Source organism: Leptospira ainlahdjerensis (genome assembly GCF_016919175.1).
GTDB lineage: Bacteria > Spirochaetota > Leptospiria > Leptospirales > Leptospiraceae > Leptospira > Leptospira ainlahdjerensis.
The window spans coordinates 1-57,671 of record NZ_JAFFPU010000004.1 but is presented as its reverse complement, the minus strand read 5'-3'; the positions used below and the strand labels follow the sequence as shown (position 1 = coordinate 57,671).

Here is a 57,671-nt window from a genome sequence, read left to right as displayed (position 1 = left end):
GGACTTTTTACTTGTAAAATTAGAGTTTTATGATATATTAAAGCCCGTCGGAGTTTTTCCGCGACCATTCCTTCCAACCGAAATTTGCATACCCTTTCCCGCAAGTTAAGAGTAGATAGAACGAGAATCGTTTCGAGACAAGATATTTTGTAGGAGTTCCTACATGAGAATTTTTTCTTGCGTAAAGTTTGATTTTATGATAGAGGAAAGTCTCCGGAATTTTTCCGCCACCCACCCCTCCACCCGAAATTTGGGTGGGGCCCGCGACTTTTACGGTGGAGCGTCGGAGTTCCGACATATTTTTTTGAAGATCCGGATAACTTATGATGTAAGAAAGATTCAGCTCCGACGAGAGTTGTTCCCCTAAAAAGTTTTCAATCGGACTTTAAGTTCGTAGAAGAGAAAGGGAATGAAAAAAACTTTCCTGTTCGCAAAGATCGAAATCAAAATGAGATCTGAAAACCTGCCGCGAAACAACAACCGAAAAAAGGAATTCTTCAGTTCCTTCCCGCGTAACCGATCACGTCCATAAAGGCCGAAACCGAAAACACAGCCTTTCCCGGACCTGGTTCTCCATAACCCGGAGGAACCGGTAAATTATACTTTTCGAAAGTAGCTTTCCAGACAGTTAAGAGTTCGCAGAAATATTCTAGAGGAGGACCGGCCTGGGTTCCTAAGGTTGTATAAGGTTCGGGACACCACGCTGTAAAACGAGGCATGATTCCCTTGGACATAAAGAAGTCGAGACCTTCTCCTGTGGAAGCGATCGCTTCCGCCACGGTATCAAACCCGTAAGGTTTAGAAAGTTCCACGCCGCCCACAAAGTTCGGGATCACATAGGAAGGACCGAATACTTCCGCAGAATCCACAACTCTTCGGATCCAATTGTCTCTTCCGATATAGGCTTCCTTTCCGGGACAGATTTTTTGAAAAAGATTTTTATCCCAGACTTCGTAGTTGGGATGATAGACTTGGATGCCGGCTTCCTTAAATTTTTTACAGTCCTCGATTTCCCAAGCCTGAGAAACGATCTTTCCCATCCATCTTCCCGGAAATCGAGATTCGATCGCTTGCGCGTAGTCCAAGTAAAAATCGATTTCATTCTTTTTCTTTAAAGAAGTGATCACACTTCCGCCGGTGATCGTATAAACTTTTGCGGTTTTATCTTCCGCGTCGATCCAGGATAAAACTTCTAAGATGTCTTCGATGTCCTTTACACCGGTGTAAGGTCTTCCTGCATTCTTCTGTTGACGATAGTTATGATTGATATCGCAATAAGCGCATTCTTCTTCCTTACCGAAATACTGACAGTTTCTAAAAACAGTAAGATAGATGAGATATCCCCATTCGATCACGGGCGCGATTTCACCGGGAAGTTTTCCGTTCTGAGTTTTGTGACGATACCAAGCGGGAAGAGGAGGAAATTCCACGTTTCCTAAAAACGTTTCTCCGAGATAAAGGGCGGGCTTTCCATCCTGCGATTTTTTAACTTTGTATGGAGAATTCGGATTGTTTCTTGTGGAGATGATCGTCGGAAGGAGATTGAAATGACCACCGGAAATTTTGATTTCCTCGGGAGCCTTTACGTCCGCCCCTTCGCTCAATTCAGAAAGTGGAATATGATCAAAGGAGAATATAAAGTAGTCCTTCGTCTTGTATTCGCCCGTAACTTCGAAGGCTTCCTTGAGAAAGTGAATTCCTTGTCTCAGAATGTCTTGTTTTACGATGGCTTCCATCGGAATCGATTTGTATTTCCTCTCCATTTCTTCGAGGAGGGGAATGGTAGAACTTTGGCGGATTGAATCTGTAACTTCCATCTCTAATTAGACAATCTTCCCGATGGAACCGAAATTACACGCAGTTTTTTGCGAGAGAAAAGCCGCTTTTCCTTCGAATTGAGAAATTCCTTTTTTGGAAAAACGACGATCCACGCCAAAGACTTTCTTTCGATTTGCGAAATCCTGTTGACCGATCGGATAGAAAGAGTAGGAAAGAGGTATGTTTTTTCAGAATTTCGGAATCAAAGTTTTATCCTTCGCCATTCTATCCTTAGTCGCACTTTCCGGTGTTTCCCTCTTTTCAAAAACCAAAACCGCTCCTTCTAAAAATATTTCCAAACAATCCAAACTTCCTTCCGTGCCCTGGTATTCTCCCGTCGCAGGTGGATTTCAAGAGCCGACCGACATTCAATTTTTTCCGGGTGATTCAAACCGTATGATCGTTTTAGAAAAACGCGGAAAGGTGGTAGAATTTGACGTAGCGAAAAAACAAAGAATGATCCGGGCGGATTTCACCGGGCAGATCGAAACTCTTTCGGAAGAAGGACTGCTCGGACTTGCGTTTTCGCCGGACTTTGCAAACGATTCTAAATTTTTTGTTCACGTTGTTGTAAAAGAAAACGGTAAGGATTATTCTAAGATCTTAGAATTTGAATGGATGCAGGATTCCATTCTAAGAATCGAAAATGCAAAGAGGACCATTCTGAAAGTGGAACAACCGTATTCCAATCACAACGGAGGCCAGATCGCTTTCGGTCCGGATCAAAAACTCTATATCGGCTTTGGAGACGGAGGTGGAGCGAATGATCCTTACAAGAACGGACAAAACTCGGGGACATTTCTTGGAAAACTTCTTCGAATCACACCGAATGTAAAAACTTCGGGAGCTCCTTACAAGGTTCCGGAGGACAATCCTTTCGTAAACAAACCCGGATTCTTACCGGAAATTTGGGCTTATGGTCTGAGAAATCCTTGGAGATTCTCTTTTGATTCCGCGACGGGAGAACTCTATCTGGCCGACGTTGGACAAAATTCCTTTGAAGAAATCGATCTGATTCGAAAAGGAGGAAACTTTGGATGGAATCTCAAAGAGGGTTTTCACTGTTTTCAATTCAATCCGAATTGCTCGTTACCCGGAATTGCAGACCCGATTCACGAATATCCCCGACCCGACGGGCATTCTATTACCGGAGGATACGTTTACAGAGGAAAGGAACTGCCTCAATTAGTGGGTTCTTATGTTTACGGGGACTTTGTCACGGGAAGAATCTGGGTTTTGCGGCAAAAAGACGGAAAAAAAATCTCGAATGCGCTTTTATTTCGAACCTCTGTCCAAATTAGCACTTTTGGACAGGATCCAAACGGGGAAGTCTATTTTGCTGATTTTAGCTCAGGAAATATCTTGCGTTTCATAAAAAAAAATTGAAAGATATGGAAAAATAGATTCTATTGACTGTTGTGTAACATAGATAGAGGCTGCCACCACCGCAGTCCTGTTATCAATCCAATCTTAAGGAAAATGGGTATGAAGAAGCTATTAATCGTTTCCTCCATCGCTTTAACCGCCGGAATTCTGGTGTTCAGCGCATGTAAGAAACCTACCGAAAATTCCCAGGCAGCCACTACTGGTAAAGAAAACAGTCCCTCGGCTGTAGTTGTTTTCAGCGTTGGAGAAGCTAAAATTCTTCACACTGACTTAACGGAAGAAAAAGCGACTCTTGGCGCGAGTTTAAAAACCGGCGACAAGGTAACTACAAAAGAAAAATCTAAAGTTGATATTCAGTTTGCAGACGGATCCGCGATTCGGATTTCTGAAAATTCCGTGATCGACTTCGATGCTCTTTCCATAAACTCCAAAGGAAACTCTGATACAAGACTGGCTCTTGTTTCCGGAAAAGTTTTCGCGAAAGTGAACAAAGCTTCCAAAGAAGATCAGTTTTCCGTGGTTACTCCAACCGCGATCGCTGGTGTGCGCGGAACTTCCTTCATCGTAGAGAGATCTAAATCTGACAAAGCCACTGTAAAAGTATTGGACGGATCGGTTGCAGTAGCTCCTCGCGTTGCAGCTCTGGAAGGAATGAGCGACGAAGAGATTTCTAAAAACGAAGATCTGAAAAAGATTCAGCAGTCTCTTGCTTCTTCTGAAATCGTTCTCGAGAAAAATCAAGCTTCCGTAATGAAAGCGGATGATAAATCTCTGGATATCAAGGATACTTCCAAAATCGGATCCAACGTTGAGAAAAACATCTCTGGCGTTGTGAAGAAAATGGATAATTCCGGAATCTCCAAAAAAGACGAAGAAGAATTGAGAACCATCGTAACCGTGGACAAAGAAACTTCTGAGAAAATGGTTCGCATCAATGAGGAATCTTCCGGAAAAGTGGACGAACAAAAAGCGGCCGCTCTCGAGTCTGAAAGAAAGAAGCTTGAAAGTGAAGTTGCGGCTCGTCAAGAAGATGAAGCTAAGAAATTCAAACAAGTGCTGATCTCAACCCCAAAAGAACTGAAATCCAGCAAAGACATCGTAAACTATTACGAAAGAATCGAAAAGATCATCATGACTGACGGATCTTCTTTGATCGGTGCGATCGTTGATCAACAAGGATCCACTATGATCGTTCATACCGAACAAGGTATTAAGAAGATCAATCAAGCGGATGTTCAAGAAGTGATTTACGACTTCCAAACGAAAGCTAAATTCTGATAACAGAGACTGAACCTGAAATCAGGTGGAAAAAACCCGGGTGTCAAAACTCGGGTTTTTCTTTGTACGAACCATTGTTTACCAAAAATAAAGAGAACCATTCATTCGGATTTTAAGAGAAAGAAACCTTCCTCGATCCATCCGTCAGCCATTCGAAAAACTTAGACGCAGATCCGCGAGGATCGTTATACAAGGGTAGGGTGGGACTAAAAAAAAATCTTGTAGTTCCAACAGATTTTTCGAGAGATCCAAAAAAATTGTGGGACAGAATCTGGATTGTAGGTATTGAGAACAGGTTGAACGGAACTGAAATAAAATTGGAATTCTTAGAAATCTATTTACCGATTATAGGCCTCTTGTTGTTTTCCTGTACCTTCTTCTTGGCTCTGAAGTTAAAAAAGCTTTCCGCTTGGAGCACTGGAATTGCTTCTCAATACCGCTTGCATCATTGGTTTGGAATTTTTACGACGTTTTTCATTTTTGCCCACATCCTTTTTGAAACCGTTTCCTTTCCGGAAATTCTTACGATGCTGGACGAGCCTGCGGTCTTAACCGGTTGGATCGCTTTTCTGATCTATTCTCTCAGTATTCTTTTTGCCTTTTGGAAATTACAAAGATATCGTTCCTGGTTTGTGATTCACTTGTTTTTGATTCCCTCCTATTTCCTCGCGATCATCCACGGTTATCTTTTCCTCTCCGAAGAATGGTGGCACCGGATCCCGTTTGTGTTTAGTGTGACTCTGGGAGCGGGCAGTATTCTTGCGATCCTTCTTCGGACATGGAGCGGAACTCTTTGGAAGATTCAAAAGATCGATAGAATTTCCGATTCTTCCGTTGAATTGGATTTGATACCGGACTCCGATAAAGACGTGATTCGTGAAGAATACAAAGCGGGTGCGATTCTCTATCTCCGTTTTTTGGGAAAAGAATACTCTCACGACTGGCATCCTTTTTCGATCGGTTCCTGTTCCGAAAGCGATTTGCTTCGTCTAAGAATCAAAAATTTGGGAAAGGATACAAAACGTTTAATCAATGCGCTTCCGGGCGATCGAATTGAAGTACTGGGCCCGTTTCAAGAACTCAATGTCGATTGGCAGAAGGATCAGATTTGGATCGCGGGCGGAATCGGGATCGCTCCCTTTTTAGGAAGAGCAAGGTGTTTGCAATTCCGCGCTTCCGGGAAGATTCGGCTGACTTATTTTTTTTCCGATCCAAAGGATTTGTCGGTTCAATCCGAGTTAGACGAAATTTCCAAAAAATTCAGTCAGTTTCAGTGGCGGTTTGTGGAAGTTCCACAAAAACAACATCCGGATCTTTCGATATTGAATTCGGATCTTTATCAAAATGAAGATGCAGAATATCTTATATGCGGACCGCCTCAGTTTATGAAGAACGTTCGAAGATACTTGCATTCCCAGGCCGTTCCCAATAAAAGGATTCATTCAGAGGAATTTTCCCCATGGTAAAATATTTGGTTCTTATAATCGGAGTTTGTTTTTTGCAGGCGGTCGGAGCAAAAGAGAAAATGATTTCAAGCGAAGAATTGAAACTTCACGGGACGAGCGCAAGTTGTTGGATTTTGATTGAGAAGACCGTATACGACGTCACCGAATATATTGGCGTTCACGATTCCCTTCGTTATGATATTCGAAAATGGTGTGGAACCGATTCGACGATGGCTTATTCAAAAAAGGATCAATCCGGAAAAGCTCATTCCAAAAAAGCGGATTTACTTTTGAAAAAATTCAAAATTGGACTGTATCAGCCCGATTGATGTTTAAAACTTCGATTCTTTAAACGACATAGGCTTCGTTTTTATTCCGGAAATTAAGAGTTTATCCCAAAATCGAAGGAAAATTTGTAAGAGTTCCTACAGGGTCAACCATTTCGCATCTTTGACCTTTTCAGAAATTTTCCTTATCGAAAACGAGGAGTTCCCACATTTTTCAGAAGGACAAATGAAAAACCAAGGAAACGTATTCAGATCAGTCAAACTTTTGATTCCAGAGGGAAAGAATCGAGTCGATCACCTCTTCCATTTCCAAAAGCATCACTTGTTCCTTCCAGCGCAGGAGCATCTTATTCTTTCCAAAACGGTTGATTTCTGCCCAATGAGCTTCCACGTTTGGAATCAGATTCATCGTTTTTTCCAAAAGGTCTTTGATTTCGGACTTGCTGACGGACCCGTCTTTTCCCGAAAGAAACTGAATGATCGAATGATATAAGATTTTCTTAATTTCCTCGGACGGGGGTTGAGGTGTGGAACCTTCTAAGGAATCCATGAGACTTGCTCGTCGGCGTGATAAGAACTTCTTACCAGAGGACCGGAAAAAACTCCCTTGAATCCGATCGATTTTCCGTAGATTCTTAGTTCTTTAAAAACCTCTGGGGAGACGTATTCTTTTACGGGAAGGTGAGTCGGAGTCGGTTGTAAGTATTGTCCCAATGTAAGAAGGGAAACTCCCACTGCGACGAGATCGCGCATACATTCCTTTACTTCTTCCAGCGTTTCTCCCATTCCCAAGATCAAACCGCTTTTTGTTAAGAAACCGCGTTCAGATGCAATCCTCAAAACTTCCAAGGAGCGATCGTATTTTTTTTGAGGAGCCACTTCGGGAAAAAGTCTTTGGACGGTTTCCACGTTGTGGTTAAAGACGTCCGGTTTGGATTGAAAGATGATTTCTAAAGATTCTAACTTTGCTTTGAGATCGGGAACTAAAAATTCGATCTTACAATCGGGAAGACCTTCTCGGATTCTTTCCAAGGTTTCGGCGAAATGGGTAGCGCCCCCGTCTTCCAGATCGTCTCGATTTACGGCCGTAAGAACAACATGTTTGAGTTCGAGTGCGATCGCGGATTCGGCGACTCTTCGCGGTTCCTCTTGATCGAGCGGTTTTGGTTTCCCCGAGGCTACGTCACAATAAGAGCAACGTCTTGTGCAGATATCTCCTCCGAGCATATAAGTCGCCGTCTTTCGAGACCAACAGTGATTGAGATTGGGACAAGAAGCGCTTTCGCAGACCGTATTGAGGTTTTTTTCTTCCAGAGAATCTCTCACGATCGCGACCGTGTTGTTCTTCGGGTCCGGAAAGGTAAGTTTTACCTTGAGCCATTCTGGCTTTTCAGGAGCTTCTTGGAGAGAATGCGTGCGGGGCTTTTTTTTGAGGGGATTCATCGTAACTGGGACCGGACAAATATCCGATCTTTCGCTTCAATCCTGGATCGGTCCAAAGCGCGGTCAACGAAGTTTTGGGTAGAAGATTTTGGGAATCTTTCTTAAATGGATGAATCGATGAAGTCTCAGGATGATTTACCCCCGAAAGACGGAATCCGGCTCAATCGGTATCTGGCGGATTGTGGCCTCGGCTCCAGACGAAAAGCGGAAGAATGGATCCTTAAGGGATTGATTGAGATCAATGGGAAACAAGTCACGGATCTCGCGGTTCGTGTTTTACCCGAAACCGACGTAGTATCTTTTCGAGGAAAGGTGGTTCGGCCGGATCGGGAACCGAGGCAACTTTTGCTCCTGAATAAACCCGCTGGGTATCTTTGTTCTCATCAGGACCGGTTTCACGAAAAGACCGTTTTTTCCCTCCTTCCGGAAAAGTTTAAAAACTACAAAATTGCCGGAAGATTGGATTTGAATTCCCGCGGACTTCTCCTTTTGACAAATGACGGCGACCTGGCCCAAAAAATCTCGCATCCTTCCTACGGATCCGAGAAAGAATATCTGGTTCAATTGAAGTTCGATCCTGGGGAAAAGGAGATTCAGACCGCGTTTCAAAAAGGGATTTTGGATGCAGGGGAAATTCTGCGTGCGAAGATGGTTAAACTCGTTCCCGGGAAAGACTGCGTCTATCGAGTGATTCTCGGAGAAGGAAAAAAAAGACAGATCAGAAGAATGTTTCACTCTTTGGGTACACACGTGTTGGATCTTCAGAGGATTCGGGTCGGATCGATTCAATTAGAAAAACTAAATCTTCCGGAAGGTAAATATCTTCTGAAAGACGCAGTTGGGGTTTGGGAATGAATTTTTTAAGCATAGAATTTCTTTTATTTTTTTTAGTCTTCTACTTGGTCTATTGGAATGTCCCGGAGAAGAGTAGAAAGTATCTTCTCATCGTCGGTTCCGCCTTTTTTTATTCCGTCTTTAGTTTTAATTTTTTAATTCATCTTATCTTGGTAGTTTTTGCGAACTGGCTTCTTTTTTATTTTTTGAAAGAAAAATCCTGGTATGTAAAAGCCGCTGTCGGCCTCAATTTACTCAATCTAGGTCTATTCAAATATTTTTATTTACTCATGGAGTTCGTCGGATTTGTCTTTTCGATTCCGATGCTTCAAGAAAAGACGATGTTGGATGCGAAGTTATCTTCCGCCTTCGGACTTACGGGTTTTGAAGTCGTTCTGCCTGCGACGATCAGTTATTACACGTTTCAATTGATCTCTTTGGCGGTAGATTCCAAAAGGGAAGGTTTTAACAAAGAGATTTCTCTTTCCGGAATTTTTTCCTACGTTTTCTTTTTTCCGGTGATGATCGCCGGACCGATTCTCAGATACGATCAGGTCTGTGATCAGTTTTCGGCGCCTTCTATTACCCCTTCCAAACTGACCGAAGGACTTTGGCTGTTTTTAAGAGGACTTGTCAAAAAAGGACTTCTTTCGGCGGCGGTTGTACCTTTGATCGCACCCGCCTTTCTTTCCCCGAAGGATTATTCGGGTCTGGCTCTTTTGTTGACCTGTTTTCTTTTTGCAATGAATCTCTACTTCGATTTTTCGGGGCTCACGGACATGGCAAGAGGGTTAGGTAAATTGATGGGATTCGATCTACCGGAAAACTTCAGAGCTCCGTTTTTCTTTCAGAGTTTCGGCGACCTTTGGAGGAGATGGCACCTAACGTTCTCCTATTGGATTCGAGATTACATCTACATTCCCCTCGGAGGTTCGAGAAAGGGAGAATTGAGAACTTCCGTCAATTTTATCGTCACCTTTATGTTAGGCGGGCTTTGGCACGGAGCGAGTTTGAATTTCCTTTTTTGGGGGCTTCTCACGGGAATTTATCTTTCTCTCGAAAGACTTTTTGAAGTTCAGAAATGGAAAATTCTACCTGAAATTCCGTACGTTAAGCCGACTCTCCGATATTTGTTCGTGTTACTTGTCTATTCGATCTCCTGGACTTTTTTCTTTACGCCGGATTTTACTTCCGCCATCTCTTCGATCGGAAGAATTCTTACCTTTCAGAGAGGTCAGGAACTGACCGGACTCGAAAGCGGAATCTACATGCTTATCTTTGTAGTTCTTTTTCACATTTCGGAAGAATGGCCTGAAAAGTATTCAGTTCCGGAAAAATGGCGCGCGAGGATGTTGCCGATTTTAGGACTCGTGATTTTATTTATCATGGTCGGAATGAACGCGGGCAACGCGGACTTTTTTTACTCTAAGTTTTGAGCGGTACTATGATGAAACGAATTTATATTTATTATCCGGTTCTTTTTTTGATCTTTGTCTTTTGTTTGGATAAAATTTTTACGATCGAGTATTTTCAGAAGAATTTTATCCAGGCAGGGAACACCGTCTATTACACACAACGTAAGTCTTTGTTTGATAGAATGGTTCGGGATAAAGATCTAAAGGATCGTTCTCTTGCGCTGGCATTCGGAGACTCCAGGGCTTATCCATATTCCGCGCTCGGAATGGATAAGAAATTCCAGAAAGATTGGATTCTTTATAATTTTTCCGGACCTCAGGCGGTTCCCGCGTATGGATTCTATTGGTTCGAAAAAATTCTCAAACAAGGAATCAAACCAAAGCTGGTTTTTTACGTGGTCAGTCCGGAGGGATTCGATGATACGAAAGGGGTTTACTACGATCCGTTTTTGAAATACGGAGCTGATGATGAATTTATTCTGAAGTATATGGACCAGATTTCCTTAGAAGACAGGAAGAAATTATTTTTAGACCGTATGTTCGCGGTTCGAAGGATCAATCCAGATCTTAAGTTATTCTCCAGAAGATTGCAGGAAAGAAAATTATCCGAATACAATCCGGCTCTGAATACGGACTATGTAATTCTCAACTTAAAACACGGAGAACAATTCGCTTATACTTCATTTGTTAACGATCCGGATCGTTTGGAGAAGGACGCCGTTCGAATTAGAAATCTGTATCTTTCTACTTTTACTCTTGGGCAAACCCAATTTTACTTTGTGGAAGAGTTTCTCAAATTGGCAAAGGAGAACGACGTAAAGGTATATTTGATCTGGCCGAAAGTGTATGATACCTATCGAAAACGATTTTACGAACTCGAGATGGAAAAAATCTGGTGGCCGAAGATTCAAAATCTTTCCAGACAGTATGGGGCGATTCCAGTGGATCTAAATACTCAAACATCTTGTAATTTGTTTTATGACGCATCTCACCAATCGATTATGTGTTTTCTGGAGTCGATGAAGTTGATGATGGACGACTACTACGGAATCAAACGGATCCCATAAGTGAAACGATCGGATCGCTGAGTGAAAGCTACGGTTCGATTTTACAAATCTAACGGGATCGTGAATCGTGGAGTTTTTTGTGAATCGGTTTTGAGGCAGGGGCAGAAGTTCATTTAAGTATAGAATCGTATTCTACTTATGGAATGGGCTGGCCGCGGTTTTTTCAAAAGAGCTTTTAAATAGTCGGACTCTTCGAAAAGAGGACTTGAATTTCGTTTTTAATTTTCTTTGAGCCAAACAATTTTATCGGAACGAAAGTTGGTAAAAACCGGTGACTCTCTTAGAAGAAGCCGTGCTTTGGTTATTTGAATTTTCTTTGGGAAAAAAGACGGATTCGAAGTACATTCGTATTTTATAAAATTTCAAAGCCCTCGTTTCGAGGGCTTTGAAAAGAAAAATCACCACTTTAACTTTTTAGCGTCTTCTAAGAATTTTTCCAAACCGATATCGGTGAGAGGATGTTTGAATAGTTGCAAGAATGCCGAGTGAGGCATCGTCGCACAATCGGCTCCTCGGAGTGCGGATTCTTTTAAGTGCATCGGTCCGCGGATGGAAGCCGCAAGAATTCTCGTATCGTATCCATAGTTGTCGTAAATCTCTCGTATTTCTGTGATCAATTCCATTCCATCCCAACTTGTATCATCGACTCTTCCGATAAACGGAGAGATAAAAGTCGCACCCGCTTTTGCCGCGAGCAAAGCTTGTGGGGCCGAAAAACAAAGAGTTACGTTTGTGGGGATGTTTCTTTTGGTAAGCTCTACAACGGTCTTGAGACCTTCCGGAATCAAAGGAACTTTTACCACTACATTCTCGGCGATCTCGACGAGTTCGAGTGCTTCCTTTAACATTCCGTCGAATTTTGTAGAAAGAACTTCAGCGCTCACTGGACCGGGAACGATCGCGCAGATTTCCTTGATGACTTCCTTAAAATTTCTGCCCGACTTTGCGATGATGGAAGGATTGGTTGTGACTCCATCCACAAGACCGTAGGAAGCGATCTCTTTGATTTCATCGATGTTGGCTGTATCCAGATATAATTCCACTGATAGGCTCCTCTAAAATATGTGCTTAGAGCATGGTTGGAAAGCGAGGCCAAGGTCAATAGAATTTTGGAAGAATTCTATTCTTTTAGAAACAGGGGAATGATTCGAAAGGGAGAATTCGAATTGGTTTCGAATATTGTCAATCGACAACTCGAGAGATTTGAGTCGGTTGGTCGATTCTCATTTCGCTCTCGAGCTTGTTTCTCGTGTCCGTTCTGATCCAGTTTGCGACATTGCGGGAAACAGAATGTTTCAAAGCGGGAATTTTCTATGATGCTTGCAATCCGATTCTCTTTCCTTTCTTTCGAACCGTTCGTGTCCAATAGAGCCAGGTTTTTGAATCCTGGAAAAAAATTTCCGAGCGCGTCGGATTCTTAAAAATCCCCTTATAAAAATAACCGGAGGAAATAAAAAGTTGAGCCTTGGAATCGTAAGTTTATGGAATCAAATCACGAAGCGTTTTGATTTCTTCGGCGCTGAAGAATTCTTTGTATTCCTTTTCGATTTGGAATTTGATCGAAGAACTGAAATAGTCGACTCTTCTGGTAAAAGGCATTTTTTTATAAGATTCTTTCCACTGAACGATATAACCGCCCTTGGGGGGAGATTGTTTTTCATCGGTTTTTTCCCAGAGAACGGCTCCACCGATTTTGTTTTCGGCCAAGGCTTCCTTCTTCGGTTTTCCGTATTTCTGTTCCAGTTTTTGCTGCACTTCCTTTCCTGGAAGATATCGAAACAAAACTCCTACGGAAAATAAAACTCCCGGTGCGGAATGATTTTCTTCATCCGTTTCCGATTTGTTTTCCACGGTCGGATTTGCGGTTTGACCTTTGGGCCTGGAATCTAAAACGATTTTGGGTGTAGAATAAAAACGATACGAATAGAGGATCCCGTTTCTTCGAATCAGAAGTGTTTTTTCCTTGTCCTCGAATACGATCTCCACTTTTTCGTCGTTCTGCGGATTGGTGGAAAGTGATAAGAATTTCTCGCGAAGGTTGGCGTAACTTTCTCCCCAAGACGATTCTGCAAAACCTTCTAAAAGATTGAGAGCCTGTTGTTGGGTATTATTCGGTTGTCTTGGGTTTGAAGTTTCGTCCGGCAATTGCGAGAACAAAGCACACGGGATAAAACTAAGAGTCAGGAGAAGAATGAGGATTCTCATATTCTAACTATCGGCAATTTTTTAGGAAACTTATTCAGAATCTTCCTCATCGGAAGGCTTTTTCGGACCGGAGAATTGAATACCGCCGATCTTTACCTTTCCGTTCCAACGAAGAATGAGTAGAATTGCGATAATTCCAACGTTCGGAAGCACGAATAAGAACGGAATTTCATGAAAGAGTCCGTAAACGGCGAGATTCGAAGCGATAACCGAAATCGAACAACCGCTGAGTACCGGTATTTCCTGTTCAAAAAAACGGACCAAAAAATGATTCGGACTCGTAGAAGGAAGGTCTTTCAAAATCAAATCCACCAAAACCCCGTAAGTTGTAAAAAGGGTCGCCGGAAGTAAAAAGGAAAGAAAAAAATAATTTCCAAATGCGTCCGCGTAGTGTGGGGCTCCGATGATTCCTCCCATCAAGGTCCATAGATACGAAACGAACGCGGAAATGAAGAATGCGATCGCTCCGTACTGAAGACTTCCTCCGGATTCCAAAAGTTTGAGTAATTCTTCCGGAAGAATTCGGATCCAATCCACGAGTTCCAATCTTTCAAAGGAATCCCTTCCCGAAAGAAACAGAAGTTTGAAGTAATAGCTCACAAGAACCAAAACGCCCGTAACGAATCCGAAGAAGATGAGATAGAGTAGGAATTCCATATCAGTGTCTGAAGTGCCTCATGCCTGTAAAAACCATAATCAATCCGTGTTCATCCGCTGCCTGGATCACTTCGGGATCACGCACGGAACCTCCGGGTTGGATGATGGCCTTGGCCCCCGCTTTTGCGAGTGCGTCGATTCCATCCCGAAACGGAAAGAACGCGTCGCTGGCAACATAGGAACCCACGACGGAAAGTCCAACGTTTAACGCTTTGTTGGCGCCTAACTGGACCGAATCGACTCTTGACATCTGACCTGCGCCGATTCCAAGGGTCGCATTTTCTTCCGTATAAACGATCGCGTTGGATTTGATAAAACGTACACAAGACCAAGCAAACATCAAACCTCGGATGTCTTCCGGAGTCGGTTGTTTTTTACTTACGATTTTTAAATCCTTTTCGGTGATCGTAGTATAATCCCTGTCCTGCATCAGAAGTCCGTGATGGATCGGTCGGAGGTCGAGTTCGTCCAAGGCTTCTTTGAAGTCTTCGATCTCGATGAGACGAATGTTCGGCTTCTTAGAAAAAATCTCAAGAGCTTCCGGGGTAAACTTCTGAGCGATCACACCTTCCACAAAGTTTTCAGTGATTACCGCCGCGAGTTCTCCGTTTACGAATCCCTTGATTCCGATCACGCCCCCAAACGCAGAGATCGGATCCGTTCTTCTCGCGAGATGATAGGCTTCCAAAGGATCGTCCGCATACGCGATTCCGCAGGGGTTGAGGTGTTTGATGATACAAACGGTGTTTTCCGGAAGAAGACTTGAAATGTGAAACGCCGCGTCGAAATCCAACATATTGTTAAACGACAACTCCTTTCCTTGCAAAGGGGAGAAATCGCTCTTTGTAAACAGAGGTTCGTAAAAGGCTGCGGCTTGGTGCGGATTTTCTCCGTATCTGAGTTTTTGTTTTTTTAAGAAAGAAAGATTGAGAACGTCAGGGAAAGTGTCGCCGGCTTGTTTGTTAAACCAGGAAGAGATCGCGGTGTCATACATTGCGGTATGAGAGAACGCCTTTCTCATAAACTTCGCAGACACTTCTTCGGAAATTCCTCCAGAAGAAATCAAGGACTGAGCTTCCCCGTAGTCGTTCGGATCCGTGAGGACTAACGTATGTTTGTAATTCTTCGCACCGCTTCGGATCATAGAAGGTCCGCCGATATCGATGTTCTCGATGGCTTCTTCCAAAAGAACACCCGGTTTGGAAACGGTTTTTAAGAATGGATATAAGTTCACAACAACCAAATCGATCTTCGGAATTTTTAGCTCATCCATCTTTTGTTTGTGAGCCGGGTTGGAGATGACTCCTAAAAGTCCACCGTGAACTTTCGGATGTAAGGTTTTGACCCTTCCGTCTAAGATTTCGGGAAAGCCCGTATAGTCGTCGATGGCAATCGCGTTGATTCCTTTTTCTTTGAGAAGTTTGAGAGTTCCGCCTGTGGAAATAATTTCCACTCCGTTTTGATTTAAGAATTGTGCGAACTCGACTAAACCGGATTTATCGCTGACCGAAATCAGGGCTCTTTTGATTTGTATCATTGTTTACTGAATGCTGACCTTTCTATTTTGGATCTTTAGCCGGCCCTCGCAAAAATACTGAACCGCGAGTGGCAGGATTTTATGTTCCTCTTTAAGAATCTCTAGAGTCAAATCTCTTTCCGACATTCCTTCCTTGATTTTCACCACTCCCTGCAAAATCACGGGACCGGAATCGACTCCCTCGTCCACAAAATGGGCCGTGCAGCCGGTAATTTTGACTCCATACTCAAAGGCTTGTTTTTGGGCATTCAGTCCGGGAAACGCGGGTAAAAGAGAAGGATGAATATTGATGATCCGATTCGTAAAGGCTCGGATGATTTCCGGTTTTAGAATCTTCATGTATCCGGCAGTGACGATGAGATCGGGTTGGAGTTCCAAGAGTCGATCCAGAAGGGCTTTGTGATAGGCGGATTTATCTTCAAAAGATTTAAAATCCAAAACTTGAGAGGGGAGATGAAATTCTTTTGAAACTTCCAAGGCCTTACAAGCAGGATTGTCCGTGAGAAGGGAAATTCCCGTTCCCGCGATCTTTCCTTTCTTCAAATTCTCGAGAACGGCCTTCAAATTGGAGCCTCTTCCGGATGCTAAAAATACGATCTTTTTTTTAGGTTTTGTAAACAGACTTGCCAAGGAAATTCTATCCGGATAAAATCAGAGTTGTGTCTTTTCACCCAAGCGAGGGTTTCTCAAATTTGGGTTCTTAAAAAATCCAAACGTAGAACCTTTGTTATCAAAGTTACGCCCGATTTTGAAAAAAATCAAGGCGAGACTGGAGAGATAAGACATAGCTCGACAAATGGCCTAGTTGGGATTCGATTTTGAAAATTCGGACGGTTTTGCGGACTAAAAAACCCGCGAAAGTTTTGAGAGAAACCGTAAGAATGTTCTGACCCAGCATTAAGGAGGCAACCGTTTTTGTCGAAGAGTATTTCAGGAGAGATACATGTCACTTGCCAGAAAATCCACAGCGACCGTTGAACAATATAAATCCAACGAAATCTCGACTGTCAGCCAGGGAAAACTCATCGTCATGCTCTATGATGGGGCGATTCGTTTTCTAAATATCGCTCTGGAGAACAACACTCCTAGAAAATACGATGTGGTTAACAATCATATCCTCAAAGCGGGGGAAATCGTAACGGAACTCATGCTTGCCCTCAACTTAGAACAAGGCGGGGAAGTGGCCAATAACCTTTTGGGAATCTACGTTTACATCAAAAAACGTCTGCTCGAAGCGAACATGAAAAAAGATTCCGAGATCATTCAAGAAATTATCAAATACATGGAAGATCTGAAATCGGCTTGGGAAGAAATCGAGAAAAAAGAGAAGTCCAACGTCGTATCGGCCCCGTTTCAGGGTAGTCGCGGAAGCGGATTGTCCATTCAGGGTTAAAACTTGACTTCAGTTGATCGTAAACAAAATACCCCGGGCCTTGTCGTCCTTTTCGGAGAAAAAATTTTGCTTTTGGATGAGTTGATCCAAAATCAAAAACGGCAACTGGAAGTTTTCGGTTTTGGGGACGGAGAGGCAGGAGCCAAGATCGAAGACTCCAATCTTAAAATCGTGGACAAACTCTGTTCCCTCGATCGTAAGATTGAAAAATTGGAAGAGGGTGTTCCTCAGAATTTAGAGCTCATAGAAATCACTGAAAATCTGTTTCAAAAACTGGAAGAATCCAGACTTCTCCATTCTCAAGTGGAAGAAAGAATGAAGGAAATCCTAAAAGAATATCAGAAGGAATTGAACGTTGCCCAGGTTCAAATCCAACTCAAACGTCATCTCCACCTCAGACAAGACCTTTGGAAAACGGGGACCTGTTAGAAAGAGCCCTGGAGTTTCTTGGTTTGGACCCGGGGTTTACGGAAGAAGAACTCAAAAGTCGTTTTTATCTCCTCTCAAAAAAATACCACCCGGACACAGGAGAATTCTCAAGCGATTCTTTATTCAAAGAATTGATCGAATCCAGAGATGTACTCCATTCTTATCTCGAACAAAAAAAAATGCAAAAAGAGAATCTAGTTTCTCATTCTTCGCGGTCGCATTTTCAAAAAACGGAATACGATGTTTACAAACTCGCCCGCGATTCTTATGATTTTGCGATCCACGAATACTACAAAACCACGGATGGAAATCCTATTTTCCTAAAGGGAGAGGAGAATCCGGCGCTTCGGAAATTGAGAAGTTCTTTGCTGAACTCAAAAGCTCTCTTTGAAGAATTGATCCGGTCTTTTCCTGAAAGTATTTGGATTGCGGACGCGAAGAATGTTCTGCAAAAAATCGAAGTTTGGTTTAAGGAACCTTGAGAGAGTTGGAAGGCATCGAAAATACGAACCCGGAAGCGGCCCCGTTCGTGATGCTGACCACAAGAACTTGAGAACGTAAGGTTAGGAATTGTCCCGAGGTAAGGGTTACGTTCATCTTACAGATTCGATTTGTGTTTTCTCCCGTGGCCGGTGTTGCGAGAGGTCCGGTGTTCGGACTGAGTTCGATGGAATACTCCAAAGGCTGGTTCGGTATCAGATTTAATACTCCTCCCACACAATCGATCCCCGCGTTCAAGTCCGCAGGAAATCGAGATTCATTTTCCGAATTCCCCGCAAAAAGACGGTATCCGGTAAAAAAAAGTTCGGGGTTTCCGGCTCTCATCCTGAGTTCGTACCCCGTAGCGATCGGAACGATGCTGATCAGAGTCGGAGGTGTGGAAATCAGCCTTGTCGTAGAATAGTTAGGACACCCGAAAAGGAGAGATACGACTGGAAGAAGAAATAGAATAGAAAGACGTTTCAAAAAGAAATATACTCCCGCCAGCCGAACTTCTCCGCCTGCTGATCCGATATTGAGAAGAGTGGAAAGCGTAGCTTGGGTGTCACCCGATTTTCTTCCGGCAAGTTCCACTTCAATTCGGAGAGAAGTTTGTTTCCTTTTCGAGTATTGCAGTGCTTGCAAGCCGCGACCAGATTCTCCCAAGAATTAAAATCCTTCGGTCTTTCTTTTTTAGGAACTCCTTCCCAACGACTTCTTGGAATTACGTGATCCAGAGTCAGCTTCGAACTTGGAAATTTTTTACCGCAGTAGACGCAGTGGTAGTTGTCTCTTTGAAAAATATTCTCCCGTGAAACTCGATCTTTCCTGGGCGGAACTCGGTAGTAGTCTCGGAGAAGAATGATTCGAGGCGCCGTGAACTTGAGTTTTTCGGAACGAATGAGAAGACTTTCATCATCCTTGATCAATTGCGCTTTTTCAAGAATGATAAGGATGAGGGCGTCTTTGACCGACCGGATCCCGATGGGGACGTAACCGGCATTCAGCACAAGCACCGGCTGCGCAAGAATGTCCATAACTGGTCAAACAATAGCCGAATGCAAAAAGATGTAAAGAAATTCTTAAGGAGCCGCTGATCGTTTCTTTCGGATCCAATAGGAAATTCCAAAAAATAAAATCGCCGCACCCAAAAGTCCAAAGACCGTTAGCTGACCTTGGTGAACCCAAGTAAGAAGAATATCAAAGTTGTGAGCCCCGAAATAACCGAGATAGACCCAAACCGGAACCGATATGATCGCCGCCATAAAATCCAGGGCCACAAATCGGTAAAAGGAAATTCGATCGGAAGTTCCGGCCGTGAGATAGATCGGCATTCGAAGACCCGGCATAAAACGAGCCATAAAAGTGACCCAGTTTCCGTATTTTCCGATCTTGTCTTGGACCTTGGCAAATCGTTCCGGTGTAACAATTCTTGAAATCATCGGAATCTGCAAAACTCGAATTCCGTAGATTCTTCCGAGTAAAAAAACGGAAGCGTCTCCGATGAGAACTCCCGCCATTCCTACTAAAAACATAAAATGAGGGTCCGCTTTTCCAAGGCCGGCGATCACGCCGCCGGAAACCAAGGAAATATCTTCCGGAACCGGAAGTCCGAAACCGCAAAGAATGAGAACTAAAAAGACGGCGATGTATCCGTATTCGGAGAAGATGTGAACGAGAAGATTTAAGAATTCCATTCCTACTTGTAACGCCTTGGGTTAGGATTTCAGGGACATTAAAATCTGGCTCCTTTAAAATAGCAGTAAACAAACAAAAAAAGTAAGGAGACTTTTGGGAAAAGTGCCCGATTTTTTAGGATAGTGTATTATTCCAGAAATGAATTGATTCAAAAAGAAGAAGCGGGTCTCGCTCCTTATGCCGTATCCAGTGCAAATAACGGAGGAAGAGTTTACGAAGAAGAGGAACATTCCTACCGACTTCCGTTTCAGAGGGACCGAGATCGGGTTCTTCATTCGAGCGCTTTTAAACGTCTTCAATACAAAACACAAGTTTTCATTTTTTCGGTAGGGGAGAATTATAGAAATCGAATGACTCATACTTTGGAAGTGGCAGGTCTTTCTCGGACGATCGCTTCTGCGTTGGGTTTGAATTCTCATCTTTCCGAAACGATCGCGCTCGCTCACGATCTCGGTCACACCCCGTTTGGTCACGCCGGTCAGGACGTTCTTTCCGGTTTGATGAAGGATCACGGAGGCTTTGAACACAACAAACAGTCTTTGAGAATCGTGACCGCGATCGAAAAAAAGTATCCCAGTTTTCCCGGATTGAATCTTTGCAGGGAAACTTTGAAGGGACTTATGAAACACGGATCGGAATATGAAACTTCCGGAATGTTTTTATCCAGACAAGAAGACGGACCCTCTCTTGAAGGGATGATCGCCGATCTTTCCGATGAAATCGCATATACGAGTCATGATATCGAAGACGGTTGGGAGATGGGTTATCTGCATCTTGGCGACTTGTCCGAAAATCCTTTTTGGAACGAGGTCTATCAAGACTGTAAGACGCGTTATCCGGAAGCGGCCGAGAAAATTCTCATCCGAACTTCGATTCGAAATCTTACGAACGCTATGGTCTCGGATCTCATTCGAAATATATCTTCCCAACTGGAAACAAATCAGGTTCGTTCCAGAGAGGATCTGGGAAGAATCTGGAGACAAGGTGTGAGAATCGCGGGTTTTTCGGAAGGCGTCGATGCGAAGTTCCGGGAACTTAAATCCTTTTTGTATGAAAGATTATATCGTCACGAAGATTTGGTAAGAATGAGCGACTACGGAAAAAAAGTGATAGAATCCTTGTTTGATTATTTTCTCAAACACCCGGAAAAAATCCCGGAAACCTACAAAGAAAGAATCGAAGAAGAATCCTTATACCGTGTGATTAGCGACTACGTCGCAGGAATGACCGATCGGTACGCTGAAAAGATCTACCAGTCGCTTCCTTAATATTCTAAAAATAGAATATATAATTTTATTCAATAAATAATATCCGAAAGAAAGGTGATTTAGAATATTGTATTTTTAGAATTGATTATTTTGAAGATTCCGTTTTGATCTCGTTTTTCGGTGTTGAATCAGGTATTTCTGATTCCGATTGGGAACAATAGTTTGCGAGAATCAGGATGGGAATCGTATTATTCGGACAATAGTTGATGATCCCGATTTGGAATTCTTCTTTATGAGTTCCTGAATTGAAGATTCCGAAACTAATCGCCCGTTTCTCTTTAGGCGAAATTTCCAAGTTTGTTCCTATATTCACAATTCCTAAACTAACGGAACTGCCCTCGTTCATGTTGACGAGTCCAACATGGAGACCTTCTCCCCAATTGAAAATTCCGAAGTTGAGCCGTCCGCTCAGAATATTGGCGGCGCCGATCGATACGCTGGCATTTTTTGCGACTTGAGTTTCGATTTTCATGTCCGAGCCAGGATGTAGAAGTGGTTTACCTGAATCCAAAAAGAAATTAAAATTGAAAATTCCGATTTTCAAAGCGCCGTATTTGGATCCGGCATTGTTAGCGAATCCAATTTGAAGGCCGCTTGCGTTTTCTGCCGAGTTGATGATTCCGATCTGAGTTCCGATGAGGCGATTGGCAAAATTCATAACGCCTACATTGATCCCGCAGAGCATCCTTAGTTCGCCGTAAATCAGATTGAGCCGAAACACTTCCGTTTCTGCTTCGGATGGAATTTTGGCTGTCAACCGAGGTGTGAGCGCGACCCCGCAGTTTACGGATGAAATTGAAATTGTAAAAAGAAGAAAATAGCGAAAAAAAATAGGTTTCATCAATTCCTTTGAACGAGCTGATCCATCAGATTGTTTTCCATCGGATGGAAGAGGACTTAATGGATTGGTTTGAGTTTATATCTTGATTTTAAGGTTAAAAACGTATCCTTATTTTCCGTCTGATTCTTAGTCTCCGGTTTGATTTCGGAGCCATCATTCTCGGTCCGTTTTAGTATGGTCTAAAATCAAGATATACCTTTTTAATTTATTTCACCGGTGTTGTTTTCGAATCCGTTGCCGGTGTGGAGGCCGGAGTTTCCGAACTCGGCTTTGAACAATAGTTTGCAATGATCATAATCGGAAACGGACCTTCCGAGCAGAAATTCAAAACTCCGATCTGAAAATTGCCGTCCTCACCCATATTGATCGCTCCGATGCTGAGTCCTTTGCCGGAATTGATGAGTCCTACGTTGAGTCCGTAACCGGAATTAAAGCCGCCTACGTTGATTCCCAATCCCTCGTTGTTGATCAGGCCGATCGTCGCCCCGCTGCTACCTTTGTTATACAAACCCGCCGTCAGATACACTCCTCCGTTGGAGGCTTTGTTATAAAGACCGACTTGGATTCCGGCGCCGGTCTCTTCAACTTTATTCACCCCGCCTGCTTGAACTGTGAAACCGCCATTCTTAGCTTCATTGTAGAGGGAAAACTGAGCGCCGTATGTTTTTCCGTCTGAAAAATTGACTCCGCCGACTTGAACTCCGATGAGACGATCTTTGACCGTATTGATCACCCCGAGATTGACTCCGTAGAGTTTATTCACTTCTCCGTAGAGTAGGTTGACTCTCACAACTTCAGTTTCCGTTTTTGCCGGAGCTCTTACAAAGGATTTTTCACCTCGTAGGCCGCCGACTCCGCAATTCAGAGTGAAAACCGAAAGGGCGCTCAAAGAAAATATGATAAAAATGTAATTTAGAGAAATTTTATGTTTCATAGTCATTTACAATAGTTAAATCCGATCATGACGGGAAATCTTCCTTTCCCGCAAAAATTGAGAAGTCCGAATTGCAGAGTGGGAGATTCCGTTTCGTCTTCTCCCGCGGAATTTAGAAGGCCGATATGAACTCCCGATCCTCCGTTAAAAACTCCGATGCTGACACCGCTCCCTTGGATGTTCAAAACTCCCAGGTTTACACCGCGCGAATTCTCGTTCAGGGCTCCTAAGTTGATTCCTTGTGAGGACAGATTTGTGACTCCGATCATAAGACCGCTCGTCTTATAATTGCCGACTCCGATCGTAAGATCGTATCCTACCTTGTCGCCTCCTAAGTTGATAACTCCTGCTTGGATTCCCTTGGAATTACCATTTGTGGAGTTTACGATCCCGGCTTGAATTCCAAAGCCCTTGTTTTTAGCTGCGTTGACGACCGCTACTTGAAAACCGTAGGTTTTACCTTCCGAAAAATTTACGATTCCGAGCTGGGCGCCGTAGAGATTTTCCTGGACTTCGTTTAATAATCCTAAGTTGATTCCCGCGAGAGTTTTTACCTCTCCGTAGAGAAGATTGAGTCGAAAGACTTCTGTTTCGGTCTTGGGAGGAATTTTTGTAGTGATGCGGGGAGTCAGCGCAAGGCCGCAGTTGGATAATAGGATCCACAAGAAGAGGAAGAATAGGTAGGTCAAAAATTTGAATTTGATTTTCATAGTTTTCACACATTGAGTGAGTGGCAATTGCATGTCAGGAAAATCGATTGTCAATATTTATTCGGGAATAAAATCGATAAGGGTCTATTAAAAAAAGTTTCAACCTTGGAAAGGTTGACTCCGAATCCACGGTTTCAAAGTTCCTCGTATATGGTTCGGAAGTCGACGGCGGATTGAAATCGAAAATCAAGAAGAAATGATTTTTTATATTTCGATTCATTTTCGGATTTTAGAGATCGTTCGACAACGCCTTCAACACTTCTTGAATTCGAAAACAGAGCGCATCCACTTCCTCCGCAGTCGTAAACCATCCGGTGGAAATTCGGATCGCTCGCAACGCCTCTTCTTCGGAAAACCCCATAGACAAAAGAGAAGCGGCGGGCTCTCTCGATCTGGATTTACAGGAAGAGCCCGTCGATACTACAAAACCGGATTCTTCCATTCCCATCATAAAAAAATCGACGTCGTCCGTAGGAAGAAGGCAAAACGAAGTGCTAGCGATGCGCGGGGAATCCTTTCCTATAATTTTGCAACCGCATTCTTCCAGGGTTGTTTCGATTTTGGTCTGAAAGGTTTTGAGGATTTCGTTTTTCTTTTCGATCTCCGAAATTCTTAAATTTAGAATATTCGAAAGAGATAATATTGCGGGAGAGTTTTCGGTTCCCGCTCTGTGATTGTTTTCTTGGTTGCCGCCTCGAAAGATTCCGAATTCCTTTTCGAATACCAAATCGGAACGAACCCAGGTTCCGGAAGCTCCCATTCCGGCTCCGATCTTATGACCCGAAAACGTAAATCCGCTCAAGTAGGTGAATGGAACTTCGATCTTTCCAAAGGATTGCATGAGATCTGAGAATAAGGGAACGCCGAATTCTTTCGAAAGCTCGTAAATTTCCGAAAGCGGCTGGATGACTCCCGATTCGTTGGCGACGTGCAATACAAAGATCGGAGCGGGGTTTTCTTCCAACAAAACTCTCAGATGAAAAAGATCGATTTGTCCGTTAGAAAGAGTGCGGATCTTTCGCGTTTTAAAACCCGAGTATTCTAATGCGGAATCCATAGAAGCGTGTTCGAGAGAGGATACGATCGCCGTTCCGGAAAAGGTCCCGGAGATTGACTGCGTTAGGAGGTGATTGGCTTCGGTTCCGGTGGAAGAAAAGACAAACTCCTTTGCGAGTTTGCCCGTATAGTCTTCCAAAATCTTTCGAGCCTCTTCGATCTTACCCTGTCTCGCTAAGGAGAACCGAGTCGCCCCGGAAGGATTGTAAAAGTCGCGGAGATAGTCTTTTTGAATTTCCACGAGTACATCCGCAAAGGGGGGATGCGTCGCGTTGTAGTCAAAATAACGAATCTTCTTCGACATAGAGTTCATCCGCTTCTTCGTATCTTCCTTTTTTTCGGAGAACATATCGTAAGAGTTTTTTTCTGTCCTCTACAAGATCGCTTCTTCCGGCTCCGGTCGTTCGATACGCTTTATCGATCGTATAAAGTTCCGATTCCAACAATTGTAACCCCTGTAAGGCGGAATCCAATTCTCCCTTTCGAATTTCGGCTCGGATGTTCATCAGTCGAGCTTCGAATACGGAACCTTTATCTAAGAAGTTAGACTGTGCCGCTTCCCGAAAGTAAAAGATCGCTTTGTTCCAAAAAAGAGGATCCCTTTTTCCGAGTTGATAGTTGAGCATTCCTCGTTTGAAAAGGAGTTCATCGTATTCCACGGTTCCGGGATCGGAAAAGAAAAGAAGTTTTTCCAAAATTCCGTCGGCTTCCAAGGGGGAGATCGAATTGAGTCCGGTTTTGTAAATTCCAAAGGCGAGTAGGTTGAGAGCCTTTTTGAAATCGTTTGCGTTGACTCTGATGTTTCGATCCGGATCGATCAAAAAGGAATTGGATTTGATCTGAGACCAGACTCGCATCTGATTTTGTTTTTCGGTGAGTACGTTCAAAGGATTGGAATCTGCGCCGCAGGAGAAAAACGGCTTTTTAGGTTTGATTTTTTCGATCGCAACTCGAACCGATTCTTCCGTATTGCGTACATAGTCCGCGTAAGCTAACAAAACTTCTTCGGGACGACATACGGCGAGGGCCGCACGTTCGATCTTTTTTGGAACCGAAAAATCCGGTCCAGAAAAATTCAAAGCTCTTTTATAATAGTCTAACGCTTCTAAGACGGTCGGAGAGGTCGTTTTCCAGTATTCTCCCGGATTGAATCCTCCCGTGATCGGATCTCTCGATCTCGTTTTGGAGGAAATCTTTTTTTCCCCAGGAGATTCTTCTTTCATTCCGGAATCCTTAAATCTCCAAATATGAATCGAGTCCGTCCAAGAAGGTTTGTAAAGAACGGAATCCCTTTCACTCAAAGAATAATAATAAAGACAGGCTTCCCGCATCAGATCTAGATCCGGAATTCTTTCCCCTTGATCTTGATAAGCGACTTCTTTTTGGAGAATTGAATCTCCCTTTTCGATAAATTCTTCAGCGGTTTTAGGATCGTAACCGGGCGGACTCACCATCAAGGCTACCTTACTCAATAATTTATATCGATTGGGAAGAATCCAGGCGGCAGCCGCGATCCAAACAAAAAGGAGGATCAGAATGAATTTTTTATTTTCTCGGATGTATGTTAGCAAAATGAACCGCTCCGATCGTTTGGAAAATTGATTCGACTCCTAGACGGATCGTATGCAGAATGAAATTCCGGACCTATTGACGGGATGGTTCCTGACGTATGGAACATTCTTCTCAAATCTGTCCCGTTACCCGAATGAATCAAGCAAATAATAAAAACGGCTTCTCCCTCGTTTCCCGTTTCTTTTCTTTTACTCACTGTGCCTTTGTTTTTTGTTTTTTGTTTTTCCAGGTCTCTCTTTTTTCGGAAGAAGAATGTGAATATTCTCAATCCAAGGTTGCGCCTGAATTCTTTTTATCCCTTGCCTTTGAAAAACAAACCGAAGCGAACAAGGGAACTTCCCACGAAAAATCAAAAAAAGCTTATGAAGAATCCGTAGGTTTTTACGAAAAATACATTCGTTGTTCCGAAAACCTCAAACGGCCTGTTTCTCCGGTTTCCAGGGTGGCCAAGGCAAACGGACATTTTGCATTGGGACAGTTCGAATCGGCTGAAAAGGAAGCCGACTTTGCAATCCAAGCGGATCCTCTGTTTCGAGACGCTTATCTTTTGAAGGCGAGGGTTCTCATTCGAATGGGGGAATACCAAAAGGCGAGCGACTATCTGGAAGCAAACTTGAGCCGTTTTGCGGACGATTCCGATCTTCTCTATCTTTTAGGTTCCTTGAATCAGGAACTCAAAAATTTTCCGAGAGCGATTCTGTATCTGACTTCCCTCAGCGATTCCATTCGAAACAGGGAAGGAAATCCGAAATACAGATCCTATGTGGATAAGTCTTTGGGGGAATTGTATTTTGCGGGAGGTCAGACAAAAAAAGCTCTCTATTTTTTGAGCTCCTATCTTCAGCAAAATCCTTCGGATATCTCCACTAGACTCACTCTCGCGAGAATCTGGAACCAACTCGGAAAATTCGCCTCGGCTCGAAAAGAACTCAACCGCATTCTCAAGGTAAAAAAGAATCTTTCTTCGGTGGAACATTTGCTCGCCGAGATGTATTTTATCGAGAGCCGTTCCTATGCATTCGAATACTTTAATGTTCTCAATCAACAGTCCAAAATTCCGAAGGGAAGCGTTCTTGAAGGATTGTATCTTGTGATGCTCGGAAAATACATCGATGCAAAACGAATCCTTTTGCCCGTAAAGGAAAAATTTCCGACCCGTCTCGCCGTGCGTCTGGCGATGCTCGACGTCTACGAAAAGGAAAAAAATCCTCCTCAGTATTTGAAGGAACTTAGAGAGGTTTCGGAAATCGTTTTCGGAATGCAGCAGTTCGAACTCGCGGAAAGGACAGCACAAAGAGCGAGTCAAATTTCCGACAAAACCTCCGAATGGAACGAAGCGGAGATTCACGATTTTTTGGCGTCTTGCCACGAACAGTCCGGTTTCGTCTATCGTGCGATCTTAGAATCCCGTAAAGCGGTCGAGCTCGCAGAAAAAAAATCGGATAAACTCAAATTTCAGCTGCATCTTGCTTATTTACTCCGTGCGGATCCTCCGAACAAAAAAGGAGAAGCCGAAAATCTGATCCGAGACGTTTTGAAATCGGAACCGGAGATGTCCTATGCGCGCTATCTTTTAGGAATCGTTCTTGCCTCCAAGGATAAATACAAAGAGGCTTTGGAAGAATTCAATTCGGCGATCGAAAAAGAGCACGGAAACGGAATCTATTTTTTTTATCGCGCTTCCGTTCACGAGAAGTTAGGGAACCAGGACGAGATGGAAAACGATCTCAAAAAATCCATGGAGATCGATCCGACGAGTCCAATGGCCTACAACTATTTGGGGTATTATCTTTCCGAAAAGGGAATTCGTTTAGAGGAATCGCTTTCTCTTGTCCAAAAGGCGGTGGAGTTGGCCCCTGATAACGAGGCCTATCAAGACAGTCTCGGATGGATTTTTTTCAAGATGGGAAATTTGGAAGAGGCTCTTTTGCATCTTCAATTGGCGTATCAGATTCTAAAGGATAAGGGAGAAGAAGACCCCGTGATTTTAGAACATATCGGAGACGTATACAAAGAAAAAAACGAAATGAGAAACGCGATCGCCTACTGGGAAAAAAGCCTCAAACTTTTTAAGAAGAAAGAAGACACAAATAGACTTCATAAAAAACTTCAGAACAGCGCACTTCGATCAGTAAATCCGTAATCAAAAATTCAAAAAAGAACCTATAAATCGATGAAACCAAAATTACATTCTATAATTCTAATGTTTGCGCTGATGTTCTACGCTTGTACAACACCGCAGATCGAAGAAATTTCGTTTCCGGATAAGGGAAATTTAAAATTCTTATCCTCCAAAAATCCTGACGCAGCGCGCATTCTAAAATCGATTCGAGAGCTCGAGGATAAAAACAGTTCCTATTCCGGAGAATTCTCCATGAGAATCGAGAACTTTGTTCCTAAGAAGGAAAGTTTTTCCGCCGACGGAAAGATCTATTATGATCGGCCGTCCGGAAAAATGTATATCGAACTTTCGGATCCGTTTTTCGGAATGATCGTTTCGAGAGTTTTTACGGATGGAATTTCGATTCAGATCAAAACCGCAAATTCAAATACGCAGACGCTTCCGATGGGAGATATCGTGTTCAAGGATCCGAGCGGTAAAAAACAATCCACGATTCCGTTTCCGGTTTTGTATTCTCTTCTTTCAAACAATAGTTCCGGACTCGCAGGGACGAATCCTACGTTCGTTAATCTTTCCGAACGTGCAATTCTTGTTAAGAAACCGGGAGAAGACATTACGTTTTGGATGACGGAATTTGGAATCAGTTCGGTGGAGCTTCTTTCCAAAAAAAGCAATCTGAGGGCGATCACAAAAGTGCAGGGGATCGTTTCGTTTCCTCCCAAAATCACGATTACGAGAATTGTAGAACCGAAAACGAATCTGGATCAAAACAAGATCGAAATCAAAATGAAGAAGATCGCTCTCTCGGAGACGATTCCGGATTCTAAATTTCATTTTTAAAAGGAAAAGATCGAGGTTTACAACATTCTTTCTTCCCTCAGTTTGGAAGAATTTTAGACAAATGGACGCAGGGTTTTGATTTATGGAATCTGCGTAGCAAATTTATATTTTATCGAACTAGGAGCGAAGTATGCTTTCCGAAATTAGAAACAATCATATTCTGGAACTTTATATCGAAACCAACGAAGTCAATTCCTTGAACGGGGATTTTTTTCGCACGATTTCGGCAAAACTCGAATCGATTGCAAAAGATCCTACGATCAAAGCCGTAATTTTGACTTCCAAGAATGAAAAGTTTTTTTCCAACGGTTTCAATCCTGACATTTTTGTTGGCAAAACTTTAGAACAGATCCAAGACGTTCTGCGCCTCGCTTTGGATACCGCCTCTAAACTTCTGTTTTTTGAAAGACCGATCGTCTGTGCTATGAACGGTCATTCCATGGGTTTGGGCGCCGTTTACGCGATCTTTTGCGATTATAGAATGATGGTGGAAAAAAAAGGACGTCTTGGTTTTCCGGAATCCCAGATCGGAATCAACTTTCCTTCGGTTGCGGGGTTTATGTTGAAAGAAACCGTGGGAATCAACGCAGCGAGAGATCTTCTTTATTCCGGAAAAGGTCTAAAAGCCGAGGAAGCCAAAGAGATCGACTTGATCGACGACGTTGCGGTTTCGACGGAGGAAATGATGGTGAAAGCCAGAAAATACTGCGAACAATTTAAGGACATGGCGATCGAATCCGTGATCGGAATCAAGGTTTCGCTTCGGGATCCGGTTCGGATGTTTGCCGAAAAAAATGCGGAAAGAGACATCACTCTTCTTTCCAACGCCGTTTTTTCCAAAAACGGTCAAGAAGGAATGAAATCCATTCTTGAAAGAAGAAGACCAGTATTTCAGTAAATTCTAATTTAAGAAAGAGTAATAGAAGAGGCCGGTGAAAACGCCGGCTTTTTTGTGTTTGTCCGCAGTGATTGTTTAAATGTCATAAAATTTTGGGAACAGAAGGTTGTCTCTAAACAGGACGGACTGGAAATACAACACGAACCTTTTCTTAGAGACAGTTTTAGTCGGAGCAGTTGATCCCAAGTTGGAAAACTCTTTCGGATCAACAAAGATCTCAATCCGAGTTTTTGTAAGAGTTCCTACAGGGGAATTTGTGGTTGCAAAATTAGAATTTTGTGATAGAGGAAAGTTTCCGGAGTTTTTCCCGCCACCTCACCCCTCCACCCAAGATCGGGGCGGGGCCGCCTGCTTTCACAGAAGATCCGTCGGAGTTCCGACAAAAGCCCGACCATTGAATTATTGAGGCTTCTCCGCCTCAGCCTAACCTTACCCACAAGTTGAGAGTAGATATGGTAAGAATCGTCCCGAGACAAGGTATTTTGTAAGAGTTCCTACACTGGGATTTGTGGTTGCAAAATTAGAATTTTGTGATAGAGGAAAGTTTCCGGAGTTTTTCCCGCCACCGCTCCCCACCACCCAAGATCAGGGCGGGGCCGCCCGCTTTCACGGAAGAGCCGCCGTAGTTCCGACAATTTCCTTTGAGATTCAGTTCAATTGCGATAAGCAATCGAAGTTTTGCAAAAGGGGACCTTCTTAAGTTTGTAGGAAGTCCCCTTTTTCTAAAACGATCGGCATTCTCAGTAAAAAACTTTCCCCGGATTTAAGATTTCTTTTCTATCGATTTCCTTTTTGAAAGCCTTGAGACCTAAGAGCGCTGGTTTGGAAGTTGATTTTTCATACCAAGACTTGTGATCAAAACCTACTCCGTGATGGTGCGAAATCGGAGCGCCGTTTTGGACAAAACAATCCGAAACGGTCCGTTTCATTTTAAACCATTGGTCCTCGGGTTTTTTCGAGTCCATCGGAAATATAATCGTGTAATACAAGCAGGCACCTTCGTGATAGCTATGCGAAATATGACACATCGCGATGGAACCCGGAATCGATTTTTCAAGAGCGGCCACACCTTCTTTATGAAGATGAAGCACACGATCGTAGGTAGTGGAGGTCTCCATCGTATCGACGCCGATTCCATTCTCCATTACGTGATTGCGTAAGAAAGGCATATTGTATCTGGAATGAATCCACTGTTCTCCGAGATGAGTTCCCGCATACAAACCTCCGAACTTAGGAATCAACTTTTTTATTTTGGAAAAGTTCTGAGAAACGTCCTCTTTAGTTCCGTCCATTCCGAGAAGAATCACACATTTATCCTCTCCGATCGATTTCCAGCCTAGAACCGCGTTTTGGATCTTATTTTTTAACCAGCGAGCAGGAGTGTTTTTTTTACCAAGCGTGCCTAACGTCTGATACAGACGAGTTTCGTTCGCATCCGAAAGCCGAATCATAGAAGTTGGAATTTCCCTATGATTGATTTCTTTGATGAAGTTCAGACCCGAGGAAAAATTCGGAAATACGATTCCAAAATACTTTCTCGTCTCGGGAAGTTTATGAACTTTGATTGTCACTTCTGTGATGATGCCAAGAAGCCCCTCGCTTCCCGCAAAAATTTGATTGAGATCCGGTCCGGTGGAGGAGGCCGGGTCTCTTAAGGTTTCCACAATGCCTGTTGGAGTTACTACTCTTAGACAGGTAAGAATTTCTTCGATTTTCCCATAACGATTGGACTGTTGTCCCGCACTTCTCGCGGCGATCCAACCTCCGAGAGTGGAGTATTCAAAGGATTGGGGAAAATGTCCGAGCGTAAAACCTTGATCGTTGAGAAGTTTTTCCAATTTTGGTCCGTAAACTCCTGCCTGAAAGGTGGCAAGGTGACTTTCTTTGTCCAAACGAACGAGCGTATCCATTCGAGTCGTATCCAAGGAAAGAACCGCTTTTTGTCCCTTTCCTTTCAGAACCTCCAAACCTCCTACAACGGAAGAACCTCCGCCAAACGGAATGACTGTGATTTGATTTTTAGAACAGTATTCTAAGATTTTCGCGATTTCCGATTCTTTACCGGGATAGATGACTCCGTCCACAAAGTGTTTGAGAGTATCAAAGGAAAGTCTCAGAACGTCGTAGTAACTTTTACCCGCAGAATGAAACACCCTCTCCCTGCGCTCCGTAGAAAAATGTTTGGTTCCGCAGATCTTACTCAGTTCTCGAATTTGCGCGGGGCTGAGATTGGATTTTGGAAGAGTGATTTCCTCCAAAGCAACGGGAGGGGTTTTGCGAATTTCAGTGACCTTGAATTCGTCGGAAAGAAAGGCCAGGATTTCCTGCATCTGGCCCACTCTGAAAAAGTCTTGGCCGTAAGCGCCCCAAGCATTCCATCTCAAGTTATCTCTTGAATAATCTATTTTTGCATTGAGTTCGGTATAAAACATATTCTTTCTAATTCTCCGAAGGAAAGATAAAACTGTCCGAAGCACAAGAATCTGGATCCGATTGGATTTCGCAACAGAATTCTGAATGATTTAAGAACGAAGCAGTTCCTTGAGTTCTTTGACTCTCTCGTTTTTAGGCTCCAATTGTTCGGCCCTTTCGATCAAAAAGGAGGCTCGGCTCGAATTTCCTTGGAGTCGATACACGTCCGCAAGATGAATTAGATTCTTAACGTGATTCGGAAATCGAAGCCGAAATCGTTCCCCCAGTTCTTCCGACTTTTGGAGAAGAGAAAGATCCTTGGTTTGGGAATAACTTCTTTTCGAAAGGAGAGAAGTGTAGAGGAGAAGTTCGTGGTCCGCAGGATCCTGAGCGAGAGCCTCTACCGCATTTGCAAGCGCTTGGGAAATTTTTCCGGTTTTGTCCAGAAGTCTCGCGAAAAATTTGAGTTCTTCGGAGGAAAGATCATTTTTCTCGCTTGTCTCTTCATAGATTGTAAGAGCTCCTACGAAGTCCTTCGACAGAGCGGCCCTTTTGGCTTTGGAGAATCGATCCTGATGGATTTGGGGAGTGGGTTTACCCGAAAATTGGATCGATAAGAGACTGTAGTCGTCCGAAAAACTTCCGACCGCTAGAAGTAGATCCTCGATTTTTGACAACTCTCCTTTGGCTTCTTCCACTCTTCGTAAGAATTCGGTCTCGTCTTCGTTGATCTTTCTTTTTCCTTCGAAGTTTGAGTCCAGGATAAGATCATCCTTACCGTCCGAACCGCAGAAAATCTTATCCCCCAATTTCATCTGAAAAACTTTGACAAAAACCTGCCCGTTTATTCCGCCCACGCCCAATTTAAAAAAATGGGTTTCCGGATCGATAAACGAAGCCTTTCCGTCGCGGTATAGAACCAGCCAGGGATGTTCTATATTCAAGTAGTATAATGTTCCGGTGTTTTCTTCCACAAGGCCGAGAACGGCAGACACGAGCATACTACCGTCAAAGGTTTCGAAAACTTTTTGAAGATCCGTAAAACAATCCTTCAGCCATCGTTCCGGTGAACGATTCGCCGAATCCGGATCCATCCGAGATCGAATGATTACTGAATTGTAAACCGCACCCAACACCAAAGCCCCTCCGGCTCCCTGGATCGATTTACCCATCGCGTCTCCGTTGATAAATGCTTTGAATTTTTTTCCTTGGAGCGTCAAGTCGTAGGCGCTGAGATAATCCCCGCCCAATTCATATTCTTTTTCTCTAAAATTAAATTTTTTATACTGGTTTAAGGCGAAGTCGATATGAATCGGGCCGGTCTCGGTTTTTTTTGCAATCAACGGATCCAAAAGAAGAGAGGTAAGAAAGTAATCGCCGTCTTGTTTTTCCTTGAGCCCTTGGATCTGTTCCATGTTCTCGGAAATCTCCCGATTCTTCTCCAAAATTTTGAAATGACTTACAAAGTTGGAAAATCGATATCGTTCCACGATAAAACCGCTGAAAAAACCGAGGAGATAACTGATTGCAAGATTCTGCATGGAATAAGAAGCCTGATCGGTAGAAAGATTCGGATGATACAAAAAGACCGCCGTTAAAAAACTAAGAATTGAAATAGAATAAAGTAGAATCAGTGCCTTTCTCGGAAATGGCATAAAGACCATCGACATAACTACGATTTGAAGTCCGGAAACATAATTTGGGTCGTCGGCTATTCTTCCCGTAAAAAAAGCGGTAACGTTTAAAAGGTAAACGAATAGAATGTAAGCCCATTCCAATCCTTTTCCTCGAAGGCGAGTGCCGGCGAATTTATCGATTGCGATCGAAATCAAAAAGAAAGCACTCAGCAAACTTAACCCGATGCGAAAGTAAAAAAGTTCCGGAAACTCAGGATGGAGTTTCCGATCGGTGTCTAATGCAAAACCCAACCAAACAAAAGTTCCAATGATCGATCCAGGATAATGGAGAAGACGTGCTTGCCTGTGGAGATCGTCCACATATTCTTTCGCGTATCGGATTCTATCTTCATGAATATCAAAGAAAAGTAGGAAATACTTTTTGACAGTGTTGGTCAAGGGCATCGTATCCCTAAGGTTACTTCAATTCCTATTTTTTCAATCAGAGTTTTCGGATTTATATACTTTGATTCGTTTTTATAAAATTCTTGATTTTTTGTAATCCGTCTAAAAGCGATTGACCGTGCCATTTTTAAAAAAATCAATACAGGTATGGCAAAAAAAACAAAGTCCACTTCCCCAGAATGGATCGCTTCTAAAAGTTCCGTCTCATCCGTTTATGATCTTTTGATTATCGGCGGAGGAATTACCGGTGCAAACGTTCTTTGGGATGCCACTTTACGAGGTCTGAAATCGGTTTTGTTGGAGAAAAACGACTACGCGTCCGGAACCAGTCAAGCGACTTCCAAGCTGATCCACGGAGGTCTTCGTTATCTAAAAAATTTCGAATTGAGTCTTGTCCGAGAATCTTTGCGAGAAAGGGCCACACTTGCCAGGATCACCCCGAACGCGGTGCAGACGATGGGTTTTCTTGTGCCAGTATATTCTCAAGTAGAAAGAATCGTTTTGAAACTCGGGATGGAAATGTACAACGCATTGTCCTGGGATCGCAATCAGAATATTTCTCCGGACCGTCTGATTCCGAAATATAGCTTTTTATCAAAAGAGCAAACGATCATGGAATCCCCGACTTTAGAAAGGGAAAACCTGAAAGGTTCCTATCTTTACTACGACTATCTCAACCTCAACCCGGAACGTCATACTTCCGAATTTATATTTTCCGCGAGAGAAAAGGGCGCCGAAGCAAAAAATTATACCGAAGTGGTTTCGATCGCGCGCAACAACGATTCCACCTATCAAGTCGTCGCCAAAGACAAGTTAAGCGGAAAGGAAATTTCCTTTCGGACAAAATGTATCGTCAATGCAGCCGGTCCTTGGGCTGATTTTGTGGAATCTCTTGCGGGAGTTCCCGCCGATAAAAATTTGGTTCGCTCCAAGGGAATCCACGTCGTTACGAGAAAGATATGCGGTGATAAAACGATCGTAACCAAAAAGAAAGACGGAACTCATATCTTTATCATTCCTTGGAGAAATAAGACCATCATCGGAACCACCGATACGGAATATCCCGATAGTCCGGATGCGTTTCGAGTCACCAAAAAAGATATCGAAGATTTGTTAAGCGAAGTCAACTTTTCCTTTGGTTACACGGACCTCACGCTAAAGGACGTGGATTTTTATTACGGAGGTTTACGTCCTTTGGTGGAAGATCCGAGCGAAACAACCTCCACTTACAACGCGTCCCGTAAAACGGAGATCTTTGATCATAAGGATGCAGGCTTCCCCGGTTTTTTTACGGCGATGGGAGGTAAGTATACCACGAGCCGAGCCGTTGGCGAAGCGGTGGTAAACAAGGTGGTGGAATTCTTGCCTGGAGAATATCGAGCCTGCGAGACTGAGATCATTCCTCCTGCAACTGGAGACTATTCAGATCTTCCTTCTTTGATCAGCGATTTGAGTCGAAAATTTCCGAAGTTAAGAGGTGAGTTGATCGAGACCGTCGCCGTTCGTTACGGATCCCAGTCGTATTCCATTCTTTCCAAAAGCGGTTCTCAAGAAGAATTTTATACCTTACAAAACGGAGAAAAATTCTTTGAGTGCGAATTGAATTTTATCGTGGGAAGAGAAGACATTCGTTTTGCGACCGATTTTTTCTTTCGCAGATCCGGGGTCGGAGTTCCTGGGCTCCCTGAAGAAAAAGAAACAAATCGTTTGATTCGTTCCCTCGGTAAAAATCTAAAGTGGAACCCAAGTCGGATTCAAAAAGAAACAAAGGTAGTACAGGAACGTTATCGGATCTTTTGAATTTAGAATGTAAAGGAATTGGAAAGAATCACTGCCATAAAATCTTTGATAACTTCCGATGTGTCACCTAGGCTGATCGCTTCTCCGTCTACGATTCTTTGAACCACGGTTCCCAAGATAACGCTGATCAAAATCCGATTTAAGGTCGGATTCGTGACTCCGAGATGTTTTGTGATGATGTTCACGTATTCTTTCATCGCATCGGCGATAAGGACTTTTTCTTCTTCGTGATTCTTGAGTCTGGAAACGTCGCAGATGATGTAGAGTAGATTCTGAAAGTAGGATTCTCTTGCTTGGATCATCTGAAAAAGAGAGTCGACTCTGGTTTCGAGCGTCTGACCAGGATTTCCTTTGGAATAAAGTTGTAATTCTTCGATATCCTTTAAAAGAACGAACTTCACCAATTCTTTAAAAATATCCTCTTTGGTCGCGAAGTAGTGATAGAGAGTTCCCGTGGAAACATCCAGTTCGGTTGCAATTTCTCTCATAGAAACCGCAGAATATCCTCTCCGTGCCAGGATATCCACACACTTGGATAGAATTTCTATTTTGTATTTTTCATGATTGACTATCTTTGGCATTGGAATCCCTCGATCTATTTTTTATCCACAACTCGTATACGTGATGATGGAACCGCTTCCACCGGTCAAGAAATTTGGTTTTAGCGGTTCCGAAGAGATCGATTGTAACGATCAGTACGCGATTTTCAGTTTTTGATAAACGAAACCTAAGAGCCAGATCGGCCCGATCATCAAAAACTGTATGTCCTTGAAAAAGGAAGGTTTTTTACCTTCGATCTTGTGACCTATGAACTGTCCGATCCAAGCCAAGACAAAAATTGTGATCGAAAGATCGACAAGTCCATACGCGTAAGTCCCGATCATCACCGGAAGCACAGTCGCTTGCAAGAGGATGATCAAATAGATCATGAGCGAAGTAAGAATCAGCATTCCAAAAGCAAGCGCCGGTGAAAGCCGGATATAAAACGCAAGAGCCAACACAAGTGCGATGGTCGCGAAATTGAGATAGGGAACCGATTCAAAAATTGAAGGAACCGGGATCGACCAAAGAAGACCGATAACGGTAAAGTAAATCAAGGGAACGCAGATCCAATGGATATTTTTATTGATTGGATTTCTGTGACTGTCGGCGTATTCGCCAAACCAAGTTTCTACGGATTTCATAAATCAAACACTCCTCTCGGTTAAAAATTTTAAACGTTCGAAAAAGAATCGCAAGTGTTTTTTATCGAACCTTCTGAATAAAATCCAAAATCTCATTCTTCCGATTCTCTGCGTCTTCCTTTCCGAGTTCAAAGGCCTTTCGAACCCCGACCGGATTTGTGTAATCAAAGGAACTGATTCCGATCGGACGAGAGGGTTTGAAAAGATACGAATTTTTAAGAGTCTCCGATGACTTGCCGAGGATCGTACTGTCTTCGTAGTAGATTCCGATTTTGGGTTGAGAAGGGGAAAAGGATTCCAGAAGTAAGTTATTCGTAAGCCCTCCATCCAAAAAGAATTCGTCGTTCTTTCTTTGAAGAGAAACCACGGGCGGAACCGATGATGAATTGAGTAGGATCTGTTCTACGGTCTCGGGTTCTACGAGATCCTTTTCGGAATATACGATATTCTCCAGACTCCATTCCTCAAAGATCGACTGAACTCGGTTCGGCGTTCTTCCCTTGAGCTTGTCTCGTTCGTCTCGGATGTAAGCCTGCATCGTTCGCGAAATCAAACGAGAGACTGAAGTTTTTGTTCCGTTGAGTTTGTGGATCGGTTTTGCTTTTACGGCTCCGATAAAAACTTTTACGGAGGATTCTTTGATCTTTTTTAGATCGAGGCTATAACGAATCGATCTTCTCGTAATATTCTCGTGAGGAAACGGAGACAATCCTTTGAAAAGATTTAGGAAACGAAAATTTTTAGAATTTCTCCTGGCGAGTTCCTCGAAATACGTTATGCTCTCTTCTTCTCTTTCGGAAAGAATACAAAGCGCCATCGCGGCTCCGGCGCTGACTCCCGAAATCTGAGAAAGATTCAATCCCCATTTTCGAAACGAATGACCGGCCCCAAGACCGTAAAACGCCTTACATCCTCCTCCTGCGATCGCAAGAGAATAGGAAGTGGAATTCCACGGAAAAGAGATGCGGCTTAGGATCGAACTCATGAAGAATAGACGGATTACGATTCGGGTTCGGTCGAAGTCTCAGGAGATTCTTCTTCTTTTTTGAGAATCGTTTGTGTTTCCTGTAACGAGCTTTCGACTTCGAGAGGACGTGTGATTCTTTCGATCGGAAGTTTTTTTACGTGATTCGCCATTTCTTTGAGAATGGTTTCCGTAATCTGTTTCATGATCTCACCCGTGACCTCGTTTTCTAAAACGTCGGTGATCATCGTACTAATATCCTCTCCGAGTCGTTTTGAAATTTCTCCCATAAAGGGAATTCGGGACAATTCCCCCAATAAGAATTTGGATTGAAGAGATTCGTTTACCTTTGCGTTAAACTGAGTTTGGTGGAGTTCAAACGCGCGTTTGGCGAGTTGACTGTAGTCGAGACGGATCATCACTTCTTCCACTCTTTCCAAAGAATGTAAAAAGACGGCGTCAGCGATCGTATCCACGATGACGTCCCGAAAACGAAACGTGATTTCTCTCGTTACGATATCGCTTAGATTTTGTCCGGACTGACCCAACTTGTAGAATGCGATCAGGATCTTGATTCCTCTCAAAAGTAAAAAGGGACGAAGAAAGTAAAAGGGAATCACACCCACGACTTCGTACCAATTCATCGAAAAGTATGTTCCTGGGTCTTTGGATTTTCTAAATTTTGTGATGAGCTCCACGCCCCAAATCACGAGAACAAAAAAGTCAAAACCGATGACGTAGGCATAGAGTTCTTTGGGAAGAAATTCTTTATAAGAATTATAGATCAAAAGAAGAAGAACGTCGAAGGCGGCGAGAGAAAGAAGAAACAGATCTCTACCGGATCCCGGTAACGCGCGGAGCCAAAGATAAAAATGCCAGACGTTAAATTTGTTGACCCGGACCGGATTACGTTCGGAATCAGCCATTTTACTCATAATCTCCCTGGAAAGGTTGGTTTACAGTATTTACGAGAATGGGATTCTGGTCACTACAATTCCATGTCTTCACTAGTGGCGATTGACGGTTTCAATCTGATTTATAAGTTCCCGGAAACGGAAGAATTGATGTATCAGAATCAGCTCGGGAAAGCCAGAGCGATCGTTTTGGAATGGATCGAGTTGTATTCTAAAAAAAAGAAAAGCCAAACATTTCACGTTTTCTTCGACGGCAAAAAAGAGATCGCTAGCGAAGTTTATCAGGAAACGTTTGGAAAACTGCATGTGTATTTTAGTCGAGAAAGAAAGGCGGACGACTTGATCAAAGAGTTTGTTCGTACACAAGCTCGGCCTTCGGACGTGCAAGTCGTCAGTTCGGACAAAGAGATTTTTTTTCACGCAAAAAAATGGGGAGCTCATCCGATCTCTTCCGAAGAATTTGCGGCCTTGGTTCTTGCGGAAATCTCTCCTAAGAAGGTAGAGCCCGACGATGAAGAAATCAAAGATAAAAAACTGGGCTCAGAAGAAGTGGAATACTGGAAAAATTTATTTAGGAAGGGCAGATAAACAGTGCTGTTCAACTCCGTTACCTTTGCGATTTTTTTTGCCGTTGTTTATACGATTTATTGGTTCATTCCTAAAAAGAATCGCCCCGATTTTTTAATCCTCTCCAGCGCCTTTTTTTACGTCTGGTTTTCCTGGATTTTTTTCTTTCACTTTGTATTTGTAATTCTTCTCAATTACTTTCTCTACAAGAAGATAAAACTTGATCGTGAGAATTCCAAAAAATGGATGATCACGGCGGTTCTTTTTAACTGTATCAATCTCGGTTTTTTTAAATACTTCTATTTCTTTTCTAGAGTTCTTGCCGATCTTACGGGTTATCCGTTCTTTCAAGAGATCCAAGGAATCGTTCACATCATTCTCCCGCTTGCGATCAGCTTTTACAGCTTTCAGATGATCGCCGCAGCGGTGGATGCGAAAAGAAATCCCGATAGCGAACTCATTTCGATCCAAGGATATTTTCTTTTTGTTTTATTTTTTCCGGTTTTGATCGCGGGCCCGATTATGAGAACGGGAGATTTTTTTCCGAACTTAAAAAACCTGGAACCGGATCGGGATAAAATCTATAACGGAAGTTATCTGATGATCAGCGGTCTGGTCAAAAAAGTTTTGATCGCGGATCCCGCTTCCGGTTTGATTTCTCCGATTTTTTCCAATCCGGAAGTTTACGATTCTACTTCCTTGATTCTTGCGGGAATCGGTTATTCGATTCAGGTCTTCTGTGATTTTTCAGGCCTTACGGACATGGCGAGAGGGGTGGGCGCGTTACTAGGCTTTTATCTTCCTGAAAACTTTAAGGCGCCTTTCTTTTCCCTAAGCGGTAGAGAACTCTGGCAGAGATGGCATATAACGTTGTCCTTTTGGCTCAGGGATTACATCTATTTCTCGTTAGGCGGAAGCCGCGCGGCGCAGTGGAGAACTCATCTCAATTTGATTCTAACGATGACGATCGGAGGTTTTTGGCACGGTGCGGATTATACTTTTATCGCTTGGGGTTTTTACTGGGGAGTTTTACTCGCAGGGGAACGTTATCTGGAGAATACTCTCGGTTGGAAGTTGACTCCTGAAAAGAATACAATCCTAAAAGTGCTTAAGGCAACGATTATCTTTCTTTTGTTTTCATTCAGCGCCGTTTTGTTTCGAGCGAATAACGCAAAGACGATGGTGCAACACGTTCTTGGAATATTTAAAAATGCTCCTTCTTCGATCGAGTCTGAAATTTCGAGTTCTTCTACTTCGGCTTGGATCGGAGAGGCGGGACGTTTGGTGGACGGAAACTCCCTTTTTCTACTCAATCAGATGGAGAATGTGGAGAAATTCTTTTATCTTTTCTTAGCGCTCGTACTTTTCAACTGGGTTCAGTATGTTCCCGATTTTTGGAAACGTTTTCGAAAGTATGATCCTTGGCTTCTTACGTTTGTAGGAGTTCTTACAGTTTTCTTACTTGCCCTGTTTTCGGAAGATTCAGGCGCGTTTATCTATTATAAGTTTTAGGAAAATAGAATGTTCCGAAATCGATTTTTAATCGTTCCATTTGTAATTTTTATTATAGCTTTTAGTATCGATAAAGTAATTAGTTCCACGACGTTGGAGCCGTATTATTCTCTCACACTTTCCGATCTCAACTTTCGTCATAAGGAATTTCTTTTTGAAGAATTGAAAGGTTATCTAAAGGAAAAGGAAAGAAAGAAGGTCTTGGTTTATTTCGGAAACTCGAGAGCTCTTCTTTTTAGAAACGATTACATCGAAAAAAAATATCCGAATTGGGTTTTATTTAACTTCTCCGTTCCCGGCGGTTCTCCCGATTATTATCTCTATTGGTTGGAGCGATTTCAATCGGACGGTGTAAAACCGGATTTTATCCTGATGGACGAATCGATCGAGATATTCAATTCTTCATCCGTTTTGACCTTGGATGAGGTTTTATTTTACGGACTCAGTCCTTCGTTTGTTTTCCGTCACGCGGATCGTTATTCCTCTTCGGACCTTACCGGATACATTGGAAAAAAATTGTTTCATACACTCAAGAATCGTCCTCGTTGGAACGTGATCCGAGCCAGAGCCAAGGACGGGGGATCGATGGCAAAAGGTTATAGCAAACTTCGGGATGAAATCACGGAGAATCTAAAAAAACAAAGAGGAAGTGCGACCTCCGATTCCAGTCCGAAAATCGTTCTACCTCCGGAGCTGCTCAAAAAAAGATCGAATACGGATTTTAAATCGTATCTCACTCCGTTTACCTTCAATCCGAAAATGATGTCCAATCAAGAGGACGCGATTTCTATCGCGAAAGCGTTAGGCGTGCCTTACGCGACGATCTGGGTCCGGGTTTCCCGTCCTTACTTTGAACTTTATAAAACTCAAAAGGTTCTTACGAATGAAAAGGACGAAAAAACTCCTTACGATATTATGCTTCCGATTTTGAATCAATTGCATGAGTCGACCGGAACCTTATTCTGGAATATGAATGAAGATTCGAATTATGATTGTGATGATTTCAGCGATCCGGGACACATGTCTCCGAGTTGTTTTAACGATTACGCGGATTTTATTTTTAGCCGATTGCCAAAGTAAGAATTCGGATCCGATCTCAAAACACATTTGTATTAAAAGAGAAAGAAGGAGAAACAGTGGAACTTTTTGAATTTGCGGTTTCCGGAAATTGTCACAAGGTCCGGATGCTCTTATCCATGCTAAATTTAGAATATACCAGTCGTCCGGTAAACGGCGCGGAACGGGAACAAAAATCCGAAACCTTTTTGACGCTGAATCCCTTCGGACAAGTCCCAGTCTTGAAAGATAAGGAAGTAGTCATCCGGGATAGCCAGGCGATTCTCGTCTATCTTGCGATCGAATATGGAAAGGGAGAATGGTTTCCAAAGTCAGGGATCGGGAGTGCAAAGGTGATAGAATGGCTTTCTACTTCGGCGAACGAAGTCACGAGAGGCCCTGCGGCCTTGCGTTCTCACTATAAATTTGGCAGACCAGTAAATCTGGAAGAGGCGACTGCCGTTTCCGATCAGCTCCTGCATCTTTTGGAAAGTCACTTGGAGAAGAATCTATGGCTCGCCGACGAAAAGCCGACGATCGCCGATCTGGCGATGTATCCATACATTGCATTGGCGAACGAAGGGAAGGTGGATTTAAGACTTTATAGCCAAATTCGAAATTGGATCGCTCGAGTGGAAAGATTGCCCGGTTATGTTTCGATGCCCGGCATTGAATTGCAAAAAGTTTAACCGATCTTTTCATTTTTCCACGATACGATCGAACCACGATTTTCGATTCGGAGAAGTAAGAAGAAGTTTATACTTTGCCCTGGTCTAAGTCCCTTGCCCTGCAAAGCATAAAATGTGAACTCGTTCCTTACGATATCTGCCAAATCGTAGAAACAACCCGTCCATTCTTTTAGGTCTCAACTTCAATTCGTAATCTAAACGGCTAGATTCGGCATATTCCCTTGCTTTTGCAAAATTCTATTTTGATAAAAAAGAATCTTTTTTTTCAGAAACGTTTCCTGCAAAAGATCTAACAAGAAAAATGAAAGTTTTTTGCGTATCCGAATTGATTTTCTAATATTAGTTTTGAGGAAAGGAAACGACTCCGATGAACCTTGTGTAAAAAAACGGAAGAAAGTCGGAGCCTTCGTTTGGAATCAAATTGAAATAATTTCTTGAACTAACTCAGGAAGGATTTCACCGGATTTTCCTTGTAAAAAAAGATCTACGGAAGATGAAAAAGAACTTCGTTCGGGATTGATTTCAACAAGAAGCGCTCCGTTCTCTTTTGCGATCTCCGCCAAATAAAGCGGCATGCTGACCGCACCGGATGAACCGATGATTAACAAAAGATCCGTGTTCTGCATTCTGAGAACCGACTCGTTGAGTTTGGATTGATCATAAGGTTCTCCAAACCAAACGACACCTGGACGAAAAAGGGAATTGCAGAGTTTACATTTGGGAAGCGATTCACCCGGATCTATCTTTGCGTTTTTTATTTCGTTTTTACACGAAGTGCATCGGTTGATGAAAATATTACCGTGAATCTCCAAGAGTTTCTTAGAACCGGCTCTTGCGTGAAGGCCGTCCACATTTTGAGTGATTAGAAAAAAATCAGTAGGATTCTTTTCTAATTCTGCAAGCGCTTCGTGTCCTGGGTTCGGGGCTTTACTTTCTATGATACGTCTTCTCCAGAGATACCATTCCCAAACCAACTTAGGATCTTTTTGAAAGGCTTGGGGAGTCGCCAATTCTTCCGCACGAAAATTTTTCCAGAGACCTTCTTCACCGCGAAACGTGGGAATTCCGCTTTCCGCCGAAATTCCGGCTCCGGTGATCGCAGTGATTCTTTTTAATTTCCCGGAACTACTTCTTAGGAAATCCTTCATTTTGGCAATTGAAGACCATCCTTTACTTCCAACATGATTTTTTCACCGGAAAGGATTTTTACGAGTTCCAAGGAGAATTCGAAAGCAGAACCGGGTCCGACGCTCGTGATAATTCTGCCGGAGATTTCCAGTCTCGATCCCGTAAATCCTGGAGCGTCGGAGACAACTCCGGGAAATGCAGTAAAACGATCCTGCTGCGTAAGAATATTTTGATGTACTAAAATGCTTGGAGCCGCGCAAATCGCCGCGATCCATTTTCCGTCCCTTTTGGCTTCTTGCAGGAATTCTTCAATTCGGGGATTCGAAGAGAGGGCTTTTGTGCCGCCGTTTCCTCCCGGAAGAACGATCATATCGAAATTCTTGAAGTCTACTTTTTCGAGAGTAGTATCGGCCAAAAGACAAACTCCTCTGGAGGCGGTAATTGTTCCTTCTTCTAACGACGCGCTTACGACTTCGATTTTTGCTCTTCGGAGAACATCCACGATGATGACGGCTTCCATTTCCTCCATTCCCGGCGCGAATGGAACCAAAACTTTAGGCATAAAAATTCCTTCAAAAACGAGATTCGTCCCTGGAACCTTTCCAAGTAACGTTTAGGTTTAAGAAGTAATTTGTAATCATCGCAGCCAAAATAGCAAGCGAATCGGAAAAAAATTTAATCAGAATTCCTGAAGAATGGAACTCGGGAATAAAAACTTTATGATATAAGAATTGAAAGACGCTGATTTGAATCAGAAGCCCGAGAAGACTTACTAGATGAAATAAAACCAGTCCTTGCACGATCCTAAAACCATCGTATCTTCTTTCATAGAACGTAAGATAGTTGTTGAGAATAAAATTGGATAGGATGGAAATTTCGATTCCAAACAAGACGGAACTGTGCAGAGGGTTTAAGAATAGAAACGGAGTGCTGAATTCGGGAAAGTGAAACGATTCTCCGATCAAAAATCCGAAAAGATTTACGAAAACGCCGGAGGACCCGACCAAGGAATAGAGAAGAAACTTAGGAGAAATCCATTTTCCAAAACGTAAATCCAGAAGGGCGACTAAGTAATTTCGAACCACGGATCCGTCTAACTTTGTCTTTCCGAATTTCCTGCTTCGGAAGGAAAAGGGGACTTCCGAAATTCTCGGCTCCATCCCGGATTGATGCAAAAATTCTAATAGAATTTTAAAACCTCTCGGATTGATTTTTTCCGCGGTTTTTTCAAAATATTCTTTGGAGATCGCAAAAAAACCGCTCATCGGATCCGAAACCGGAATTGGTAAAAAAAGCTTTGCGAGAACCGTAGCGAAAATGCTCAATCCTTTTCGAATCCAAGACCAGTTCTGCGTGGAACCTCCGTTCGAATACCTAGTTCCGATGCTGATATCCGATTTGTGGTCTAAAATCGGTTTCACCAAATCTGGCAGAATGGATTCGTCGTGTTGAAGATCCGCGTCCATCACAACAAAAACTTTCCCCTTGGCAATGGACATTCCTGTCAAGACTGCGGAAGAAAGACCGCGGCTTTCCATTCTTCGGAGAACAAAAAGGTCTTTGTATTTTTTTCGGAGATTCTCCGCGACCTCCCAGGTTCTATCCGGACTGTTATCGTCCACGAGTAAGATCTCATACCTGTGTTTTTGTAACGCCTTTGCGATTTTTGGGAGAAGAATCGGGACATTCTCCTTTTCGTTGTAAGTTGGAAGAATGACTGAAATTTCAGGCGTTGTCACTGGAGTTCAGAGTTTAGAATCTGGTAAATTCTGTAAATTCATTTAATTAAGTGCGCACTTACTTAGTTTCTATCTTAGAATTCGATTCAGACTCATCTAGAACAAAGCGGAAGGATGGTTTCGGAATCAAAAATTACAAATCCCTGACATTTTAAAAAAGGAAAAAAAAAAGAAGAGCGTAAAAATTAAAAGGAATGTGAAAAACTTTTTTCATTCTGAGCGGCGGTTTTGAGATGGAATGAGGATGGTTTTCAAAAAAAAACTAAAACCCACGGTTTGGTTTCGAATCCTTGCGATTATTTTCATTTTAACCATTACACATTTTTTGATTTCCTGGTTTTTGAGTAATCCCTTGAGATCGGAAAAGGCGTCTCCCTTTCACGGGTCCTTTCTCCATTCTCCCTATTCTCAAACGAAGGAAAGGTGGTTAAAAACCGCCTTTCATCTTCATTCCGACCGGGACGGATTTTCTCCGTTTCGGAGCAGCCCAAAGGAAATCCAAGAGCGTTATCTTGAAAAAAAATACGACCTGATCGGGATCACCGACTATTTAAAAGTGAGCGGAGTCGATTCCGCTAATCCAAAGTTTTTACCGGGTTACGAGTGGGGAAGGGACTTTAATCGAAAACACATTCTCGCATTAGGCGCTCTCGACTCGGTGTTCGACTTTTTTCCGGTTTATACAACAATCGGAAATCTTCAGTGGACGATCGATCAAATGCAAAAGGAAGAATCGTTTGTGGTCGTCTCCCACCCGATGCTCGAGGGTTCTATTTCTTATCAAGACGTAAAAAAGCTCCGCAATCTGGATGCCGTCGAGGTTTTCTCTCCGTTCGGCGATTCCGTTTCGGAGTGGATTCGACTTTTGGATCAAGGTTATTCCGTTTTAGCCGTGAGCGGGGACGACCTTCATTACTTTCCGGGAGAATCGATACGCGCCATGAAACTTCCCTTGTACGAAAGAATTTTTCACGAACTCACTTTCTCCAATCAGAACGAGGGGGACGCCTTCACACGATATCTTCTTCTCAATGTCGATTCACTGGATAGGCGGGAAGTGATAAAAAATCTGAAACAGGGTAATTACGTTTCCGTGATCAAGCTCGTGGATTATATGGATGATCCTAAAATTTTGGATTTAAAGATGGAAGGTAAAAAAATTTCAGTCGAATTTCCCGAAAAATTCTTAAAGTTAGAATTTATAGGAAAAAACGGTCGAGTTACAAAGGAAGAATTTCAAAAAACTCGAGGTGATTATACGTTTTTACCCGAAGACGAGTATATTCTTGTTAAAGCGACGTTTCCTTCCGGGTTTATTTATTCGAATCCGTTTTATAGGGTTGAAGCGCCAAAATAAGCAAAGAATCAATTTCCAAACGAGGAGGCGTCCAAACTTTTTCCGGGTCAAAGGAAAGAAAGGGGCCGTTTTCAAAATGCCTTTCTTCGTCAGTCATCCTAACCAAAGCTGATGCTGAAATTTTTTCTCCCTATTTTTTGAAGTTTATACTTCCGTTCGAATCGTAACGTTTTCCTAGTCGGTCGTTCTTTTAGATTCGATCCTCAACACTTCTTCCGTTCCCGATTCGGATTCGAATGGCCTGATCCTTCTCTATCATTGGAAACACGCGTTCTTTCCCTGTAAAATAGCAAATCGGTGTTAGACGAAAAAGAATGATCTCCGGTGTGCAATTTCTTTGTGTGGGAACAAAAACCAATTCGATCGGCATGAACAAGAATCCAAAAAATCCGGTTTTCTTTTTTGTAAACGTTTTGTTGCTGCCTATAAAGGCGTGAAGTTTTTCGGTTTTACATTCTTAACAGAGTAATTCTCGGATTTGATCTTTGTATACGTTTGACCCTTCAGGAAAATCGAATTTCGCATTAAATTTTAGTTAATAATTTAAAATTAAATAAAATTATAAAATACTAATATTATTAAATATCTCAATTTTGGTGATCAATGGGGAATAACTGACAAACATAGGAGAAGATAAGGTTTTAGATTTTCTTGACTCTTTGTATCGATCGGATCTAGGTATAAAAAAATAGGAGACTTTACGAATGAAAATAGCTAAAAAAATAGGAGTCTGCATAGTTTTGATCGGACTTCTTTCTGCGTGCAAATCTAAAGAAGAGGATGACGATATATCATACTTGGCGTTACTTCTGGCAGCGGGTGGATACAACAATACGTGTGCCTTCTCACCGGCGGGAACTTCCGTACCGATTGCGTCCATGATTGCGATTGCGAATGGAACGCCGTATATGCTTTCGTTTACTCAAATCGATAGACAATACAGTGCGGTTCAAATCCCTGTAGCAGTGGCAGGAAGTATTGCAAAGTTTCAAGTCAATTCAGGAACTCTCGGTGTTGCCGTTTACAAGGGCGGTTGTCCGATTACAAGAGGTGTGAATCTTGCGACTGCAGGAACTGATTTCGTTTTTACTGTGGGTGCTGCCGCGATTACTAACACGGCTCAAATTCAGTTTAACGTTCCTGGATCTTATACGATCATCGTGAATACGATCGACGGCGGAACGGGAACTTTCCAATTCAACTAACAGAATCTTTCTGAGAAGATGATAGAAAGAGAATCTCTGATTCCTAGGAATTGAGAGGTTCTCTTTTGAGTCCCAAGTGTAGAGAAAAGGCTCTTGAGTTGAGGATTCTGCCTGTTGCGGTTTGCCGAATTCGAGATGAGATCGTTTGCATTTTTTCGAACGGTCTTCGAATCGGATTTCGTTCCAGAATGCGGGTTATCCATTCAGAGTAAAAAGTTCGTGCATTGGATCGGATTCTCGTATCCGGGAGCCATTGCAGATTGATTTCAGTGAATGAAGATCGGACTTTTTCGTTCTCGAAACTCTTCGACGGTGCCTTGTAAGACTAATTCCACGAGTGAGACACGGACAAAGGAGATCATGAAAATCTTCAAAAGAGGCATCTCTCAGGAAAGAACTTACTGGCTGATTCTTAAAATTTGGAAAAAGATTTTGAATGAATTTCACAAACAGTTTGGAGTAAGGAGATCTTATGTGATACACAGGGAACTTCCGATAATACATATTATGTCTCATTAAAAGGAAATGAGAGGTGTATGTTCTGGCACATCGGTAACACTCTAGACCGGAGACATGGGTTACACTTTATTCGTTGTAGTTGTACACAGGCGTTTCGTATTTCAATACTTTTCCTGTAAATAAATCTAACATACCCAGAACTGCGTTCGTAAAATAGATCTTACACAAACGCTCTGAGACTTCTTCAAAACCAACCCGTTCGCCGATCAATGGAGAACCAAAGAAGATTCTATATGAACCGTATTTTGCAGTCCCATCGTCTAAGACTGTTTCAACTACTATATTGATAGCATACGCTATTTCAGGAATTCTTATTGGAAAAATTCTTTCTGAAGGCATATAGATCTTTTCAGGAGTTTTATACCCCAAAGCCTCATGCGGTCTTTCTAAATTGTATTCACTTCTAAACCGATCAAATGCTTCTTGTTGTTCTTTAAGAGAAGATCGAGCCGGTAATGCCGTCTCTTGTTTTAAGGTTCTGTGCATTCTTTCATGGCGACCGTTTTGTTGAGGCTTACCTGGCTGAATTCGTTCAGGTCGAATCCCTAACTTTAACCACCAAACAGATAACTTACTCAATCCTCCAATTGCTCTCGATGCAAACGGACTTCCGTTATCTGTCTTTATAGCCAATGGCATTCCATATTCTTTAAAGAATCTCTCAAATACCCGCCGGGTGCTTTCTCCGTCCGTTTTCTTCAGGATTTGACATCCTAATAGAAAGCGACTATGAGCATCTGTGATGGTCAATGGATCACAACGTTTTCCGTTCCCGACAGTAAAGTGACCTTTGAAGTCTGCGCACCAAACATCATTGGGAGACTTTACATCAGAAAATGGAAAAAGACTTTCAGGAGTTTTTTTCCTACGACGTATTTTACGAACTAATCCTTTTCTTTTTAGAATATCGCCAATCGTACTTGGTGCCGGCCAGGATTTAGCTCTTGGATAGTTTCCTTTTAATGCCCACAGAAGTTTCCTTGCTCCCCAAGTAGGATGCTTCTCCCTCATCTGCATAATGAGCAAGACAACATTCTCGGGAGTTTCATTCGGATGCTTTTTGGGATTCTTAGATCGATCTTTTAAACCGTCGATACCTTCCGATTCGTATCTTTCTAAATACTTGTAACCTGTCTTTCGACTGATTCCAAATTCCTTACAAAGATCTGAAAACTGCCAACCGCCACCTTTCCACGCGGCTATGAATTTGATTTTTTCCTCGATCACACGGGACTCCTTCCAAGGCATCGGTTTTCCTCCAATGCCAGGTATATGTCACCTTGTGCCCGGTCTGTTTTGTTACCTATCTGGGCGGTATGTACCATCGTAAACGTACCCATTCATCTTTTACACATTGTGCTCAATGAATCTTTGAACAAACGGATCCGAAAGAATTGGAATGTAAAAGAATAGAATTTTAAGATTCAAAGAAGGAATCTAATTTTTGAAAACACTCTCATTCTCCGGAGAAAATGAGAGCCTAAGAATATCAGTAATATTGGCCTAACGTGATCGTGACGATCGTTTTACCGTTGTCCTTTTTATTGATACATTCACATTTGATCTGTGCGGACTGGCTATAGTAGCCTTGAGATGCGGAAAATCCGGGAGCCGCCTTACAGCTCTTATAAAGTCCCTCGTTCACCAAACGTCCGCACGCTTCTTGAATTGCCGCAGCGGCATCGCTTGCCTGGGATGAGACTTTACCGGGGACCATAAATCCTAACAAGATAAGAGTTAAAAAGAACGCCGTTTGTAACCATTTTTGAAACACTGAAATCCCTCGCTTAATTCAACTGAAATTAGATAAAACTCTCGTCTAAATTTTCAAGATATTATTTTTTAAAATATAGAATTAGTAACAAATTTAGAAAATAAATTTTCACCTAAAAAGGAACTAAAAGCGTATGGCTCTTCTAAATCGCGGAATCTTCTTTTGTATTTGCTCACTTTTCATTTCCTTATCGGTCTTTTCTCAAAACTCGACGACGGTCTTGGATCCGGACGAAAAAACTCTGGAAGAATATAAGGTGAAAAAGAACGATTCTCTTACAAAGATTGCGAAAGAAGTTCTGAACGATCCCGGAAAATGGAAAGAATTCTTAAAATACAATCAAATCCAAAATCCGTCTTTGATCAAGGAAGGAATGGTTTTAAAGGTTCCTTCTCATTTGAGAAAGATCGTCGAACCGGAAGCTCACCCGATAGCGTCTCTGGAAATTTTTTTCGGCTCAGTTGAATATTCCAAAAAAGGAAAGGATGGAAATGTTTCGAATTGGAATTCCGTATCTAAAAATCAAATTCTCAGAGACGGAGAAAGTTTAAAAACGGGACTCAAGTCCGGAGCTTCTCTTTCGTTTTTGGAGAATGAAACGAAAGTGAAAATTTATGAGCAGTCCCGTTTCTCCGTTTCTAAAAAAAGTTCTCCCGAAATCTTTTTAGAAAAAGGACAACTTCAGGCCGACGTTAGATCCTCTCTGCTTAAAAGTAATAAGAAAAATGGGTCCTCGACAAAACTCGTAATCAGTACCCCTATTGCGGTCGTCGGAGTAAGGGGAACGAAATTCTATGTCGGAAATGAGGAAGACCAGCGTACGGATGTGGGCTGTTTTGAAGGAGTTGTCAATGTGGAGGGCGCGGGAAAAGGTGTCGAAGTAAAAGCGGGCTTTGGCACTTACGTTGAAAAGGGAAAAGCCCCGGTGGAACCTTTCCCGATACCCGGTAAAATTCAGATCGATAAGGACTTTCAAAGTAAATGAATTTTGTAAGAATTTGCTGGGTCGTGATTTTTCTTTTATTTATTGGAACCGTCCATGCAGATGAGAAGAAGGAATTCGAACTTTCATGGAAATCGGATCCTTCCTCCGAATCGTATCACGTAGAATTCTCCGATAGCTCCGATTTCAAGATCGTCTTAAGAACCTTAAACGTGAAAGAAAAAAGGATTCAATTTTATCAGGAGCCTAACGAACGTTATGTGAGGGTCGTAGGAATCGGTAGAATGTCGTCAAAGGGAGAACCTTCTGATTCCATTCTAATTGAATCTTTGCGCCCTTTCGTTAAATTGGAAAGAAAAACTCCCTCGAATCCAAAGGCTATCATCTTATCCCCGACTCGGAACGAAAAGTTGGTCTTAGACAATCCAAGCGCGGGCAGAAACGGAGTCAGGGTTTTCTTTCGGGTCAACGAAGGAGAATGGAAAGAATACCAAGGATCGATTTCGGGTCTTCAGGAAGGAAAGAACGACGTGGAATTTTATTCCGAAACTGCGTCTGGAGTAAAAGAAGGGACACGTTTGATGGAAGTTGTTCAAGACACAAGAAGACCGGAGATTCGTGTCGAAATTGGAAAAGGATTTCGTTTGGACTCGATTCCAGTCACGCGGAAAGACCAAAACCTCCAGGTGGAAGTATTGGATCTTGTTTCCGGAGTGGCAGAAACTGAATTTTTCTTTTTACAGAACGGGAAAAAAATTCCGGTAAATCCGAATTCTCAGGAAAAAAATATTTATAAGTTTCAAATTCCACAAATTTTAGAGGACGGAAGTTTTGGAATCCAGGTTCGCGCGAAAGATTTTGCAGGAAACCAAGCAGAAGAAACAATTTTCGGAATTTTGGATGGAAGTCCCCCGATTTGTAGATTGAGTCCTCAAGCAAACTTCGGAAGTTTGTTACCGGTTCAGTCAGAGATTCAAATCCAATGTGAGGACTTGATTTCGGGAACGAGTTCGATTCAGTTTCAGCAGAACGGAAACGAATTTAGAAACTATGCGGAAGGACTGGTTTTAACTCCCGGAAAACAAAGTTTTGAGTTTAGGATAACCGATAAGGTGGGGAACTCATTCAACATAAAAGCTGAATATACTATTTTGAGCCCTACTCTAAAATCGAACGTGACGATTCAGAAAAAGTAAAAGAATCCGAGATCGATTCCAATGCGAAAGAAAGACGAGAACGCGCCTACCCTTTCAGAACCATTTAAAATTGAGAGGAACTGTAACGAGAATTGTTTTACAAGAAAAGGTTTTGTAAGAGTTCCTACATCGGAATTAGCGCTTGCAAAATTAAAATTCTGTAATAGAGGAAAGTCACCCGATTTTTTCCGCCCCTCTCCCCTCCACCCGAAATTCGGGCGGGGTGGCCGCTTCACGGAAGAATCGTCCTAATTCCGACAGATTATCTGGAGATCCAGATAACTTCCGAGTAAGGGTTGCAATGATTAGTCGGCGGATTGGATACTCAAAACTCTCAACTCGGAAGCCTGTGTTTTGATTTTGATAATCTCTTCCTGCAATAAACCGGAATCGTCGTTTATTCCGTTGATTTCCATGCCGAGATGTCCCATCGTTTGAACCATTTCCCCTTGACCTAACATTTGTTCTTTCGTCGATCTGAGGATCTCTTCGGAGGTGGTTTTGATTCGATTCACTTCAGAAACGAACTTTTGAATGATCGTTTTTTGTTCCAGGTAGAAGACGTTCATTCTATCAATTCTTTCGACAGTATCTAAAATTTTCATTTTCTGGTTCTCGGTCATATCTCCCGTTTCGGTGGAAGCCATTCTTGCTTCTTCGATAAATTTGCGGGATTGATTAACGATTTCGGAAATGGACTTCGCATTCCCCGAAGTAAACTCTGCAAGTTTGCTGACTTCATTTGCAACAACCGCAAAACCTCTTCCCGCCGCCCCCGCTCGAGCTGCTTCAATGGAAGCGTTGAGAGCTAAGAGATTCGTTTTATCTGCAATCTCACTCATGATCCGATTGATTTCGTCGACTCGGTTGAAGGAATTCGTAATGTCTACAAGATACGATTTTGTTTTTTCGGCGGCTATCATAACGTTCTCCATGTCTACCTTATTCTCCCGGGCGAAAACGGTAAGAGCTTCGTTGAGAGACGCGCTGTTTTTTAGGATTTCTCCTAATTTCTCGGAGTCGTTTGCGAGTTCCACGAGGCTAATGTTTTGTGTTTCGATCGAATGAGCGGTGTTAGACGAAGACGCCGAGAGTTCCTCCAAGACGGCGTTTACTTCCTCCAGAGCGGCGGCTTGAGACTCCATTTTCTGACCTATGTTGTTGATAAAATCGGCAAACTTGCGAATGGAAGTTTCCAAACTTTCTGCAGAATTCTCCAGTTTATGACGGTCCTCTTTGAGTTTGGAAAGGATGATTTGAGAATCTTCGTAAAGTCTAGAACCTTCGTCCGTAAGTTTTGCAAAGAGCCCCATCAATTGTGCTAGGATCACGCTTGCGGTAAAAACGAAAGTGATCTTAACGATCTGGACAGAAAAAAGCATATGACCGGGAATTTTCCCCAGTTCAGGATTTTCGGTAAGAACCATTCCCCCTTTCCAGGCAACAAAGATGGAAGCGGCGATTCCAAACGCGGAAAAAAGGCCGACCAGAAGAACAAAACTTCGCTCCCCCAAAAAGGAGGAATAGATCATCACATAGAAGTAAATAAAGAAAAGCAACATATTCGAAAGAATGCCGGAAGAAACAGCGGGTTCGATGGAACAATCCGCCATAAGGGTGAGCGTAAGGATATTTACGTCTAAGAGAACTAATGTTTTTTGAAAACGAATTCCAACCCTACCGGTTCTATGGAGAATAAACTCCAAAAGACAATAGCTCGCCATAAGTGCAGTGCCGATGATATGTGCGATCACTTGTGTGGGATGGTTCGTTTTGGAGACGCTGATAAGAGTAAGAGTAAAAAGAATCACCAAACCCAGACGAATCCGGTTGATAACGACGGCACCGTCGTTCCAAATCTGATGAATCGAAGATTTTTTGGATTGAGATCCAGTCCCCATGAGAATTCTCCTTAGAAAGAAGTTCATGCTAAGGAAACTGATTAAAAAGAAAAGCAAAACTTTAAGAGGAAAGGATGATAAAAACAAACTTCGGCTCGGGCGCCCGACGGGAAAAGTAAATTAAAAGGATATAATATAGAAAGAAGAAAGAAAATACACTGAAGCCCGTCGCCGCGTCTCGTTCGGGGTTCGGCTAACGCCTCCGTTCCGAAAGAATCTTTCGCAAATCGAAAAAAACAGAAAGGTCGGAGACGGTTTTAAAGATTTCGGAACCGCTTCGCGCCCTTCCGGCCGCTGGCGCAATGGACGATCAAACTTCTTTCTTTTTATCAATCATACAATTTCGGAATGAGAATGAAAGTTATAAAACCCCGGATTGATTTTGAAAACACAATCTTGTTAGAAAAGTGTATCCCTTGAAAGAAGTTTACAAAGGAATCAAAAGACGATTCCAACTTTGTAAGCTTGTCAAAAGCAAATGTTTCGCGAAAGCAAATATAGAGTCTTTATGAATCGGGAAAAGGAGAAATAGAAAAGCAGGAAAATCGCTCTCATCATCTTGTGTGGAATTGTCACGCTTGTTTCAGTTTTTTTGGGATGGGAATTTTTGCGGAACCGAAAGTTCGAATGAAAAATATCCGGAACCGTAAATGCTCCCGTGGAGAAAGTATTTCGTCATTTTTTTGGATTTGGAAAGTGTTCAAAAAAATAGACCGGAAGTAACTCAAATCGTAAAAAAACGAAAAAGGATTCCCGGTTTGAAAAGAAAAAATCGAATCGGGAGGATTTATCCATTTCGAGATTATGGAAAGAATCGAAAACTCAAGAGTTGAGTTCTTTATGGAGGAGAGCAGTTTTGGAATGAAGGGAACCTGGGACTATCGTTTGGAAACGCAGGGCGATCGAACCAAGATTACACAATTTTAGAATTTTCCGAAAATCAGAGTGTTCCAATCCGCACTCTTTTTGTTCTTTTAGGAAAGGAGACAAATCTGAAAAAAGAAATGGAAATTCTGCAAAGGGTATTTCCTTGATTCACTTTTTTGGCGGATTCGAAATTCTTCTTTGAAGAATCCATTCAAATAAGTTTTGACGAGTGTCCTTCCAGATAAATTCGGAACTGTGAAAGAATCGTTTCTCGGGTTCGGAAAACACAAGGTCGGTCTCGAAGCTTCCGTTTTCGCGAAAGGTTATAATCGAAGCGTTTGTTTGATTTCCTGTTGGAAGATGAACATAGGATCGAATTTGGTCTTCTTTCTCACTCAAGTTGCGAAAAGAAGGCCGGATTCTTTTTAAACCCTTTGCTTTCAGGAATTGGAAGAAATCCTTATCTTTTTTTGATCGAATTCCTACACTCGTAAACCAAAGTTCAAATTCATTTTCTCCGGTAAGTGGGTTGTAGATATTGATCGAAGCTCCTTTTTGGATCAAATACTTTGCAAGATCATATTTTCGATTCTGGATTGCGTTGGAAAGAGGAGATTGGTAAAAAGAAAGGCCTTTTCCGGACGGGTCATCCTGTCTGTATCCTCCGATGTTAGGATTCGCGCCTCCATCTATTAGAATTTTTGCAACTTCCAGATTTAACGATCGAGAGAGTGGACTCAACGTAGCGGTGAAAAAACGATCTTTGGAAATCAATACTCCTTCTAAGATCAAAACGGATTCTTGAGCGCAACCCGGAGTGCGAACATTCGGATCAGCCCCTTTTACAAGGAGGACTTTTAAGAGTTCCGAATTTCCGAACGTCGATGCGAGAGAAAGAGGAGTTTCGCATTCTAAGATTTTGTTCCAATCTTTCTTTTTTTCTAAGAGGGTAATCACTTCTTGATTTCTGCCATCTTGAATGAGTGTTGTGATGGAGACTGAACACGCCGTCGAAGAGAACAAAGCGAAAATCAGGAACAGACGAGAAAAGATTTGGTTGCCAATTCTGAAAAATGGATCTTGGGTTCTAAAAAAAAATGTAAGGTTCGAAATTCTTTTTTGCATTTACGGAGTGGGCTTATTCTTTTACTCTTTAGATTTCTTTTTCTTGCCTATAGAAAATACAACATATCGAGTTCGAGAGTGTCGAAAAAAAGGAAGTTCGATCCTTATTCGATAGAACAGATATTGATTATTTCGATTATTCAAAAAATAGGATTCGTTTTTGATCAGGAAACTGAAGTGGTCTTTTGTTTTTTGACTCCTAATTTGATCGTTTTGTCCCTTAATCCTAAGGGAAGACGAGCCCCGAAAGTAATTTTTCAAATTCTTCTCTTTCAAGATCGAAACGATTTTCGAGTGTATAGGTCGTGAATTGGATAGAACCTTTGGAGCTGCTGGAGACAAAACTATAAAAGATAAATTTCATTCCACTGAATAAGGCCGTGTATTTTACGAATTTGCCGGCTTTTCCGTTGATCTTACAGTCAATCGTTTCAATGAGACTTGCATTTGGATCGATTGCTCGAGCATTGACAACTAAAAGTTCCGGAAACGATTCCATTGGAATTTCCAAACCTTCAAAGATTAACATCGCGTAGCCGGTTCTTTTTTTGTTCTCAAATTCGAATTCTGATACTTTATTTGATTTTTGAGTTGAGCGATTCCATTTTTTTGAATTGAACCATAGACTAAACTCGCCGGTTTCGCTTTTTAGCTCCGTATCCTGTTCTTCTGATCTAGTCAATACGAGTTGGGAATTATTTTTTATGTTTTTACTCTTCTCGGGATTCTCGATTGAATATTTCCATGTAAAATCAGAATTGAGGATAACTTTTTTACCACTTTTTGTTGTGGCCTCTTCGGCGTTAACTGATAGGGAAAGAATCAGAATTAAGAAAAGAATGTTTTTCATTTTTTGGCCTTGTGTGAATCGAAGAGTCGATTTTGTATTTTCTCTAAATTACTTCCGAATTTCTTTCTGAAAACCGAAAAAGAAACCTTTTCTAAAAAAGGTAATCCTTGCCTTTGGCTTGAGATTAAGGCGATTGTTGAAAGGGTTTGGTTTACGACGAAGTCGTAAAAGAGAGCGACCATTGCGCTAAATCCAAATAAAAAACCTCGGATCCAATCTTCCAATCTCGAAAACTATTTTCTGAAATAAAAAAGCCCGGCAATTTCTTACCGGGC

General features: G+C 42.4%; 54 protein-coding genes and 1 pseudogene. 23 read left to right on the top strand and 32 right to left on the bottom strand.

What is annotated here, in order from left to right:
- Positions 1-37: 37 nt before the first annotated feature.
- Both JWG45_RS00930 and JWG45_RS00925 read right to left on the bottom strand, forming a co-directional pair.
- Complete coding sequence (locus JWG45_RS00930; protein ID WP_205277914.1) at positions 38-298, bottom strand: hypothetical protein; 261 nt, start codon at positions 296-298, stop codon at positions 38-40.
- Between the two features lie 199 nt (positions 299-497).
- Positions 498-1,817: a radical SAM protein gene (locus JWG45_RS00925; RefSeq protein WP_205277913.1), complete on the bottom strand. Its 1,320-nt coding sequence runs from the start codon at positions 1,815-1,817 to the stop codon at positions 498-500.
- A gap of 181 nt (positions 1,818-1,998) precedes the next feature.
- On the opposite strand from JWG45_RS00925, the gene JWG45_RS00920 reads away from it, so the two are divergent.
- The 4 genes from JWG45_RS00920 (at position 1,999) to JWG45_RS00905 (ending at position 6,256) form a co-directional block, all read left to right on the top strand.
- On the top strand, positions 1,999-3,204 hold the full coding sequence (locus tag JWG45_RS00920; RefSeq protein ID WP_205277912.1) for a PQQ-dependent sugar dehydrogenase: 1,206 nt from the start codon (positions 1,999-2,001) through the stop codon (positions 3,202-3,204).
- Positions 3,205-3,303: 99 nt separating this feature from the next.
- Entirely contained in the window at positions 3,304-4,482 is a 1,179-nt protein-coding gene (locus tag JWG45_RS00915) for a lipoprotein LipL45 (protein WP_205277911.1), read from the top strand.
- Between the two features lie 317 nt (positions 4,483-4,799).
- Positions 4,800-5,948, top strand: a complete 1,149-nt coding sequence (locus JWG45_RS00910) for a ferredoxin reductase family protein (protein WP_205277910.1) — start codon at positions 4,800-4,802, stop codon at positions 5,946-5,948.
- Positions 5,942-6,256 carry a cytochrome b5 domain-containing protein gene (locus JWG45_RS00905; RefSeq protein WP_205277909.1) on the top strand — a complete coding sequence of 105 codons (315 nt, stop codon included), beginning with the start codon at positions 5,942-5,944 and terminating at the stop codon, positions 6,254-6,256. The genes JWG45_RS00910 and JWG45_RS00905 overlap by 7 nt, the downstream gene beginning before the upstream one ends.
- 211 nt (positions 6,257-6,467) lie before the next feature.
- On the opposite strand, the gene JWG45_RS00900 is transcribed toward JWG45_RS00905, so the two are convergent.
- Entirely contained in the window at positions 6,468-6,764 is a 297-nt protein-coding gene (locus tag JWG45_RS00900; protein ID WP_205277908.1) for a hypothetical protein, read from the bottom strand.
- Entirely contained in the window at positions 6,752-7,657 is a 906-nt protein-coding gene (gene lipA / locus JWG45_RS00895) for a lipoyl synthase (RefSeq protein ID WP_205277907.1), read from the bottom strand. Before lipA ends, JWG45_RS00900 begins: the two co-directional genes overlap by 13 nt.
- A gap of 105 nt (positions 7,658-7,762) precedes the next feature.
- Between lipA and JWG45_RS00890 the strand changes: the two genes are divergently transcribed.
- The 3 genes from JWG45_RS00890 to JWG45_RS00880 are packed head-to-tail and all read left to right on the top strand — an operon-like array spanning position 7,763 to position 10,973.
- Positions 7,763-8,512, top strand: a complete 750-nt coding sequence (locus tag JWG45_RS00890; protein WP_232380448.1) for a pseudouridine synthase — start codon at positions 7,763-7,765, stop codon at positions 8,510-8,512.
- Positions 8,509-9,927 carry an MBOAT family O-acyltransferase gene (locus JWG45_RS00885; RefSeq protein WP_205277906.1) on the top strand — a complete coding sequence of 473 codons (1,419 nt, stop codon included), beginning with the start codon at positions 8,509-8,511 and terminating at the stop codon, positions 9,925-9,927. The genes JWG45_RS00890 and JWG45_RS00885 overlap by 4 nt, the downstream gene beginning before the upstream one ends.
- An 11-nt stretch (positions 9,928-9,938) precedes the next feature.
- Positions 9,939-10,973, top strand: a complete 1,035-nt coding sequence (locus JWG45_RS00880; protein WP_205277987.1) for a DUF1574 domain-containing protein — start codon at positions 9,939-9,941, stop codon at positions 10,971-10,973.
- Positions 10,974-11,371: 398 nt separating this feature from the next.
- Here the strand turns inward: JWG45_RS00880 and fsa are convergent, their stop codons facing one another.
- From fsa to purN, 5 genes are all read right to left on the bottom strand, one after another.
- Complete coding sequence (gene fsa, locus JWG45_RS00875) at positions 11,372-12,016, bottom strand: fructose-6-phosphate aldolase (RefSeq protein ID WP_118968661.1); 645 nt, start codon at positions 12,014-12,016, stop codon at positions 11,372-11,374.
- Positions 12,017-12,452: 436 nt separating this feature from the next.
- Positions 12,453-13,178, bottom strand: coding sequence for a hypothetical protein (locus JWG45_RS00870; RefSeq protein ID WP_205277905.1), 726 nt, complete (start codon positions 13,176-13,178; stop codon positions 12,453-12,455).
- A 30-nt stretch (positions 13,179-13,208) separates the two neighbouring features.
- Positions 13,209-13,835, bottom strand: coding sequence for a hypothetical protein (locus JWG45_RS00865; RefSeq protein ID WP_205277904.1), 627 nt, complete (start codon positions 13,833-13,835; stop codon positions 13,209-13,211).
- A 1-nt stretch (position 13,836) separates the two neighbouring features.
- Entirely contained in the window at positions 13,837-15,372 is a 1,536-nt protein-coding gene (gene purH / locus JWG45_RS00860) for a bifunctional phosphoribosylaminoimidazolecarboxamide formyltransferase/IMP cyclohydrolase (protein WP_205277903.1), read from the bottom strand.
- Between the two features lie 3 nt (positions 15,373-15,375).
- The gene (gene purN / locus JWG45_RS00855; protein WP_205277902.1) at positions 15,376-16,002 is read right to left on the bottom strand and encodes a phosphoribosylglycinamide formyltransferase; all 627 of its coding nucleotides are present in this window, start codon (positions 16,000-16,002) and stop codon (positions 15,376-15,378) included.
- Between the two features lie 313 nt (positions 16,003-16,315).
- Here purN and fliS point away from each other — a divergent pair, with 313 nt between their 5' ends.
- The 3 genes from fliS to JWG45_RS00840 are packed head-to-tail and all read left to right on the top strand — an operon-like array spanning position 16,316 to position 17,676.
- Positions 16,316-16,765 (top strand): flagellar export chaperone FliS, encoded by a 450-nt coding sequence (fliS, locus tag JWG45_RS00850; RefSeq protein WP_069607446.1) that lies wholly within the window; start codon positions 16,316-16,318, stop codon positions 16,763-16,765.
- A 3-nt stretch (positions 16,766-16,768) separates the two neighbouring features.
- Positions 16,769-17,194, top strand: coding sequence for a hypothetical protein (locus JWG45_RS00845; protein WP_205277901.1), 426 nt, complete (start codon positions 16,769-16,771; stop codon positions 17,192-17,194).
- The gene (locus tag JWG45_RS00840) at positions 17,188-17,676 is read left to right on the top strand and encodes a J domain-containing protein (RefSeq protein WP_205277985.1); all 489 of its coding nucleotides are present in this window, start codon (positions 17,188-17,190) and stop codon (positions 17,674-17,676) included. Before JWG45_RS00845 ends, JWG45_RS00840 begins: the two co-directional genes overlap by 7 nt.
- Here the strand turns inward: JWG45_RS00840 and JWG45_RS00835 are convergent.
- Genes JWG45_RS00835 through JWG45_RS00825 form a run of 3 tightly spaced genes read right to left on the bottom strand, consistent with a single transcriptional unit; the run spans position 17,663 to position 19,371 of the window.
- Positions 17,663-18,160: an LIC11661 family lipoprotein gene (locus tag JWG45_RS00835; RefSeq protein ID WP_205277900.1), complete on the bottom strand. Its 498-nt coding sequence runs from the start codon at positions 18,158-18,160 to the stop codon at positions 17,663-17,665. The genes JWG45_RS00840 and JWG45_RS00835 overlap by 14 nt on opposite strands.
- A complete protein-coding gene (locus JWG45_RS00830) occupies positions 18,157-18,711 on the bottom strand; it encodes an HNH endonuclease (protein ID WP_205277899.1) in 555 nt (184 codons plus the stop codon). The genes JWG45_RS00835 and JWG45_RS00830 overlap by 4 nt, the downstream gene beginning before the upstream one ends.
- A gap of 45 nt (positions 18,712-18,756) precedes the next feature.
- Entirely contained in the window at positions 18,757-19,371 is a 615-nt protein-coding gene (locus JWG45_RS00825) for a DedA family protein (protein ID WP_205277898.1), read from the bottom strand.
- Between the two features lie 123 nt (positions 19,372-19,494).
- On the opposite strand from JWG45_RS00825, the gene JWG45_RS00820 reads away from it, so the two are divergent.
- Positions 19,495-20,640 carry a deoxyguanosinetriphosphate triphosphohydrolase gene (locus tag JWG45_RS00820; RefSeq protein WP_205277897.1) on the top strand — a complete coding sequence of 382 codons (1,146 nt, stop codon included), beginning with the start codon at positions 19,495-19,497 and terminating at the stop codon, positions 20,638-20,640.
- A gap of 85 nt (positions 20,641-20,725) precedes the next feature.
- Here the strand turns inward: JWG45_RS00820 and JWG45_RS00815 are convergent, their stop codons facing one another.
- From JWG45_RS00815 to JWG45_RS00795, 5 genes are all read right to left on the bottom strand, one after another.
- Positions 20,726-21,481: an LA_2272/LA_2273 family lipoprotein gene (locus tag JWG45_RS00815; protein WP_205277896.1), complete on the bottom strand. Its 756-nt coding sequence runs from the start codon at positions 21,479-21,481 to the stop codon at positions 20,726-20,728.
- Between the two features lie 205 nt (positions 21,482-21,686).
- Positions 21,687-22,415 (bottom strand): LA_2272/LA_2273 family lipoprotein, encoded by a 729-nt coding sequence (locus tag JWG45_RS00810; protein ID WP_205277984.1) that lies wholly within the window; start codon positions 22,413-22,415, stop codon positions 21,687-21,689.
- Positions 22,416-22,417: 2 nt separating this feature from the next.
- Positions 22,418-23,125 carry an LA_2272/LA_2273 family lipoprotein gene (locus JWG45_RS00805; RefSeq protein ID WP_205277895.1) on the bottom strand — a complete coding sequence of 236 codons (708 nt, stop codon included), beginning with the start codon at positions 23,123-23,125 and terminating at the stop codon, positions 22,418-22,420.
- 229 nt (positions 23,126-23,354) lie between these two features.
- The gene (locus JWG45_RS00800) at positions 23,355-24,485 is read right to left on the bottom strand and encodes a cysteine desulfurase family protein (protein ID WP_205277894.1); all 1,131 of its coding nucleotides are present in this window, start codon (positions 24,483-24,485) and stop codon (positions 23,355-23,357) included.
- Positions 24,460-25,752 carry a hypothetical protein gene (locus tag JWG45_RS00795; RefSeq protein WP_205277893.1) on the bottom strand — a complete coding sequence of 431 codons (1,293 nt, stop codon included), beginning with the start codon at positions 25,750-25,752 and terminating at the stop codon, positions 24,460-24,462. Before JWG45_RS00795 ends, JWG45_RS00800 begins: the two co-directional genes overlap by 26 nt.
- A gap of 134 nt (positions 25,753-25,886) precedes the next feature.
- Between JWG45_RS00795 and JWG45_RS00790 the strand changes: the two genes are divergently transcribed.
- From JWG45_RS00790 to JWG45_RS00780, 3 genes are all read left to right on the top strand, one after another.
- Positions 25,887-27,896, top strand: a complete 2,010-nt coding sequence (locus JWG45_RS00790) for a tetratricopeptide repeat protein (RefSeq protein ID WP_205277892.1) — start codon at positions 25,887-25,889, stop codon at positions 27,894-27,896.
- A 30-nt stretch (positions 27,897-27,926) separates the two neighbouring features.
- Complete coding sequence (locus JWG45_RS00785; RefSeq protein ID WP_205277891.1) at positions 27,927-28,715, top strand: LolA family protein; 789 nt, start codon at positions 27,927-27,929, stop codon at positions 28,713-28,715.
- Positions 28,716-28,845: 130 nt separating this feature from the next.
- Complete coding sequence (locus JWG45_RS00780) at positions 28,846-29,613, top strand: enoyl-CoA hydratase/isomerase family protein (protein WP_205277890.1); 768 nt, start codon at positions 28,846-28,848, stop codon at positions 29,611-29,613.
- Between the two features lie 740 nt (positions 29,614-30,353).
- On the opposite strand, the gene JWG45_RS00775 is transcribed toward JWG45_RS00780, so the two are convergent.
- Both JWG45_RS00775 and JWG45_RS00770 read right to left on the bottom strand, forming a co-directional pair.
- A complete protein-coding gene (locus JWG45_RS00775; RefSeq protein WP_205277889.1) occupies positions 30,354-32,045 on the bottom strand; it encodes an FAD-binding oxidoreductase in 1,692 nt (563 codons plus the stop codon).
- A 90-nt stretch (positions 32,046-32,135) separates the two neighbouring features.
- Positions 32,136-34,106 carry a PP2C family protein-serine/threonine phosphatase gene (locus tag JWG45_RS00770; protein WP_205277888.1) on the bottom strand — a complete coding sequence of 657 codons (1,971 nt, stop codon included), beginning with the start codon at positions 34,104-34,106 and terminating at the stop codon, positions 32,136-32,138.
- Between the two features lie 147 nt (positions 34,107-34,253).
- Between JWG45_RS00770 and JWG45_RS00765 the strand changes: the two genes are divergently transcribed.
- Positions 34,254-35,906 (top strand): glycerol-3-phosphate dehydrogenase/oxidase, encoded by a 1,653-nt coding sequence (locus JWG45_RS00765; protein ID WP_205277887.1) that lies wholly within the window; start codon positions 34,254-34,256, stop codon positions 35,904-35,906.
- Between the two features lie 2 nt (positions 35,907-35,908).
- Here JWG45_RS00765 and JWG45_RS00760 read toward each other — a convergent pair whose 3' ends face one another.
- The 4 genes from JWG45_RS00760 to JWG45_RS00745 all read right to left on the bottom strand — a co-directional run bounded on the left by JWG45_RS00760 (position 35,909) and on the right by JWG45_RS00745 (position 38,980).
- Positions 35,909-36,487 carry a TetR/AcrR family transcriptional regulator gene (locus tag JWG45_RS00760; RefSeq protein ID WP_205277886.1) on the bottom strand — a complete coding sequence of 193 codons (579 nt, stop codon included), beginning with the start codon at positions 36,485-36,487 and terminating at the stop codon, positions 35,909-35,911.
- Positions 36,488-36,598: 111 nt separating this feature from the next.
- Complete coding sequence (locus JWG45_RS00755) at positions 36,599-37,090, bottom strand: Mpo1 family 2-hydroxy fatty acid dioxygenase (RefSeq protein ID WP_205277885.1); 492 nt, start codon at positions 37,088-37,090, stop codon at positions 36,599-36,601.
- A 61-nt stretch (positions 37,091-37,151) separates the two neighbouring features.
- Positions 37,152-38,075 carry a patatin-like phospholipase family protein gene (locus JWG45_RS00750; protein ID WP_205277884.1) on the bottom strand — a complete coding sequence of 308 codons (924 nt, stop codon included), beginning with the start codon at positions 38,073-38,075 and terminating at the stop codon, positions 37,152-37,154.
- A 14-nt stretch (positions 38,076-38,089) separates the two neighbouring features.
- Positions 38,090-38,980, bottom strand: a complete 891-nt coding sequence (locus JWG45_RS00745) for a hypothetical protein (protein WP_205277883.1) — start codon at positions 38,978-38,980, stop codon at positions 38,090-38,092.
- Positions 38,981-39,052: 72 nt separating this feature from the next.
- Between JWG45_RS00745 and JWG45_RS00740 the strand changes: the two genes are divergently transcribed.
- The 4 genes from JWG45_RS00740 to JWG45_RS00725 are packed head-to-tail and all read left to right on the top strand — an operon-like array spanning position 39,053 to position 42,792.
- Entirely contained in the window at positions 39,053-39,556 is a 504-nt protein-coding gene (locus JWG45_RS00740) for an NYN domain-containing protein (RefSeq protein WP_205277882.1), read from the top strand.
- 3 nt (positions 39,557-39,559) lie between these two features.
- The gene (locus JWG45_RS00735) at positions 39,560-41,047 is read left to right on the top strand and encodes an MBOAT family O-acyltransferase (RefSeq protein ID WP_205277881.1); all 1,488 of its coding nucleotides are present in this window, start codon (positions 39,560-39,562) and stop codon (positions 41,045-41,047) included.
- Positions 41,048-41,056: 9 nt separating this feature from the next.
- Entirely contained in the window at positions 41,057-42,127 is a 1,071-nt protein-coding gene (locus JWG45_RS00730; protein ID WP_205277880.1) for a DUF1574 domain-containing protein, read from the top strand.
- 56 nt (positions 42,128-42,183) lie between these two features.
- Positions 42,184-42,792 carry a glutathione S-transferase family protein gene (locus JWG45_RS00725; RefSeq protein ID WP_205277879.1) on the top strand — a complete coding sequence of 203 codons (609 nt, stop codon included), beginning with the start codon at positions 42,184-42,186 and terminating at the stop codon, positions 42,790-42,792.
- A gap of 416 nt (positions 42,793-43,208) precedes the next feature.
- On the opposite strand, the gene JWG45_RS00720 is transcribed toward JWG45_RS00725, so the two are convergent.
- The 3 genes from JWG45_RS00720 to JWG45_RS00710 are packed head-to-tail and all read right to left on the bottom strand — an operon-like array spanning position 43,209 to position 45,659.
- A complete protein-coding gene (locus tag JWG45_RS00720) occupies positions 43,209-43,940 on the bottom strand; it encodes an SIR2 family NAD-dependent protein deacylase (protein WP_205277878.1) in 732 nt (243 codons plus the stop codon).
- Complete coding sequence (locus JWG45_RS00715) at positions 43,937-44,482, bottom strand: DJ-1 family glyoxalase III (RefSeq protein ID WP_205277877.1); 546 nt, start codon at positions 44,480-44,482, stop codon at positions 43,937-43,939. Before JWG45_RS00715 ends, JWG45_RS00720 begins: the two co-directional genes overlap by 4 nt.
- A gap of 10 nt (positions 44,483-44,492) precedes the next feature.
- Positions 44,493-45,659, bottom strand: a complete 1,167-nt coding sequence (locus tag JWG45_RS00710) for a glycosyltransferase family 2 protein (protein WP_205277876.1) — start codon at positions 45,657-45,659, stop codon at positions 44,493-44,495.
- A 244-nt stretch (positions 45,660-45,903) separates the two neighbouring features.
- On the opposite strand from JWG45_RS00710, the gene JWG45_RS00705 reads away from it, so the two are divergent.
- Together JWG45_RS00705 and JWG45_RS00700 are read left to right on the top strand one after the other, a co-directional pair.
- Entirely contained in the window at positions 45,904-47,016 is a 1,113-nt protein-coding gene (locus JWG45_RS00705; protein WP_205277875.1) for a PHP domain-containing protein, read from the top strand.
- 704 nt (positions 47,017-47,720) lie between these two features.
- Entirely contained in the window at positions 47,721-48,221 is a 501-nt protein-coding gene (locus tag JWG45_RS00700) for a hypothetical protein (RefSeq protein WP_205277874.1), read from the top strand.
- Between the two features lie 585 nt (positions 48,222-48,806).
- Here JWG45_RS00700 and JWG45_RS00695 read toward each other — a convergent pair.
- On the bottom strand, positions 48,807-49,988 hold the full coding sequence (locus JWG45_RS00695; RefSeq protein WP_205277873.1) for an IS481 family transposase: 1,182 nt from the start codon (positions 49,986-49,988) through the stop codon (positions 48,807-48,809).
- A 241-nt stretch (positions 49,989-50,229) separates the two neighbouring features.
- Entirely contained in the window at positions 50,230-50,457 is a 228-nt protein-coding gene (locus tag JWG45_RS00690) for a hypothetical protein (protein ID WP_232380454.1), read from the bottom strand.
- A 190-nt stretch (positions 50,458-50,647) separates the two neighbouring features.
- Here JWG45_RS00690 and JWG45_RS00685 point away from each other — a divergent pair, with 190 nt between their 5' ends.
- Together JWG45_RS00685 and JWG45_RS00680 are read left to right on the top strand one after the other, a co-directional pair.
- Positions 50,648-51,499: a FecR domain-containing protein gene (locus JWG45_RS00685; protein ID WP_205277871.1), complete on the top strand. Its 852-nt coding sequence runs from the start codon at positions 50,648-50,650 to the stop codon at positions 51,497-51,499.
- Complete coding sequence (locus tag JWG45_RS00680; RefSeq protein ID WP_205277870.1) at positions 51,496-52,653, top strand: Ig-like domain-containing protein; 1,158 nt, start codon at positions 51,496-51,498, stop codon at positions 52,651-52,653. Before JWG45_RS00685 ends, JWG45_RS00680 begins: the two co-directional genes overlap by 4 nt.
- Positions 52,654-52,958: 305 nt before the next feature.
- Here JWG45_RS00680 and JWG45_RS00675 read toward each other — a convergent pair whose 3' ends face one another.
- The 4 genes and pseudogenes from JWG45_RS00675 to JWG45_RS22570 form a co-directional block, all read right to left on the bottom strand.
- On the bottom strand, positions 52,959-54,554 hold the full coding sequence (locus JWG45_RS00675) for a methyl-accepting chemotaxis protein (protein WP_205277869.1): 1,596 nt from the start codon (positions 54,552-54,554) through the stop codon (positions 52,959-52,961).
- Positions 54,555-55,589: 1,035 nt separating this feature from the next.
- Complete coding sequence (locus JWG45_RS00670; RefSeq protein WP_205277868.1) at positions 55,590-56,378, bottom strand: ankyrin repeat domain-containing protein; 789 nt, start codon at positions 56,376-56,378, stop codon at positions 55,590-55,592.
- Between the two features lie 394 nt (positions 56,379-56,772).
- Positions 56,773-57,045 carry a hypothetical protein gene (locus tag JWG45_RS22055; protein WP_232380445.1) on the bottom strand — a complete coding sequence of 91 codons (273 nt, stop codon included), beginning with the start codon at positions 57,043-57,045 and terminating at the stop codon, positions 56,773-56,775.
- 195 nt (positions 57,046-57,240) lie between these two features.
- Positions 57,241-57,396 (bottom strand): annotated as a pseudogene (locus JWG45_RS22570) (DUF3157 family protein); the annotation flags it as partial.
- Between the last annotated feature and the right edge of the window lie 275 nt (positions 57,397-57,671).

Bases quoted from the DNA above. Each gene is read 5' to 3' on its own strand.
- JWG45_RS00695 (WP_205277873.1), bottom strand. From the start codon at position 49,988: ATGCCTTGGAAGGAGTCCCGTGTGATCGAGGAAAAAATCAAATTCATA.
- JWG45_RS00755 (WP_205277885.1), bottom strand. From the start codon at position 37,090: ATGAAATCCGTAGAAACTTGGTTTGGCGAATACGCCGACAGTCACAGA.
- JWG45_RS00775 (WP_205277889.1), bottom strand. From the start codon at position 32,045: ATGTTTTATACCGAACTCAATGCAAAAATAGATTATTCAAGAGATAAC.
- JWG45_RS00880 (WP_205277987.1), top strand. From the start codon at position 9,939: ATGAAACGAATTTATATTTATTATCCGGTTCTTTTTTTGATCTTTGTC.
- JWG45_RS00905 (WP_205277909.1), top strand. From the start codon at position 5,942: ATGGTAAAATATTTGGTTCTTATAATCGGAGTTTGTTTTTTGCAGGCG.
- JWG45_RS00760 (WP_205277886.1), bottom strand. From the start codon at position 36,487: ATGCCAAAGATAGTCAATCATGAAAAATACAAAATAGAAATTCTATCC.
- JWG45_RS00690 (WP_232380454.1), bottom strand. From the start codon at position 50,457: ATGGTCCCCGGTAAAGTCTCATCCCAGGCAAGCGATGCCGCTGCGGCA.
- JWG45_RS00800 (WP_205277894.1), bottom strand. From the start codon at position 24,485: ATGTCGAAGAAGATTCGTTATTTTGACTACAACGCGACGCATCCCCCC.
- JWG45_RS00885 (WP_205277906.1), top strand. From the start codon at position 8,509: ATGAATTTTTTAAGCATAGAATTTCTTTTATTTTTTTTAGTCTTCTAC.
- JWG45_RS00700 (WP_205277874.1), top strand. From the start codon at position 47,721: ATGAAAATAGCTAAAAAAATAGGAGTCTGCATAGTTTTGATCGGACTT.
- JWG45_RS00805 (WP_205277895.1), bottom strand. From the start codon at position 23,125: ATGAAAATCAAATTCAAATTTTTGACCTACCTATTCTTCCTCTTCTTG.
- JWG45_RS00705 (WP_205277875.1), top strand. From the start codon at position 45,904: ATGGTTTTCAAAAAAAAACTAAAACCCACGGTTTGGTTTCGAATCCTT.
- JWG45_RS00900 (WP_205277908.1), bottom strand. From the start codon at position 6,764: ATGGATTCCTTAGAAGGTTCCACACCTCAACCCCCGTCCGAGGAAATT.
- fliS (WP_069607446.1), top strand. From the start codon at position 16,316: ATGTCACTTGCCAGAAAATCCACAGCGACCGTTGAACAATATAAATCC.
- lipA (WP_205277907.1), bottom strand. From the start codon at position 7,657: ATGAATCCCCTCAAAAAAAAGCCCCGCACGCATTCTCTCCAAGAAGCT.
- JWG45_RS00925 (WP_205277913.1), bottom strand. From the start codon at position 1,817: ATGGAAGTTACAGATTCAATCCGCCAAAGTTCTACCATTCCCCTCCTC.
- JWG45_RS00865 (WP_205277904.1), bottom strand. From the start codon at position 13,835: ATGGAATTCCTACTCTATCTCATCTTCTTCGGATTCGTTACGGGCGTT.
- JWG45_RS00745 (WP_205277883.1), bottom strand. From the start codon at position 38,980: ATGGCTGATTCCGAACGTAATCCGGTCCGGGTCAACAAATTTAACGTC.
- JWG45_RS00720 (WP_205277878.1), bottom strand. From the start codon at position 43,940: ATGAAGGATTTCCTAAGAAGTAGTTCCGGGAAATTAAAAAGAATCACT.
- JWG45_RS00825 (WP_205277898.1), bottom strand. From the start codon at position 19,371: ATGGAATTCTTAAATCTTCTCGTTCACATCTTCTCCGAATACGGATAC.
- JWG45_RS00930 (WP_205277914.1), bottom strand. From the start codon at position 298: ATGTCGGAACTCCGACGCTCCACCGTAAAAGTCGCGGGCCCCACCCAA.
- JWG45_RS00770 (WP_205277888.1), bottom strand. From the start codon at position 34,106: ATGCCCTTGACCAACACTGTCAAAAAGTATTTCCTACTTTTCTTTGAT.
- JWG45_RS00890 (WP_232380448.1), top strand. From the start codon at position 7,763: ATGGATGAATCGATGAAGTCTCAGGATGATTTACCCCCGAAAGACGGA.
- JWG45_RS00830 (WP_205277899.1), bottom strand. From the start codon at position 18,711: ATGGACATTCTTGCGCAGCCGGTGCTTGTGCTGAATGCCGGTTACGTC.
- JWG45_RS00685 (WP_205277871.1), top strand. From the start codon at position 50,648: ATGGCTCTTCTAAATCGCGGAATCTTCTTTTGTATTTGCTCACTTTTC.
- JWG45_RS00750 (WP_205277884.1), bottom strand. From the start codon at position 38,075: ATGAGTTCGATCCTAAGCCGCATCTCTTTTCCGTGGAATTCCACTTCC.
- JWG45_RS00740 (WP_205277882.1), top strand. From the start codon at position 39,053: ATGTCTTCACTAGTGGCGATTGACGGTTTCAATCTGATTTATAAGTTC.
- JWG45_RS00785 (WP_205277891.1), top strand. From the start codon at position 27,927: ATGAAACCAAAATTACATTCTATAATTCTAATGTTTGCGCTGATGTTC.
- JWG45_RS00810 (WP_205277984.1), bottom strand. From the start codon at position 22,415: ATGAAACATAAAATTTCTCTAAATTACATTTTTATCATATTTTCTTTG.
- JWG45_RS00915 (WP_205277911.1), top strand. From the start codon at position 3,304: ATGAAGAAGCTATTAATCGTTTCCTCCATCGCTTTAACCGCCGGAATT.
- JWG45_RS00765 (WP_205277887.1), top strand. From the start codon at position 34,254: ATGGCAAAAAAAACAAAGTCCACTTCCCCAGAATGGATCGCTTCTAAA.
- JWG45_RS00730 (WP_205277880.1), top strand. From the start codon at position 41,057: ATGTTCCGAAATCGATTTTTAATCGTTCCATTTGTAATTTTTATTATA.
- JWG45_RS00715 (WP_205277877.1), bottom strand. From the start codon at position 44,482: ATGCCTAAAGTTTTGGTTCCATTCGCGCCGGGAATGGAGGAAATGGAA.
- JWG45_RS00870 (WP_205277905.1), bottom strand. From the start codon at position 13,178: ATGAGAATCCTCATTCTTCTCCTGACTCTTAGTTTTATCCCGTGTGCT.
- JWG45_RS00790 (WP_205277892.1), top strand. From the start codon at position 25,887: ATGAATCAAGCAAATAATAAAAACGGCTTCTCCCTCGTTTCCCGTTTC.
- purH (WP_205277903.1), bottom strand. From the start codon at position 15,372: ATGATACAAATCAAAAGAGCCCTGATTTCGGTCAGCGATAAATCCGGT.
- JWG45_RS00680 (WP_205277870.1), top strand. From the start codon at position 51,496: ATGAATTTTGTAAGAATTTGCTGGGTCGTGATTTTTCTTTTATTTATT.
- JWG45_RS00920 (WP_205277912.1), top strand. From the start codon at position 1,999: ATGTTTTTTCAGAATTTCGGAATCAAAGTTTTATCCTTCGCCATTCTA.
- JWG45_RS00780 (WP_205277890.1), top strand. From the start codon at position 28,846: ATGCTTTCCGAAATTAGAAACAATCATATTCTGGAACTTTATATCGAA.
- JWG45_RS00675 (WP_205277869.1), bottom strand. From the start codon at position 54,554: ATGGGGACTGGATCTCAATCCAAAAAATCTTCGATTCATCAGATTTGG.
- JWG45_RS00815 (WP_205277896.1), bottom strand. From the start codon at position 21,481: ATGAAACCTATTTTTTTTCGCTATTTTCTTCTTTTTACAATTTCAATT.
- JWG45_RS22055 (WP_232380445.1), bottom strand. From the start codon at position 57,045: ATGGAATCGTTTCCGGAACTTTTAGTTGTCAATGCTCGAGCAATCGAT.